The 56,388-nt window shown below is 59.7% G+C and carries 53 protein-coding genes, 2 tRNA genes and 3 rRNA genes (1 of these 58 only partly in view); 32 read left to right on the forward strand and 26 right to left on the reverse strand.

Annotated features, from left to right (window positions below; all coding sequences use genetic code 11):
* The 14 genes from CLU92_RS00005 to CLU92_RS00060 form a co-directional block, all read left to right on the forward strand.
* Nucleotides 1–1,538 (forward strand): DUF4214 domain-containing protein (locus tag CLU92_RS00005; protein ID WP_143452493.1); only part of this gene is annotated, 1,538 nt, incomplete at its 5' end.
* A 25-nt stretch (nucleotides 1,539–1,563) separates the two neighbouring features.
* Entirely contained in the window at nucleotides 1,564–1,731 is a 168-nt protein-coding gene (locus CLU92_RS27635; RefSeq protein ID WP_180338395.1) for a hypothetical protein, read from the forward strand.
* On the forward strand, nucleotides 1,728–1,943 hold the full coding sequence (locus CLU92_RS00010) for a hypothetical protein (protein ID WP_101480203.1): 216 nt from the start codon (nucleotides 1,728–1,730) through the stop codon (nucleotides 1,941–1,943). Before CLU92_RS27635 ends, CLU92_RS00010 begins: the two co-directional genes overlap by 4 nt.
* Before the next feature lie 101 nt (nucleotides 1,944–2,044).
* Nucleotides 2,045–2,263: a hypothetical protein gene (locus CLU92_RS00015; RefSeq protein ID WP_101480204.1), complete on the forward strand. Its 219-nt coding sequence runs from the start codon at nucleotides 2,045–2,047 to the stop codon at nucleotides 2,261–2,263.
* On the forward strand, nucleotides 2,244–2,531 hold the full coding sequence (locus tag CLU92_RS27290) for a hypothetical protein (protein WP_143452494.1): 288 nt from the start codon (nucleotides 2,244–2,246) through the stop codon (nucleotides 2,529–2,531). Before CLU92_RS00015 ends, CLU92_RS27290 begins: the two co-directional genes overlap by 20 nt.
* 180 nt (nucleotides 2,532–2,711) lie before the next feature.
* Nucleotides 2,712–2,843, forward strand: a complete 132-nt coding sequence (locus tag CLU92_RS28045) for a hypothetical protein (RefSeq protein ID WP_257560698.1) — start codon at nucleotides 2,712–2,714, stop codon at nucleotides 2,841–2,843.
* The gene (locus CLU92_RS00025) at nucleotides 2,840–4,798 is read left to right on the forward strand and encodes a WD40 repeat domain-containing protein (RefSeq protein ID WP_143452495.1); all 1,959 of its coding nucleotides are present in this window, start codon (nucleotides 2,840–2,842) and stop codon (nucleotides 4,796–4,798) included. Before CLU92_RS28045 ends, CLU92_RS00025 begins: the two co-directional genes overlap by 4 nt.
* An 8-nt stretch (nucleotides 4,799–4,806) precedes the next feature.
* Nucleotides 4,807–5,235 (forward strand): hypothetical protein, encoded by a 429-nt coding sequence (locus tag CLU92_RS00030; RefSeq protein ID WP_101480207.1) that lies wholly within the window; start codon nucleotides 4,807–4,809, stop codon nucleotides 5,233–5,235.
* Nucleotides 5,232–5,516, forward strand: coding sequence for a hypothetical protein (locus CLU92_RS00035; RefSeq protein WP_257560701.1), 285 nt, complete (start codon nucleotides 5,232–5,234; stop codon nucleotides 5,514–5,516). Before CLU92_RS00030 ends, CLU92_RS00035 begins: the two co-directional genes overlap by 4 nt.
* Nucleotides 5,517–5,588: 72 nt before the next feature.
* Nucleotides 5,589–5,954 (forward strand): putative holin, encoded by a 366-nt coding sequence (locus CLU92_RS00040; RefSeq protein ID WP_101480208.1) that lies wholly within the window; start codon nucleotides 5,589–5,591, stop codon nucleotides 5,952–5,954.
* Nucleotides 5,951–6,211, forward strand: coding sequence for a hypothetical protein (locus CLU92_RS00045; protein ID WP_101480209.1), 261 nt, complete (start codon nucleotides 5,951–5,953; stop codon nucleotides 6,209–6,211). The genes CLU92_RS00040 and CLU92_RS00045 overlap by 4 nt, the downstream gene beginning before the upstream one ends.
* Nucleotides 6,208–6,732 (forward strand): glycoside hydrolase family 19 protein, encoded by a 525-nt coding sequence (locus CLU92_RS00050; protein WP_101480210.1) that lies wholly within the window; start codon nucleotides 6,208–6,210, stop codon nucleotides 6,730–6,732. The genes CLU92_RS00045 and CLU92_RS00050 overlap by 4 nt, the downstream gene beginning before the upstream one ends.
* The gene (locus CLU92_RS00055) at nucleotides 6,729–7,238 is read left to right on the forward strand and encodes a hypothetical protein (protein ID WP_101480211.1); all 510 of its coding nucleotides are present in this window, start codon (nucleotides 6,729–6,731) and stop codon (nucleotides 7,236–7,238) included. The genes CLU92_RS00050 and CLU92_RS00055 overlap by 4 nt, the downstream gene beginning before the upstream one ends.
* A gap of 242 nt (nucleotides 7,239–7,480) precedes the next feature.
* Nucleotides 7,481–7,993, forward strand: coding sequence for a DUF4760 domain-containing protein (locus tag CLU92_RS00060; RefSeq protein WP_101480212.1), 513 nt, complete (start codon nucleotides 7,481–7,483; stop codon nucleotides 7,991–7,993).
* An 82-nt stretch (nucleotides 7,994–8,075) separates the two neighbouring features.
* On the opposite strand, the gene CLU92_RS00065 is transcribed toward CLU92_RS00060, so the two are convergent.
* Entirely contained in the window at nucleotides 8,076–9,329 is a 1,254-nt protein-coding gene (locus CLU92_RS00065; RefSeq protein ID WP_101480213.1) for a site-specific integrase, read from the reverse strand.
* A 772-nt stretch (nucleotides 9,330–10,101) separates the two neighbouring features.
* Between CLU92_RS00065 and CLU92_RS00070 the strand changes: the two genes are divergently transcribed.
* The 4 genes from CLU92_RS00070 to CLU92_RS00085 are packed head-to-tail and all read left to right on the forward strand — an operon-like array spanning nucleotide 10,102 to nucleotide 11,727.
* Nucleotides 10,102–10,473: a hypothetical protein gene (locus CLU92_RS00070; RefSeq protein ID WP_096234395.1), complete on the forward strand. Its 372-nt coding sequence runs from the start codon at nucleotides 10,102–10,104 to the stop codon at nucleotides 10,471–10,473.
* Between the two features lie 10 nt (nucleotides 10,474–10,483).
* Entirely contained in the window at nucleotides 10,484–10,672 is a 189-nt protein-coding gene (locus CLU92_RS00075; protein ID WP_071078859.1) for a DUF1653 domain-containing protein, read from the forward strand.
* Nucleotides 10,673–10,705: 33 nt separating this feature from the next.
* Nucleotides 10,706–11,176 (forward strand): CreA family protein, encoded by a 471-nt coding sequence (locus CLU92_RS00080; protein ID WP_101480214.1) that lies wholly within the window; start codon nucleotides 10,706–10,708, stop codon nucleotides 11,174–11,176.
* A gap of 11 nt (nucleotides 11,177–11,187) precedes the next feature.
* Entirely contained in the window at nucleotides 11,188–11,727 is a 540-nt protein-coding gene (locus tag CLU92_RS00085; protein WP_257560706.1) for a hypothetical protein, read from the forward strand.
* Nucleotides 11,728–11,916: 189 nt separating this feature from the next.
* Here CLU92_RS00085 and CLU92_RS00090 read toward each other — a convergent pair whose 3' ends face one another.
* Entirely contained in the window at nucleotides 11,917–13,410 is a 1,494-nt protein-coding gene (locus CLU92_RS00090; RefSeq protein WP_101480215.1) for a leucyl aminopeptidase, read from the reverse strand.
* A 67-nt stretch (nucleotides 13,411–13,477) separates the two neighbouring features.
* Here CLU92_RS00090 and lptF point away from each other — a divergent pair, with 67 nt between their 5' ends.
* From lptF to CLU92_RS00110, 4 genes are read left to right on the forward strand one after another with little or no spacing between them, the layout of a single operon-like run.
* Nucleotides 13,478–14,623: an LPS export ABC transporter permease LptF gene (gene lptF, locus CLU92_RS00095; protein WP_101480216.1), complete on the forward strand. Its 1,146-nt coding sequence runs from the start codon at nucleotides 13,478–13,480 to the stop codon at nucleotides 14,621–14,623.
* Nucleotides 14,620–15,789 carry an LPS export ABC transporter permease LptG gene (gene lptG, locus CLU92_RS00100; protein WP_101480217.1) on the forward strand — a complete coding sequence of 390 codons (1,170 nt, stop codon included), beginning with the start codon at nucleotides 14,620–14,622 and terminating at the stop codon, nucleotides 15,787–15,789. Before lptF ends, lptG begins: the two co-directional genes overlap by 4 nt.
* Nucleotides 15,789–16,196 (forward strand): sirohydrochlorin chelatase, encoded by a 408-nt coding sequence (locus CLU92_RS00105; protein ID WP_101480218.1) that lies wholly within the window; start codon nucleotides 15,789–15,791, stop codon nucleotides 16,194–16,196. Before lptG ends, CLU92_RS00105 begins: the two co-directional genes overlap by 1 nt.
* A complete protein-coding gene (locus CLU92_RS00110) occupies nucleotides 16,193–17,185 on the forward strand; it encodes a Stealth CR1 domain-containing protein (protein ID WP_243858389.1) in 993 nt (330 codons plus the stop codon). Before CLU92_RS00105 ends, CLU92_RS00110 begins: the two co-directional genes overlap by 4 nt.
* Here the strand turns inward: CLU92_RS00110 and CLU92_RS00115 are convergent.
* The 8 genes from CLU92_RS00115 to CLU92_RS00150 all read right to left on the reverse strand — a co-directional run bounded on the left by CLU92_RS00115 (nucleotide 17,182) and on the right by CLU92_RS00150 (nucleotide 24,948).
* Nucleotides 17,182–17,829, reverse strand: coding sequence for a hypothetical protein (locus CLU92_RS00115; protein WP_101480219.1), 648 nt, complete (start codon nucleotides 17,827–17,829; stop codon nucleotides 17,182–17,184). The two genes, CLU92_RS00110 and CLU92_RS00115, sit on opposite strands and share 4 nt — an antisense overlap.
* Before the next feature lie 246 nt (nucleotides 17,830–18,075).
* On the reverse strand, nucleotides 18,076–18,840 hold the full coding sequence (gene cobA / locus CLU92_RS00120; RefSeq protein ID WP_101480220.1) for a uroporphyrinogen-III C-methyltransferase: 765 nt from the start codon (nucleotides 18,838–18,840) through the stop codon (nucleotides 18,076–18,078).
* A gap of 14 nt (nucleotides 18,841–18,854) precedes the next feature.
* Nucleotides 18,855–20,174 carry a sulfate adenylyltransferase subunit 1 gene (locus tag CLU92_RS00125; protein ID WP_101480221.1) on the reverse strand — a complete coding sequence of 440 codons (1,320 nt, stop codon included), beginning with the start codon at nucleotides 20,172–20,174 and terminating at the stop codon, nucleotides 18,855–18,857.
* Nucleotides 20,174–21,085: a sulfate adenylyltransferase subunit CysD gene (gene cysD, locus CLU92_RS00130; protein WP_101480222.1), complete on the reverse strand. Its 912-nt coding sequence runs from the start codon at nucleotides 21,083–21,085 to the stop codon at nucleotides 20,174–20,176. The genes CLU92_RS00125 and cysD overlap by 1 nt, the downstream gene beginning before the upstream one ends.
* A 40-nt stretch (nucleotides 21,086–21,125) precedes the next feature.
* Complete coding sequence (locus CLU92_RS00135) at nucleotides 21,126–21,842, reverse strand: phosphoadenylyl-sulfate reductase (RefSeq protein ID WP_101480223.1); 717 nt, start codon at nucleotides 21,840–21,842, stop codon at nucleotides 21,126–21,128.
* A gap of 9 nt (nucleotides 21,843–21,851) precedes the next feature.
* Nucleotides 21,852–22,412, reverse strand: coding sequence for a DUF934 domain-containing protein (locus CLU92_RS00140; protein ID WP_101480224.1), 561 nt, complete (start codon nucleotides 22,410–22,412; stop codon nucleotides 21,852–21,854).
* A complete protein-coding gene (locus CLU92_RS00145; protein ID WP_101480225.1) occupies nucleotides 22,405–24,093 on the reverse strand; it encodes a nitrite/sulfite reductase in 1,689 nt (562 codons plus the stop codon). Before CLU92_RS00145 ends, CLU92_RS00140 begins: the two co-directional genes overlap by 8 nt.
* Before the next feature lie 81 nt (nucleotides 24,094–24,174).
* Nucleotides 24,175–24,948, reverse strand: a complete 774-nt coding sequence (locus CLU92_RS00150) for a sulfite exporter TauE/SafE family protein (protein WP_101480226.1) — start codon at nucleotides 24,946–24,948, stop codon at nucleotides 24,175–24,177.
* Between the two features lie 161 nt (nucleotides 24,949–25,109).
* Between CLU92_RS00150 and CLU92_RS00155 the strand changes: the two genes are divergently transcribed.
* The 3 genes from CLU92_RS00155 to CLU92_RS00165 all read left to right on the forward strand — a co-directional run bounded on the left by CLU92_RS00155 (nucleotide 25,110) and on the right by CLU92_RS00165 (nucleotide 27,956).
* Entirely contained in the window at nucleotides 25,110–26,051 is a 942-nt protein-coding gene (locus tag CLU92_RS00155; protein WP_034751505.1) for a CysB family HTH-type transcriptional regulator, read from the forward strand.
* A gap of 61 nt (nucleotides 26,052–26,112) precedes the next feature.
* Nucleotides 26,113–26,763 carry a class I SAM-dependent methyltransferase gene (locus CLU92_RS00160; RefSeq protein WP_101480227.1) on the forward strand — a complete coding sequence of 217 codons (651 nt, stop codon included), beginning with the start codon at nucleotides 26,113–26,115 and terminating at the stop codon, nucleotides 26,761–26,763.
* A gap of 194 nt (nucleotides 26,764–26,957) precedes the next feature.
* Nucleotides 26,958–27,956 carry a porin gene (locus CLU92_RS00165; RefSeq protein ID WP_101480228.1) on the forward strand — a complete coding sequence of 333 codons (999 nt, stop codon included), beginning with the start codon at nucleotides 26,958–26,960 and terminating at the stop codon, nucleotides 27,954–27,956.
* Between the two features lie 49 nt (nucleotides 27,957–28,005).
* On the opposite strand, the gene CLU92_RS00170 is transcribed toward CLU92_RS00165, so the two are convergent.
* The 3 genes from CLU92_RS00170 to CLU92_RS00180 form a co-directional block, all read right to left on the reverse strand.
* Entirely contained in the window at nucleotides 28,006–29,187 is a 1,182-nt protein-coding gene (locus tag CLU92_RS00170; RefSeq protein WP_101480229.1) for a PAS domain-containing sensor histidine kinase, read from the reverse strand.
* A gap of 158 nt (nucleotides 29,188–29,345) precedes the next feature.
* Nucleotides 29,346–30,104 (reverse strand): LytTR family DNA-binding domain-containing protein, encoded by a 759-nt coding sequence (locus tag CLU92_RS00175; protein WP_101480230.1) that lies wholly within the window; start codon nucleotides 30,102–30,104, stop codon nucleotides 29,346–29,348.
* A 63-nt stretch (nucleotides 30,105–30,167) separates the two neighbouring features.
* On the reverse strand, nucleotides 30,168–31,460 hold the full coding sequence (locus CLU92_RS00180) for a sensor histidine kinase (RefSeq protein ID WP_101480231.1): 1,293 nt from the start codon (nucleotides 31,458–31,460) through the stop codon (nucleotides 30,168–30,170).
* A 575-nt stretch (nucleotides 31,461–32,035) separates the two neighbouring features.
* Between CLU92_RS00180 and CLU92_RS00185 the strand changes: the two genes are divergently transcribed.
* The 6 genes from CLU92_RS00185 (at nucleotide 32,036) to CLU92_RS00210 (ending at nucleotide 38,620) form a co-directional block, all read left to right on the forward strand.
* Nucleotides 32,036–33,566 (forward strand): 16S ribosomal RNA (locus CLU92_RS00185).
* A gap of 98 nt (nucleotides 33,567–33,664) precedes the next feature.
* Nucleotides 33,665–33,741: transfer RNA gene (locus CLU92_RS00190), tRNA-Ile, on the forward strand.
* Nucleotides 33,742–33,760: 19 nt separating this feature from the next.
* Nucleotides 33,761–33,836: transfer RNA gene (locus tag CLU92_RS00195), tRNA-Ala, on the forward strand.
* A 249-nt stretch (nucleotides 33,837–34,085) separates the two neighbouring features.
* A 23S ribosomal RNA gene (locus CLU92_RS00200) occupies nucleotides 34,086–36,961 on the forward strand.
* Between the two features lie 138 nt (nucleotides 36,962–37,099).
* Nucleotides 37,100–37,212, forward strand: a 5S ribosomal RNA gene (gene rrf, locus CLU92_RS00205).
* The 16S, 23S and 5S rRNA genes sit together here with 2 tRNA genes alongside, the layout of an rRNA operon.
* 109 nt (nucleotides 37,213–37,321) lie before the next feature.
* Nucleotides 37,322–38,620 carry a leucine-rich repeat-containing protein kinase family protein gene (locus CLU92_RS00210; protein ID WP_101480232.1) on the forward strand — a complete coding sequence of 433 codons (1,299 nt, stop codon included), beginning with the start codon at nucleotides 37,322–37,324 and terminating at the stop codon, nucleotides 38,618–38,620.
* A 53-nt stretch (nucleotides 38,621–38,673) separates the two neighbouring features.
* Here the strand turns inward: CLU92_RS00210 and CLU92_RS00215 are convergent, their stop codons facing one another.
* Both CLU92_RS00215 and CLU92_RS00220 read right to left on the reverse strand, forming a co-directional pair.
* Nucleotides 38,674–39,933: a nitronate monooxygenase gene (locus CLU92_RS00215; RefSeq protein ID WP_101480233.1), complete on the reverse strand. Its 1,260-nt coding sequence runs from the start codon at nucleotides 39,931–39,933 to the stop codon at nucleotides 38,674–38,676.
* 183 nt (nucleotides 39,934–40,116) lie between these two features.
* Nucleotides 40,117–40,602 carry a YajQ family cyclic di-GMP-binding protein gene (locus CLU92_RS00220; protein ID WP_034759416.1) on the reverse strand — a complete coding sequence of 162 codons (486 nt, stop codon included), beginning with the start codon at nucleotides 40,600–40,602 and terminating at the stop codon, nucleotides 40,117–40,119.
* A 186-nt stretch (nucleotides 40,603–40,788) separates the two neighbouring features.
* Here CLU92_RS00220 and murB point away from each other — a divergent pair, with 186 nt between their 5' ends.
* Nucleotides 40,789–41,817 carry a UDP-N-acetylmuramate dehydrogenase gene (gene murB, locus CLU92_RS00225; RefSeq protein WP_101480234.1) on the forward strand — a complete coding sequence of 343 codons (1,029 nt, stop codon included), beginning with the start codon at nucleotides 40,789–40,791 and terminating at the stop codon, nucleotides 41,815–41,817.
* 111 nt (nucleotides 41,818–41,928) lie between these two features.
* Here murB and CLU92_RS00230 read toward each other — a convergent pair whose 3' ends face one another.
* From CLU92_RS00230 to CLU92_RS00280, 11 genes are all read right to left on the reverse strand, one after another.
* Nucleotides 41,929–42,243, reverse strand: a complete 315-nt coding sequence (locus tag CLU92_RS00230; protein WP_101480235.1) for a pyrimidine/purine nucleoside phosphorylase — start codon at nucleotides 42,241–42,243, stop codon at nucleotides 41,929–41,931.
* Between the two features lie 24 nt (nucleotides 42,244–42,267).
* Nucleotides 42,268–43,293 carry a diguanylate cyclase gene (locus CLU92_RS00235; RefSeq protein ID WP_101480236.1) on the reverse strand — a complete coding sequence of 342 codons (1,026 nt, stop codon included), beginning with the start codon at nucleotides 43,291–43,293 and terminating at the stop codon, nucleotides 42,268–42,270.
* A 10-nt stretch (nucleotides 43,294–43,303) separates the two neighbouring features.
* Complete coding sequence (gene cheB, locus CLU92_RS00240; RefSeq protein ID WP_101484423.1) at nucleotides 43,304–44,353, reverse strand: chemotaxis-specific protein-glutamate methyltransferase CheB; 1,050 nt, start codon at nucleotides 44,351–44,353, stop codon at nucleotides 43,304–43,306.
* 10 nt (nucleotides 44,354–44,363) lie between these two features.
* Entirely contained in the window at nucleotides 44,364–46,676 is a 2,313-nt protein-coding gene (locus CLU92_RS00245) for a hybrid sensor histidine kinase/response regulator (protein WP_101480237.1), read from the reverse strand.
* Nucleotides 46,673–47,359, reverse strand: coding sequence for a chemotaxis protein CheW (locus CLU92_RS00250; protein WP_101480238.1), 687 nt, complete (start codon nucleotides 47,357–47,359; stop codon nucleotides 46,673–46,675). Before CLU92_RS00250 ends, CLU92_RS00245 begins: the two co-directional genes overlap by 4 nt.
* A gap of 9 nt (nucleotides 47,360–47,368) precedes the next feature.
* Nucleotides 47,369–48,619, reverse strand: a complete 1,251-nt coding sequence (locus CLU92_RS00255) for a protein-glutamate O-methyltransferase CheR (protein WP_101480239.1) — start codon at nucleotides 48,617–48,619, stop codon at nucleotides 47,369–47,371.
* Complete coding sequence (locus CLU92_RS00260; protein ID WP_101480240.1) at nucleotides 48,616–49,071, reverse strand: chemotaxis protein CheW; 456 nt, start codon at nucleotides 49,069–49,071, stop codon at nucleotides 48,616–48,618. The genes CLU92_RS00255 and CLU92_RS00260 overlap by 4 nt, the downstream gene beginning before the upstream one ends.
* Nucleotides 49,072–49,075: 4 nt before the next feature.
* Nucleotides 49,076–50,887 carry a methyl-accepting chemotaxis protein gene (locus CLU92_RS00265; protein WP_101480241.1) on the reverse strand — a complete coding sequence of 604 codons (1,812 nt, stop codon included), beginning with the start codon at nucleotides 50,885–50,887 and terminating at the stop codon, nucleotides 49,076–49,078.
* Nucleotides 50,888–51,074: 187 nt separating this feature from the next.
* Nucleotides 51,075–52,310, reverse strand: a complete 1,236-nt coding sequence (locus CLU92_RS00270) for an argininosuccinate synthase (protein ID WP_035825961.1) — start codon at nucleotides 52,308–52,310, stop codon at nucleotides 51,075–51,077.
* A 66-nt stretch (nucleotides 52,311–52,376) separates the two neighbouring features.
* Nucleotides 52,377–53,297 (reverse strand): ornithine carbamoyltransferase, encoded by a 921-nt coding sequence (argF, locus tag CLU92_RS00275; protein WP_101480242.1) that lies wholly within the window; start codon nucleotides 53,295–53,297, stop codon nucleotides 52,377–52,379.
* A 286-nt stretch (nucleotides 53,298–53,583) separates the two neighbouring features.
* Nucleotides 53,584–56,388, reverse strand: the 3' portion of a protein-coding gene (locus CLU92_RS00280) for an ATP-binding protein (RefSeq protein ID WP_101480243.1). 51 nt of this gene lie beyond the right edge of the window; 2,805 of the gene's 2,856 nt are visible here — the last part of the coding sequence; its start codon lies off the right edge, out of view; the stop codon is at nucleotides 53,584–53,586.

Here is a 56,388-nt window from a genome sequence, read left to right on the forward strand (position 1 = left end):
AGCAGATGGCGCCCGTCATCGAGAGCGTCAACAAATCTTTGACCGCGCTCGGAATGACCAACGTCAGCACGACGAAGCAGTACGCCGACGCGGTGCTGAAACTTACGCAGTCCGGCGCCCTGGCCACTGAGTCCGGGCAGCAACTGTATCTGCAATTGCTGGCCTTGGCGCCCGCTTTCAAATCCGTCACCGATTACAACGAAAAGCTCAATAAGTCCCTGGAGGAAGTGGCGGCGGCATCAGCAGCAGCGGCGAAGGCGGCGGCGGACGGGGCTATCGCGGCGGCGAAGGCGGCCGAGGAAGCTGCTTCTGCTATCGCCTCCGGCTTGTTGTCGGCGGTCGATGCGGCATTTGCCACACTGCAAACCGTGGTGAACCGGGAGAAGACGGCGCTGGCTAAGGCGAATGAAATCGCGGCAAAGGCGATGCAGGTTCGCATCGATGCCGAAACGGCGGCGATGGCGAAGCACAAGTCGCTGGCCGATGCGCTCAAGTCGAGCCTCGACCAAATGAACGTGTCGGGCACGATGGAGGATGTGGGCCGTGCCAGCGCGCAGGCGCAGATCGCAGCGGCGCTGGCCATTGCCAAGGCGGGCGGTCCGCTGCCGGCGGCTGACTCGCTGAAAGATGCGCTGTCGAGCGTGACGAAAGACGCCAGCGACAAGTTCGCCACCTACGACGACTACCTGGTCGATTTCTACAGGACGCAGAACGACATCGCGGCATTGGGTAAATTGACTGATTCCTCGCTGTCGATCGAGCAGCGAACGCTTGACCTGCTGCAGCAGCAGAAAGATGCCAGCCAAGTGGCCTACGAGGCGGAAGTGGCGCGCCTGGACGGCATCCTCGAAACGGCGCGCTCGCAGATCGATGTGCTTAAAGGCATCGATACCACCTCGCTGTCGATCCTTCAGGCGATAACAGGCCTGGCCAGTGCGATGGCGGCAGCGCAGGCCAATTCCAGCGTAGGAGCGCTGTCGGGCATCAACAATGCCTACCAGGCTGCGCTGGGCCGTGCGCCCGAGAAGGCCGGCATGGACTACTGGGGTGGCCTGGCCAACAGCGGCGTGTCGATAGGCGATATCGTTTCCGGGATCAAGAACTCGCCCGAGGCGCAGGCGCAGGCACTCTACAAATCGGTGATGGGGCGCGCGGGCGACGCGGCCGGCATCGATTACTGGACCAATGTACTTGCCGGTGGCTCGTCCATCGACCAGGTGCGCGCGGCGATGATGGGCAGCGCCGAGTACCAGAAATTGCACTCGTTCGACGTTGGCACGAACCGTCTCCCATTCGACACGCTGGCCCTGGTACACGAGGGCGAGCGCATCATTCCTGCGGCTGACAACCGCGAGTTGATGGCGCGCCTCAGCAGCCCGACGTCGAACAATGACGCGCTGGCCGCCGAGCTGCGCGAACAGCGCATTGAGAACGAGAAACTGCGCGTGATGCTGGAACTCACCTGTACGCCATCGCCAAAAACACGCTCAACACCGCTGACTCGCTCGAAGGCGCCGCGAATGGCGACATGCCGCTGACCACCAAGAAAGTTGAGGAGACTGCATGATTATTCTGGACCCGATTGCCGTGTCCGACCTGGTGTATTCGTCAGCTCGAAACGTGCCGGAGAACGACTATCCAGAACGAAGCCTCACGAAAGTGTATGCGGCTGGCGAGCGTGTGATTGATCCTGCCACGCACAAACGGTTTCCGAATCGAAGGTTGGCGTGAGCAGCGCCGTCACCCTGTCCATCGCGTCGCCCGGCATCGTCACATGGGTGGCGCATGGGCAGGCAGCCGGCACGCCGGTGTCGTTTGCTACGACCGGCGCGTTGCCGACGGGCCTGGTGGCTGGCGCCACCTATTACGTGCTGAGTCCGGCCGCCAACACCTTCAGCCTCAGCGCGACGGGTGGGCGGCGCTGCCATCGCCACGACCGGTAGCCAGTCCGGCGTGCACACCGCCCAGCGCGGGCCTGAACGTCAACAAACCACTGAGCGACACGACGTACTGGCTGCCGAAAGGTGCGACGAATCGCTGGAAAATGGTCGACGCCTACAACAACACGCAGACCGAAAACCCCGAGTCCATCGTGCAGACGTTCAAGCCGCAGGCCATCGCGCAGGGCATCTACCTGGGCAATCTGGACGCGGCAGAGGTGGTCATCACGTCCACCGATCCGGGCGCCGGCGTGGTCTACCAGCAGGCATTCAGCTTGATCGTGTCGAGTTCCCGGCAGCAGCATGTATCGCTGGCTGTTTAACCGGCGGCGCCGCAGGACGAGTTTTCTGGCGCTCGATCTGCCCCTGTATTACAACGCGGCAGTAACGATTGCCATCAACAACCCCGGCGGCATTGCCAAATGCGGCATGTGCTGCATTGGGCCTATCGAAGAAATCGGCGGCACGGAGTATGGCCTGGGCCGGGATTTCAAGGATTGGTCGACGACGAAATTCAATTTCGACGGGTACCAGCGAGACCACGGAGCGGGGCTTTTCCAAGCGCATGTCGCTCGATCTGATCATCGATAACGACCAGATCGAGTATGCGCATGAGCGCATGGAGGGGCTGCGGCAGAAAACCATTGTCTACATCGGCGCCACTGTATATGGCGGATTTACGGTCGTTTGCGGCAAGTTTTCGTCGCTCAAGAGCGTTATCGCGGGTTTCATACATTCAAAATGGCGATGCAAATTGAAGGAACAGTGTAAATGATCACAAAACTGATGGATGGCCTGCCGAATCAGTCGATGGCGCAGGGGCCATTTGACGCGGCGGTAGCCAAATACATGACCGAGCTGCCTGCATGGGGGGGGAGGCGAATGCGCTGGCGGCGGACGTGAATGCAAAACAGGTGCAGGCGAATACGTCAGCTGCAAGCGCTGCAGCATCGGTCGACGCAGCCACGGCGCAGGTCGCGGCTGCGCAGGCGGCACGCGATGCTGCTGTTGTGGCGCGTATCGCCGCCCAGGCCGCCGCCTCCGACGCCCAGCAGGCCGCAACCGGGACAGTGCTGATCGGCACAAGTACGACGTCCTTGGTCATTGGCACGGGCAACAAAACGCTGACCACCCAGTCCGGCAAGCAGTACGCCGCCAACATTTTCATCACCGCGGTCAGTGCTTCCGACCCCACTCGCTTTATGTCCGGCACGGTGGTTTCTTACTCGGGCACGACGCTGGTCATCGCGGTGACTGCGGTTGGCGGGAGTGGCGCTACAGTAGCGAACTGGAACATTTCGGTTACTGGCGCCCCGGGCGCTGCGGCCATCGCAACACTTGCCGGAAATGCCACCGGTGCCATTAACCTTCTCAACGGCACCGCGCCAGCAGCCAGCGCCACACCGGATATCTGGGCGGCCGGCGGAAACCGGGTGCCTATCAGCTCCGGCACCCCGATTACGGGTTTCCCTACTGCACCCCAAGCCGGTGCCCAGCGGACGTTGGTGGCCGCAGTGGCGTTTTCGATGACGAGCGGTGCGAACCTGGTCATCGCAGGCGGCAGTACGGCCGTAGCCATAGGCGACGAGGTCGATGTCACAGCCGAGACTCCCACGCTGTTCAAGGTGTGGGTGCGGCGGGTGACCAGTGCGTCCGGAGCCTCCACGGGCGACACGCTTACTACAGCGCGCGTTCTGCCTACCCCCGACTGGCTGAAATGTGACGGGGCCGATTACCTGGCAAGCAGCTACCCTGAGCTTGCCGGACTTCTCGGCCCCGCGCGGTCTTTCGCTAAGTTGGCCGATCCGGCTACGCTCCCAGCGGGAGCAGGCGGAGGTGTCGCATATTCCGCTGATGGCGTGTATCTCGCCATCGCGCATAACGTAACTCCCTTCATCTCTGTGTACAAGCTGACTGCTGGGGTCTATGTCAAACTAGCGGCCCTGCCGGCGGCCCCTGGCTTGCCGAGGGGGCTGGCGATCAGCCCCGACGGCGTTTACCTTGCCGCATGCACTGTGCAGTCTCCTTATCTGACCCTGTGGAAGCGTACGGGAGACACCTTTGCCTCATACGCCTTTACAGGAAATCTGTCCTCTGCGGTCGTTGCTACCACTACGTCCGTAGCATTTTCACCCAATGGGCAGTTTTTCGCCGTGGGGAATACCCCCGTAGGTGTAAACACAAATCTATATATTCATACGTACTCGGGAGGGGTGTTTAGCCAGGTGGCATCGATGGGCTCAGCATCGCTTCTTTTCAATGGTTGTCAGGCGATGGCGTTTAGCCCCGATGGCACACATTTGGTAGCGTCGGGAGTCTCGGCGCCCTTCATGGCAGCCTGGAGCATCTCTGGGAACACTTTCACCAATACCCCTACATTCAGCGCTCAAACCACTTATTCTGGACTTAACGCTACCTACAGCAGCGACAGCAAATACCTGGCTGTCGGGCTTTTCTCCATCAATGGGCCGGGGCTTGCAGTTTACAAGCGGTCAGGTAATGCCTACACAAAGTTACCTAATCCAGCCGGAGCCCCTGAAGGTTACGGCAGTGGGACATCGTTTAGCCCCGACACGGGGCAACTAGCCGTGGCTACGTCGGCGGCGCCCTATCTGCTTGTATTCCGCCGCAGCGGTGACCAGTTCATTCTCCGCTCCGATATGCCGAGCACTACCGTGGTGCAGACACTTTCTCAGGCGTCAGCAGCCGCATTTAGCCCGGTGGGTAGTGATCTCGCGTGTTCGTCGACTAACACGCCCTTTTTACAGGTGTTTCGAGAAACCGTCGATGCTACGCGAGTTCGGGTGCCAAACCTACCGGCAGCCGACACGCTGGTCGCCAGTTACATTAAGACCTAAAGGAAAACATGCTTACTTTATATCTTTTTGATGCTACTGGCATCTCCATCGGTAGTGCCGATGTTGACCCAATGGGGCCGGTGCCGCGCAACTCAACCCTGGCCGCACCGCCCGCGATCATCGGCACCCAGGTGGCTCGCTGGACTGGTGCCAACTGGGAGGTGCTGGCCGAGCCTCCACCTGCTCCGATAGCGCCGGTTATTGTGCCGCATAAGGTCACGCGTCGGCAGGGTCGCCTGGCGCTGCTGCTGGCCGGCAAACTCGACCAGGTGCCGGTGGTAATCGCGGCCATCAAGGACGAGACAGAGCGGCGCCTGGCGCAGATCGAATGGGATGATGCCCAGGACTACGAGCGATGGCACCCGCTGGTGGTGCTAATAGGACCCGCCCTGAACCTGGACCTCGACGCGCTGTTCATTCACGCGGACACACTGTGAAACGCCTCAGCCTACTGGCTGTCTGGCTGGCCTGCATTGGCGCGGCCGCGATCACGCTGCTGCGCATGCTCTGGTCGATTCTGTCGAATCCGGCCAAAGCGCTGCGCATCGCCGTCGCGCTGGACCGGGCGGGCAATGCCGCCGCCAATGGTGTCGAAACCGAAACGCTCAGCAGCCGTGCCAACCGGGCGCGCAGCGAGGGCCGCCGCTGGGGCTGTGTCCTGTGCCGCTGGCTCGATTGGCTGGACCCGCATCACTGCCGCGATTCGGCTGGCACTTAGCTGTTGTCGACAGTCCTCCCCATACAACCCGCTTCGGCGGGTTTTTGCATTTCCACCGCCTGAAAGGCATCCATGACTGAACCCGCAACAATTACCGCCGCCGGCGGCGCGCTCGCCCTTGGCACCGTGACCTTGACCGGCTCGATTCTTGGGCTGGAATACGACGTGCTGCTTGTCGGCCTGGCTGGCGGCCTGGTCGCGCTGTCGATGGTCGACCAGACCAGCCGCCTGAAAATGGTCATTTCCGTCATGACCAGCGCCCTGGTGGCCGGCTATGTCGGTCCCATCGCGCATGCTGGCGCGCTAGAGTATTTCCCCTGGACGGCGAAGTCGGCCGACGCCGTGCGCTGGTTCTGCGCCTTCTCTGCTGGAGTCTCGGCGCAAACCATAGTGCCGCTGGCCTTGGGCTGGCTCAAGAAACGTGGAGGCGCACAATGAGCATGCTCACCCTGAACTGGCTGGCCGGCATCGTCCTGCTGGCCCACTCCCTGTGCGTGCTCAATCGCATGCACCGCCGCAGCAACCATCTGTACCGTTTGTTCTACGTGCTGTTGGGCGTGGGCGCCGTTGCCGTGCTGACCGGCCCGCTGTACGGCTACACGCAGCCGCCAACTGGCGAGGTGCTACTGAATGCAGGTATGGCGGGCGTGGTCATGATCGGTTGGTTTGCTAAAAATCGGAGGGCTGTGCCATGAGCGCCCTGACGCTGGCCCAGCTGGTGGCCATCATGCCGTATGCGCGCCCACGCGCGGCAACATTCCTTGCTCCCCTAAATGCCGCCATGCTGGAGTTCGGCATCACTACGCCGGCGCGCCAGGCATCGTTCCTGTCGCAGGTTGGCCACGAATCGGGAAGTCTGGCTTACGTGCGCGAACTGGCCAGCGGCGCGGCGTACGAGGGGCGGCGTGATCTGGGCAATACCTTGCCCGGCGACGGCGTGCGCTATAAGGGGCGCGGCCTGATCCAGATCACAGGCCGCGCCAACTATGCAGCCTGCGGTAAGGCGTTGGGCCTGGACCTGCTGGCCAAGCCCGATCTGCTCGAGCAGATCGTCAATGCCTGCCGCAGCGCGGGCTGGTTCTGGCAGTCGAACGGCTTGAACGCACTGGCAGATGCTGGTGACCAGGTACGCGTTACGCGACGCGTGAATGGCGGAACGAATGGTCTGGCCGAGCGCTTGGCGCTATTTGCCGCAGCCCAGCGGGTGCTGGCGTGAGCGCGCTGGTCAAGGTGCCCGGCTGGGCATATCTGGTCTTGGTGCTGGTAGTGGTCGGCGCCATCGGCGGGGCGTACCTGCACTCGCAAGGCGTCACGCAGGGCAGGGCGGCCGTACAGGCGCTGTGGAATGCCGACAAGAAGACCCGTGCCGCTGCAGAAACGAAAGCGGTGGCGCAGCGCGTCGCCGAGAACCTGGTACAAGCCCGACAACAGGCAGCCACCGCGCTGGCCATCACGAAAGCCTACAATGAAGAAATCAACGATGTGCGCGCTCGCCTTGCTGCTGAGCGCATGCGCAAGCCAGCCTTCTGTGCAAGTACAGGACCTGCCGCCCCGGCCGGTAGCGATGGCGCCGAAGGAGGCGCTGCAGCCGATCCCTCCGGCGGGCTACTTCCTGACGCGGTGGCGCGAGATATTCAAGCCTTGATCCTGCAGACGGAGGAGGTGGCTGCGACAGGGCGGGCATGCCAGGCGTTCATACGGTCTAATGGCATGGGCCTATAGTGCTGGTGCGTGGTAGAGCTGGTGCTTGACTGGTGCAAGTAGGTTGCATTATTGTTGATGTTACTCATACTTCCTTGCACTGATGCCCGCTTTGTAGATATGCATGTTGCATAAATTTGATGTATACTCCTTCACGCAACCGTATGGGATCCATCATGATCATGATGCACAGCGGTTCGAAATTTCAACTTCTATTTGAGGAGGTTTTTATGCATACAATTCGCGAAGGTTGGGATGGCTAAGTGAGCGATCCCGTTCAGTCTGCCAAGGTAACACTATGGCTAGGCGAGAGTTTAGGCTTCTGGATACAAACAGGAGCCTTTCTTTTATCTGCCCTCGCTGCAGCTTTTATTATTTATCATAATGGAAAGCTTTCAAGATTACGTGCAACTATCGATCTTATCATGCACCAGAAGAGCGATCAGGAGCTTCTGAAATGTGTTTCGGAGGTCTATCGGCTTACTGATTCGAATCAAAGTTTCAGCGCGCTCAAAGCGGGATCTGAGGACTTAAAATGTGTATTGCGTGTCTTGAACAACCATGAGTTCATTGCTTGTGGTATTCGTTCAGAGGCATTCTCTGAGTCTGTTTACAAGCAAATGCAGTGTTCTAATTTGCTCAAGGTTTACCGATCATCTAAGCCGATGATAGATGACCTGAGAAGAAAGCATAGCATTCCAACATTATTCCAAGATTTTGAGTGGCTGGCAGAGCGCTGGAAAGCCTCGCCCGTCAAAAAAATCGGGAAAAAATGAACGAGCCGCATGGAGCGTAAATCTGGCGATATGTGGCCGTAGTGGTAGATAAGGGCACGCGCGCGATCGGGGCGCGGGAATTTTATGCTTCGGCCTGGCTGGGCATCGCCACGACGTTATTTGGTCGGCCATGCTCGCAGGCCACTAAGAATAGCGCCCATTGTTCCAGGGCGCGGCGGCGTTCCGGGATTTCTTCCCGCACATCATAGATGCCTTCCATTCCCTTGAGTGCGTGGTTAAGTGCGATTTCCGAAATCTCTCTTGAGATACCCATGTTCCGCATATGCCCCTTGGCGGTGCTACGCGTGTCATGAGGGGTAAAGCGTTGAATTTCTATATCCCCGCGTTCAAACGCTCGTGTGATCGCCGCCCAAAGGGTGGTCCGGCCGACGTGCTGCCCAGCGCGGCTAGGGCGCCTCGATGGCAGCACCCATTCCGAGTCATCAGATAGGTCACGCAGGTTGCTGAACCAGTTTAATACCGTTGGCGTGAGAGGAACAAGGAAGCCAGTACGCGTCTTGACAGACTCGTCAGGCACAAACCAGGTTGCACGGTCGAAATCGATATCCGTCCATTTTGCCTTTACGAGCTCGACAGATCGAACACAAGTTGCCAACATGATGCGGAATGCCAAGGCGTTTTCTGTTCCGATGTCCGCGATTGTGGATAATAGTTTTCGCAAATCTTGCTCGGATAGCATCACTCGTTTCCTTGGTGCTGGCCGCTTGCCCATCAGCGCGGCCAGTTTGATCGCGGCACATGGATTGCTATGTATTAACTGTTTGCCAATGGCATGATCAAATATTTGTGTTGTCGAGGTTAAGATCCTCTTCTGTACTTCCCACGTTTTCCCGGATTTTTCCAGCATGTGCACTACATGAGCAGGCGTAACGTCGATGACGTTTAGGGTCCCGAGTTTCGGCCCTATATCGTTGGTAAAGTCACTTTTTCGGTAATATATAGTACCTTTAGCAAATTCAGACGGCACAAGGCGCTTGATCGTGTAATCCTTGATCAGGGCGTTAACAGTCCAGGACATCTTGGAAGTCATGCGCGCCGCCTTCTTTTGCGCGGCCGGGTCTTGGCCTCCATCAATAGCGCCACGCTTCTCGCGAGCGATCTTCCTGGCAGCGGCCAGCGAGATGTCGGGGTAGTTTCCGATAGTCAGCTCCCGAGCCTTAGCGTCGCGCATGTACCGCAAAACCCAGCTCGCGGTGCCGGCGCGCGATAGAGTAAAAGTGAGCCCGCCACCGTCAGATTTTGCTATAGGCTCGCCCTTTGCAATCCATCGCTTGATCTGCAAGTCTTCCAGCTGGTTGGTCCCGCGCTTCGCCATTTCTCTTCCGCCTATTGTGTGCTGTCCATATCGGGTTTGTAGCTAGCTACAAATCTAGCTACAAATTTCACAGGCGCCATTGTGCGTTAACCTGAGACACAAAGAAACAGTTTTTTCGGCCGCAAAGGGCTAAAATAGCCAAGATTGGCATGCAAGGATACAACTTGATACCCGAATGAAACTGGCAGGTGGCGAGTTTCATGGGAAAAATCCTTGCTTGAATAGGTATCGATAAGCGCGAATCTTACCGCATGCGTGTCGACGGTGTGCTGCTCCCCGCTTGTCGCACAAGCACTTTGTTTTCCCATAGGGAAAAGGAGTGTTAATAAAGTATTTACATTTAGTCAATCGTGACGCATGAATATTATGTTTATGTGTATGATTCATCAACCATCAGGTTTGATTTGGCATAAGTGGCTGGCGTGGCAGGCTACGTCTCGCCGTGTAACGCGATAAAGGTGTAAAGTTTCTCGCTAAAACGCGATAAAAACTACTAAAATGGCACAATGTAACAGCTGTGTCACACGGCTTAGTTACAGCCAAGTTGAGAACCGAACAGGAAGCAGTTGTAATTAGTTGTAATTGCTATTCCGATTACATGACCACTATGCCGGGGCGGAGCCTAGCTTCCGTTTCTGGCGCCGCCAGACTTGTTATATAAATTGCAGTACTATATCTATGAGACTGTTTTGCGACATCAATAGATGGTACTATTTTGAAATGTTGCAGTTTTAATAGTGAGACTTGCGCGTAGCATTTGCAAAGGAAGAAAATGCGAACTGCATTTGAAGCGTGGGCGCAGCGTGACGGCCACATTGTGCGGCGAAGAGAAGACAAACCGGATGAGTACCTGATTTTCGAGACCCAGCGCCGCTGGGTTATCTGGCAGGCAGCTCTGACGCATGGCAAGACGGCGGCCAAGCCGCGCGTGAGCGCGGCCGAAAAGGCGGCGAAAGCCCAGCGCGCGCTGGAAATGTCGTCCGATGAAGCGACCGTGCGCAACAAGGTGCTCAATGAAGTGCTCGACGCCTTCAGCGGCGCCGATGGCGCTGCCGGCATGGAAGGCATACTGAAAGTGATCCAGGGCCTGAAGATGAAGCAGAAGGCACTGGCCGACGACAAGAGCGAAGATTCAACGGCTTGAGGGGACGGCGATGCGTTATCGGCACTACAAGGGCGGCATTTATGAACTGGTGTGCGAAGCCACGCTGGAAGCGGATCTGACGCCGATGATCGTGTATCGCGCTGCGGACGGTTCCATCTGGACCCGGCCGAAGGACGTGTTCTTTCAGCTGATTGAAGTCGACGGCGTCATGGTCCAGCGTTTCGCTCCCATCAACTGATGGCCGCCTGCGTGCGTGCTCGGGATTATCTACATGTATAAATTGCTGTCAGCCGCTTTGGTGCTGGGTGTTGCCTGCACCGCGGCGCAGGCCGAAACCATCGGTTCGGTCGACACGGTGTTCAAACTGATCGGTCCTGACCACAAGATTGTCGTCGAAGCGTATGACGATCCGCGCGTCGCTGGGGTCAGCTGCTATCTGTCGCGCGCCAAGACGGGCGGCATCAAGGGCGCCGTCGGCCTGGCCGAAGACAAGGCCGATGCGGCCGTGGCTTGCCGCCAGGTGGGGCCGCTGCAATTCAAGGGCAAGCTGCCGCGCCAGGAAGAAGTGTTTACCGAGCGTGCCTCGATCTTCTTCAAGCATGTGCGCGTGGTGCGCATGGTCGACAGCAAGCGCAATGCGCTGGTCTATCTCGTGTATTCCGACCGCCTGATCGAGGGCAGTCCGAAAAATAGCGTCACCGCCGTCGCCGTGCCCGGCGACCAGCCGATTCCCGTCCGTTAAGCGAGCCAGCCATGCGTGTCCCATCGTCTGCCGTCCTTGCCGCCGGGACGCTGCTGCTGTTTGGCCTGGGCGGCTGCGCCACGTTGACCGGCAACACCGAGCAGATGGTGCTGGTGCAAACCATCCAGGACAACCGTGAGCTGAATGGTGCCGGTTGCATCCTCAGCAACGACGTGGGCAAGTGGTTCGTCACCACGCCCGGGCGCATTACCATTCGCAAGAGCCAGGAGCCTTTGAAAGTCGACTGTCGCAAGCACGGCTCGCCCGCCATCGCCACGGACGACCATATCGATCCCAAGCTCAATGGCAGCGTATGGGGCAATGTCATCCTGACCCTGGGCGTCGGCTATTTCGTCGACCGCAACACGGGTGCGGGCTTTGACTACCCATCCATTTTGACTATTGTCATGCAGGACCCCGCGCGCCTGGCGCCGCCACCCGCGCCCCTTGGCGTGAACCCGTCCGCTCCTTCGCCAGCGGCCGCCGTGCCGGAAGCCGTGGTGCAGCCGAAGGTGGCGCCATCACCTTTGCCCAATTCCGTCGTCTACTAACTAATACGCCAAGCATGAAAAAAGCCGCCAGGTCAGTGACCGTGGCGGCTATCTTTTTACGTAACGACGCCTGACAAAACCTTAGCGAGCGGGAGTTGGTGGTGGCCGAGAAGCGCAGCTGTACTTTATGTACAGCGAGCGTCGCCGGCCGCCAATAGCCCTGCGCAGCAGGTTTGGTCTGGCGTTCTCTTATACGCGGTTGATCAGGAACGTCGTCAATAATGGCACTGGGCGACCGGTCGCGCCCTTCGAGCCGCCCGATTTCCATGCCGTGCCGGCGATGTCCAGATGCGCCCAGGTGTACTTCTTGGTGAAGTTTTCCAGGAACGCCGCTGCCGTCACCGAACCGCCGCCTGGCGTGCCGATGTTGGCCAGGTCGGCGAAGTTCGATTTCAGCTGCTCGTTGTACGCCTCTTCGATCGGCATGCGCCATGCCGTATCGCTGGACTGTTTGCCCGCTGCCAGCAGTTCATTGGCCAGCTGGTCATGCGCCGCATCGCTGCGCGTAAACAGGCCGCTGTTATGGTGGCCCAGGGCGACGACGCAAGCGCCCGTCAGGGTGGCGATATCGACCACGGCTGCCGGCTTGAAGCGTTCGGCGTAGGTCAGCGCGTCGCACAGCACCAGACGGCCTTCGGCGTCGGTGTTCAGTACTTCGATGGTCAGACCGTTCATCGAGGTGACGATGTCGCCCGGCTTGGTGGCGCGGCCCGACGGCATGTTTTCGCACGCGGCGATGACGCCGATGACGTTCAGCTTCAGATTCATTTCGCCGATGGCGCGGAAGGTGCCCAGTACCGAGGCTGCACCGCACATGTCGTACTTCATTTCATCCATGCCAGGACCAGCCTTGATCGAAATGCCGCCCGTGTCGAAGGTGATGCCTTTGCCGACCAGGACCACTGGCGCATCCTTGGCCTTGCCGCCCATGTGCTTCAGGACGATGAATTTCGGCGGCTGTTCGCTGCCGTTGGTGACGGACAGGAAGCTGCCCATTTTCAGCGCTTCGAGCTGTTTGCGGTCCAGGACTTCGACTTCGAACTTGTATTCCTTGGCCAGCTGTTTGGCCGTGTTGGCCAGGTAGGTCGGATTGGCGATGTTCGCCGGCAGGTCGCCCAGCTTGCGCGTCAGGTCGGAGCCGTTGGCGATGGCGATGGCTTGCGCCAGTGCGCCGCGGGTGGCCGCCGTTGCGGGTGCCGCCAGGACGATCTTGCGCACGCCTGCTGGCGCCGGATCTTTTTTACTTTTTTGCGAGTCGCAACGGTATTCGCTGTCGTGGGCGGCTTGCACCACGCAACGGATTGCCCAATTTACGTCGCGCTCTTTCACTTCCGTCAGCGGTAATGCGATAATGGCGTCCGCAGCGCCCAGCGAGCCGAAAGCCTTGAGGGCCGCTTGTACACCGGTAGCGAAGCTTTTTTCGCTGACAGTGTCATCGCTGCCCATGCCTACCAGCAGAACACGTTCGGCGGCGACGCCATCGACTGCGCGCAGCAGCAAGGTGCTGCCTGGCTTGCCGCTGATGTCGCCGGACTTCAGCGCAGCCGAAATCGCACCCTTGCTGTCCAGCGATTTTGCCGCTGGCGACAGTTTTTTGTTTTCGAATACCGCAACCGCGATGCATCCGCTTTTGGCCGTGCCGAGGGTGCTCTTGGTATCGAATGCTTTTATGCTAAAGTCCATTTGGTTCTCCGTTTTCATTTACTAGTAACGTGTTACTCAACTAACTGACCCGAATTATAAACTCCGAATGATCTTTCAACGCGCCCTTCGACGTGAATTGGCTAGTGCCGCCGGGGCCACCTTCACTGTTTTGTTCAGCATCCTGCTCACCTGGATGCTGATCGGTATTCTCGGCAAGGCGGCGGGCGGCAAGATCGCGTCGGCCGACGTCATGTCGCTGATGGTCTTTTCCGCCCTGATGCAGCTGCCCACCATCATTATCCTTACCGGTTTCATTTCGGTGCTGATGGTCGTCACGCGCAGCTACAAAGAGTCGGAGATGGTGGTGTGGTTCGCTTCCGGCATGAGCCTGTCGCGCTGGATCTGGCCGGTCCTGAGCTTCGGCCTGCCGCTGGTGCTGGCCACCGGCATCCTGAGCCTGTACGCCACGCCGTGGGCGCAAAAGAAAAGCGATGAATACGTGGCGCGCTTTGAAAAGCGCGAAGACCTGCAGAAAGTCACGCCGGGCCAGTTCCGCGAATCGGCCGGTAGCAACCGCATCTTCTTCGTCGAGGGTGTCAGCGGTGAGAAGAACGTGGTGCAGAACGTCTTCGTCAATACCGTCGATGAGAAGGGAAGTGCCGTCGTTGTCGTCGCCAGGGAAGGCGTGATCAATACCGACGCCAAGGGCGAACGCTTCCTGGTGCTCAAGAGCGGCCGGCGCTATCAGGGCGTGCCGACGCAGGCGGACTTCCAGACCATGGAATTCGAGCAGTACATCATGCGCATCGAGAGCAAGCAGCAGGAACTGGGCGCGGAACTGGGCGTGCGCGCCATGAGCACCATGGCGCTCATCGCCGATCCGAATCCCTACACCATGGCCGAATTGCTGTGGCGCGTCAGTGCGCCCCTGATCGGGCTGATGCTGATCCTGCTGGCCATTCCGCTGGGCTTCGTTAATCCGCGTGCCGGCAGTTCGGCCAACCTGATCGTGGCCCTGCTGATTTTCTTTACGTACAGCAACCTTATCAAGGTCGCCGAAGCGAGCGTGAAGCAGGGCCGCCTGACATTCGGCCTGGCCTGGTGGCCGCTGCATCTGCTGGCGGCACTGGCAGTCGTGGCGCTGTTTGCGTGGCGCCTGAATGTGAATCACCGCTACCATCCGCTGGTCCTGCTGGCGTCCTTCAAGCGCGGGCGCCGCGCCGGCAATATAAGTAAAGCGGCATCGAAATGAAGATTTTACAGCGCTATTTTGCAGTCTCGATATTCCAGGCGGTGCTGTTCGTGCTGCTGGCCTTCCTGGCACTGCAGGCTTTCATCGACCTGACGGGCGAGCTGCCCAAGGTAGGCCGCAACGGCTACACCATCCAGTATGCCTTCCTGTATGTGCTGGTGCTGGTGCCGGGGCACGTGTACGAGGTGATGCCGATTGCGGCACTGATCGGCACGATCTACACGATGGCGCAGTTTGCGGCCAGTTCCGAATTTACCATCATGCGCGCCTCGAGCATGTCGACGGCGATGGCGGCCGGTTTCCTGTTCCGCATCGGTATCGTCTTCGTGGTCATTACTTTCATCTTCGGTGAGGTGATCACGCCGCGCACCGAGCCGCTGGCCGAACGCCTCAAGCTGACTTCGCGCGGCGCGGCCGTGTCGAGCGAATTTCGCTCCGGCCTGTGGACCAAGGACATGGTCAAGAGCGACGGCCTGACCGGCACCGTCACAGGTTCGCGCTTTTTCAATGTGGGCGAAGCGCGTCCGGACGGCCAGCTGAAAAACGTCAAGCTGTATGAATTTGACACCGATATGCGTTTGCGCACCCTGACCGTGGCCAAGGGCGCGACGTATCAGGGTAATAACACTTGGCGCCTGACCGAAGTGACGGAAACGTCGTTCTCGAACAGCGCGGCAACTTCGCCCGGCTTCGAGCCGAAGCTGGCGAACTACTTTGGGCAGGAAACGAGCCTGGTGCGCACGGTGCAAAGCGCCAGAAAGGACATGGTGTCGGAAGTGACGCCGAAGATATTGACGGTATCGGCTTCCGATCCCGAACGCATGTCGGCCAGCGAACTGGCCGTGTACACGCGCCACCTGGCCGAGAACAAGCAGGAAACCGAGCGTTTCCGCATCGCCTTCTGGAAAAAGCTGATCGATCCGCTGGCCATCTTCGTGCTGATGGCGCTGGCGCTGCCGTTCGCCTACATGCACACCCGCAGCGGCGGCATCAGCCTGAAGATATTCATCGGCATCATGATCGGCGTGAGCTTCATGCTGGTTAATACGCTCTTTTCGCATCTTGGGCTGCTCAGCACCTGGCCAGCCTTCCTGACGGCGGTGGCGCCGAGCACCCTGTATCTGCTGCTGGCGCTGGGCGCCCTGTGGTGGGTGGAACGGCACTGATGGAGACGAACGTGCAACAGACACTAATCTTGTTTGCCCATGGCGCGCGCGCCGCATCGTGGGCCGCGCCCTTCGAGCGCCTGCGTGATCTTACCCAGGCGCGCATGCCCGGCACCAGCGTGCACCTGGCCTTCCTGGAGCTGATGACACCGCGCCTGCCCGAGCTGGTAGCGACCCTGCTGGCCGAGCTGCCCGCCGGCGCCATCCTGGACGTCACGGTGGTGCCGGTGTTCCTGGGGCAGGGCGGGCATGTCCTGCGCGACTTGCCGCTCTTGCTGGAAGAGCTGCGCCAGCAGCATCCGCAATTGCGCCTGAAGGTAGTCGAGGCGGTTGGCGAGAACGCCAGCGTGCTCGCTGCCATCGCCGATTACTGCGTGGCGGCGCCAGGTTCCAGCCCGCTTCCTTGAGCGCGGCCAGCGCGATGCCAGCGGCGCCCATAGACATCGTCTACCTGTGGGTCGACGGTGCCGATCCCGCCTGGCGCACGCGCCGGCAGCAGGCGTACGCCGCTTGGGCGCAGGCGCATCCAGGGCAGCTGGCCCTGCACGGCAACGTGGCGGGGCGTTACCGTGACAACGGCGAACTGCGCTACAACCTGCGCGCGCTCGAGCGTTTCTTCCCCGGCCACGGCCATGTCTATCTGCTGACGGACCGCCAGGTGCCCGCCTGGCTGCGCGCCTCACCGCGCCTGACGGTGATAGATCATGCCAGCCTGATGCCCGGGGCATCGCTGCCCGTGTTCGATTCCGGCCATATCGAATCGTATCTGCACCATATTCCTGGCCTGTCCGAGCGTTTCCTGTATTTGAATGACGACGTATTTTTTGGTGCGCCGTTCGAGCCCGCATTCTGGTTTGGCGGGGAAGGCGACCGGCGTTTGAGCGTGTTTACGGAGAGCGCGCTACACGATGAGGTGCAGGGCTTGCGCGCCGACGTGGCGGCGCCCGTCAATTGCGCCGCCTTGTCGCGGCAATGGCTGTCGGCGCAGTATGCCGATTACTTGCATGAACCACGTCTGTATGCGCACGCGCCGCGCCCCATGCTGAAAAGTGCGCTGCATGCCTTGGAAGGGCTGGCGCCGGCCATGTTTGCCGGCGTGCGCGCGACAGTGTTTCGCTCCTGGCAGGTGCCGGCATTGCTGCCCGACCTGGTGCCGCGCTGGATGGTGCATCAGGGACTGGCGCGGTCGCACATGCTCGACCCGCTGCATATCGCCAGCGGCGATGTGGAAGCGCCGCAGCAGCTGGCGCAGCTGCTGGCACAGTTCGGCAGCTTGCCGTTTTTCTGTATCAACGATACCTGCGACGAGGCCGAGGATGACGACCCGCGCCTGCTGCGCGTGGCCGCTACCTTGCAGCGGCTGCTGCCGCTGCCATCTTCATTTGAATCGGGTTAGCGTTTGCCCTTCGGCGCCAGGCTGATGCGGGCGGCGGCCATGCTGTCGGACAGCGACGCGAGGAACAGCAGCAAATAAGCGCCCAGTTCCAGCACTTCTTCTCCCAGCAGCGCGTAAGCGTCCGGCATGCCGTGAAATACTTTCTTGTCGAAAGGCCAGCCAGCGATCATCAGCAAGCCGCCGATGGCCGTCAGGATGGTGATGCGCATGCTGAAAATCTGTGGCGCAAGGGCGAAGACCTTGCGCGCACGCGGCGCGAAAAAGATCAGCAGGCGTATCAGGATCAGCAACTCCACCACGCGCAGGGCTTTTTCAGCCTGGGCCCAGGCGGGCGCCGTGCCGAACTGGTCGATATCGAGTTCGCGCAGCAGGAAGCCGAACAGCAGAGCCGACAAGCCGGCGTGCATGAGGAAACGCAGGGACTGGCGGTCGGTTTCCTGCCACGCGCGCACGCCGTGCACGGTGCAAGCCAGGGCCAGGAACAGCGCCTGCAGCCATTCCAGCAAATGGTTTTCGTCGTCGATATTCGGAAACACCGTCCACAGGGCGATGGAGGCGAGCATGCTTGACAGCACAGCGCTGGCGACGCCGACATTGCTGCGGCTGAACGAAGTCAGGGCTTCGCGCATGGAATTGAAATTCATGTGTGATCGTAAGGCTAAAGTTGCGCGGCGCGATATTGCAGCCTGCGGGCGCAGCTTTTTTCGGGGAGATTGCCAGTGCTTCCCGTCAGCCGGGAGACCGCATGGCAAGCGCTATGGTGGGGCGAAGCGTGAGTTTATTGCTATCACGCAACAACTTCTCGAGAAAAGATGCGTGAGCATCGTATCATGTTTCCTCTGAAGACGTCGGTTACTGACTTTAAAGTCGGTAAAATACGGTGTGTTTATTCAAGCATGACGCGCCAGAATGGCAGCCGTCGCTTCGATCGCCTGGTGTGCGCGGGCGGCCATGGCGTCGCCCAGCATCACCAGCACGGGGCCGTGGGTGTCGCCCAGGCCATGCGCCAGCGCGCCCAGCGGCATGCGTACGATGCGCTGGTCCGGACGGCTGCAGTTTTCAATCACTACCACCGGCGTGTCGGCACGGCGGCCCTGGGCCATCAGGCGCTGCGCCGTGGCGATGGCTTCGCGGCCACCCATGTATTGCACCAGGGTATCGCAGTCTGGGATGCGCGTCTGGTCCGGTTCGCCCGGCGCCGTACTGGACGTGAAAAAGGCCACGCTGCGCGAGACGCCGCGCTTGGTCAGCGGTTGCTGGGTGGCAGCCGCTGCCGCCAGTGCCGTGGTAATGCCGGGTACTACTTCGACGGCGATGCCCGCTTCTTCCAGTGCGCGCAATTCCTCGTCGGCACGGCCGAACAGCATGGGGTCGCCCCCTTTCAGTCGCACCACGATGGCGTGCTTGCGCGCATTGTCGACCAATTGCTTGTTGATGAAAGCTTGCGCCGTCGACAACTGGCCGCAGCGCTTGCCGACAAGAATCTTTTGCGCCTGGGGACACAGCTCCAGCATCTCTGCGGTGACCAGCGCGTCGTGCAGCACGACGTCCGCCTGCGCCAGCAGGCGCGCACCGCGCAAGGTCATCAGGTCTTGCGCGCCGGGGCCGGCGCCGATCAGGTAGACCTTGCCAGGGAGAGATGTGGAGTTGTTCATGGTGTTTGCCTTCCTCAGCCGAGACGGATCATGCCCGCCGCGACGGTCTGGTGGGTCACTTCATCGATCAGGATAAACGCCCCGGTGGCGCGGATATCGGCATACGCGTCGGCTGCCAGCGCCTGCTGCACGTTCAGGCTGATGCGCGCAATATCGTTCAGCTTCAAGCCTTCGGCTGGATGGCGCTGCTGCGTATTGATATCGAGAATCGATTCAATCGCCGTCACTTTCGCCGCCGTCTGCTTGGTGCCGTGCTTGATCCAGTACTTGCGGCGCAGATCCAGCGCGTCCTCCGACAGCCAGCACACGTCGGCCACTACCTGTTTGAGCAGGGTGGCGGGGCGCTCGCTGCTGGCCAGCAAGTCGCCGCGCGAGATATCCAGGTATTCATTGAGCAGCAAGGTCACGGACTGACCCACCACGGCCGTTTGCAGCGAACCGTCCAGGGTGACGATATCTTTTACTGTTGCCGTCTGGCCTGACGGCTGTACCACCAGGGTGTCGCCGATGCTGACCTTGCCCGCTTCGATGCGGCCCATGTAGCCGCGGAAGTCGTTCGCTTCGTGGCCGTTGTGGCGGGCCACCAGCTGCACCGGAAAGCGGAATGGCGTGTCGTGCGATTCGTCGTAGACGGACAAGGACTCAAGCAGTTCGATCAGGGTCGGGCCCGTGTACCAGCCCAGCTTGTCGCCGCGCTCGACCACATTGTCGCCGGTCAAGGCCGACAGGGGAATCGGCGTGATGTCCTTCAAGCCCAGCGACTGGGCGAATTCGCGGTAGGCGGCGACGATGCGGTTATATACCGTCTCATCGTAGTCGACCAGGTCCATTTTGTTGACGGCGACGACCACGTGCTCGATCTGCAGCAAGTGGGCAATCGTCGAATGGCGCTTGGTCTGGATCAACAATTCCACGCTGCCATCGTCACCGAGTTTGACTTTCGACACGTCGATCAAAATGATGACGGCGTCGGCCGTCGAGGCGCCCGTGACCATGTTGCGCGTGTATTGCTCGTGGCCAGGCGTGTCGGCGATGATGAATTTGCGTTTCGGTGTGGCAAAGTAACGGTAGGCCACGTCGATGGTGATGCCTTGTTCGCGTTCCGCTTCCAGGCCGTCCGTCAGCAGCGACAGGTCGACCGCGTCGCCCACCGTACGCTTGTGCTTGGAGCGCGACATGGCGTCGAGCTGGTCGGCGAAGATGCCCTTGCTGTCGAACAGCAAACGGCCAATCAAGGTACTCTTGCCGTCATCGACGGAACCGGCCGTGATAAAACGCAACATACCGCGCTCCAGGCTGTCGGTTGGAATGGTGTTCTGGATTGCTGCGTTCATTAGAAATACCCTGCTTTCTTGCGTTTTTCCATCGAGGCTTCGGAAGTCTGGTCATCCATGCGGGTGGCGCCACGTTCCGTGATTTGCGTGATTGCCGTCTCGGCGATGATGGCGTCGACCGTCGCCGCATCGGACGACACGGCGCAGGTGCACGAGATATCACCTACCGTGCGGAAGCGCACGACTTGCGTTTCCACCGTTTCGCCCTCGCGCGGCGGCGTCAAATCCGTCAGCGGCACCAGCAAGCCGTTGCGCGGGATCACCTGGCGCTCGTGCGCGAAGTAGATCGGCGGCAATTCCAATTTTTCACGGGCGATGTATTGCCACACGTCCAGTTCGGTCCAGTTCGAGATGGGGAAGACGCGCATGTTCTCGCCTGGATGTACCCGGGTGTTATACAGGTCCCACAGTTCGGGACGCTGGGCTTTCGGGTCCCAGGCGCCGAATTCGTCGCGGAAGGAAAAGATGCGCTCCTTGGCGCGGGCCTTTTCTTCATCGCGGCGGGCGCCGCCGATGCAGGCGTCAAATTTATGTTCGGCGATGGTTTCCAGCAAGGTCACGGCTTGCGCCGCATTGCGCGAGTCCGTGGCCGGGTTGCGCAGGCGCACGGTGCCGCGCTGGATAGAGTCTTCCACGGAGCCGACGATCAGGCGCTCGCCCAGCTCGGCCACTTTCTTGTCACGGAAGGTGATGACTTCCGGGAAGTTGTGGCCCGTGTCGATATGCACGAGGGGAAAGGGGAACTTGCCTGGGCGGAAGGCTTTTTCGGCCAAACGCAGCAGGACGACGGAATCCTTGCCGCCGGAAAACAGCAGCGCGGGATTGGCCGATTCGGCCGCCACTTCGCGCATGATGTGGATGGCTTCCGATTCAAGGCTGTCGAGGTGACGCTGGTTCAAAATATTGCTCATATGGGGTGCTTTCTTGTTCTGCTGAGTCTATTGTGTCTGGTCAGGCTGCCACGGATTTGATGCGTATCAATTTGCCGTCCACCATGTGCAGGCCGCATTCCTTGGAATCGGGGTTTTCCCACCACCAGCGTCCGGCGCGCACATCTTCGCCTGGCTGGACTGCCCGCGTGCACGGTTCGCAGCCGATGGACGGGTAGCCCTGGTCGTGCAAAGCGTTGTAGGGCACGTCGTTGGCGCGGATATAGTCCCATACATCCTGCTCGGACCAGTCGGCCAGTGGATTGAATTTCGTCATCGCGTGTGCCGCGTCGTCTTCCTGCACGTGCAGTTCGGCGCGCGTGGTGGACTGGGCGCGGCGCTGGCCAGTGATCCAGGCCTTGTTGCCGGCCAGGGCGCGCCCCAATGGCTCGACCTTGCGGATGCGGCAACACTCGCGGCGCATCTCGACGCTGTTGTAAAACGCGTTCAGGCCATTCTGTTCCACGTAGGCAGCCACCGCTTCCGGCTGCGGGCGGTACAAGGTGATGTCGTGGTCGTAGCGGGCCTTGACCTTGTCGAGCACGGCCAGGGTTTCCTGGTGCAGCCGGCCTGTTTCCAGAGAAAAGATGCCGATGGGCAGCTTCGCCTTGAGAATCATGTCGGTCAGCACCATGTCTTCGGCTGCCAGGCTGGACGCGAACACGGCCGGCGAAAAGTCCGCGGCGATGCGTGTCAGCGTTTGCTCGGTGGCGTCAATTAAAGTAGTCAAATTGCTCATGACGATTCCTCAGATGCCGGCCGCGTTGTCGAGGTCAGGATTCTGGCCTTCGCGCTGGTGACGGCGGAACAGCGGCGATTTTTGATCCCATGAGGCCTGGTAGGTTTCCGAAAAGACAGATAAACCTTTCAGAGCGTCATGGATGCTGCGGTCCGGGCGCGTCGCATAGGCGTCAAAGCCGACACGGTGCATGGAAAACAGCTGGTCGCGCAGTACGTCGCCGATGGCGCGCAATTCACCCTGGAAACCCAGGCGGGCGCGCAGATTGAAGGCGATGGAATAGCCGCGGCCATCCGTGAATTTCGGGAAGTCCACACCGATGACAGGCAGTTGCGCCACGTCGGCGGCCAGTTCTTCCGGGCGCTCGTCGCTGGCCAGCCAGACGCCGATGTCGGGCAGGCGCGCCAGCAGGGTCTCGCGCTGGGCTTGCCACACGGGCAGGGGTACGATGACCTTGCCGGCAGGCACGACGACCGTTTCCGGCGTGTCGCCCTCATCGAGGCGCAGCAAGCCCCAGGAATTCGGCACTACGGCGGCGTTCTTGATGATTTCTTCGCGCACTTCAAACATATTCGTCTTCTCCCACCAGGTTGCCGACCGTGATCGGCGTTGCATAGACATGTTCCTTGAACGGCGCCAGGCCCAGGCGCTGGGCCGTATCGACAAAGCGCTCGCCTTCATGGCGGTCGCGCACGTAGACGTGCAGCAGGCGGCCAATGACTTCAGGCATCTGCAGGGAAGAGAACGATGGTCCGATGATCTTGCCGATGGCGGCGTTGTTGCCCTGCGCGCCGCCGATCGACACTTGATACCATTCGCTGCCATCCTTGTCGACGCCAAGGATGCCGATGCTGCCTACGTGATGGTGGCCGCAGGCATTGATGCAGCCGGAAATATTCAGTTCGATCTCGCCGATGTCATGCTGGAAGTCGATGCTATCGAAGCGTTCCGCGATGGCGGCCGCGATCGGCAGTGACTTGGCGTTCGCCAGCGAGCAGAAGTCGCCGCCCGGGCAGCAGATCATGTCGGTCAGCAAGCCGATGTTCGGTGTGGCCAGGCCGTGTGCCTTGGCTTCCTGCCACAGTTTGAACAGTTTCGACTGCTCCACGTCGGCCAGCACCAGGTTTTGCTCATGCGTCACACGCAGTTCGCCAAAGCTGTAGCGGTCGGCCAGGTCGGCCACGAAGTCGATCTGCTCGGCCGTTGCGTCGCCAGGCGGCACGCCCGTCTTCTTCAGCGACAGCACCACGGCCACGTAGCCGGGGCGCTGGTGTGGCTTGACGTTGCGCGCCAGCCAGTTCACATACGCTTTGTTGTCCGCGTGTTCCGCTTTGTAGTCGAGTTCCGGCAGGGCGAGGTAGGCGGGCGGATTGAAAAAGTCCGCCACGCGCTGCATTTCCTCCGCGCTCAATGTTTCCGGACCGTCTTTCAGGTCGACCCACTCGGCTTCCACCTGGCGCGTGAATTCTTCCACGCCGATGGCTTTCAATAAAATCTTGATGCGCGCCTTGTATTTGTTGTCGCGGCGGCCGTGCAGGTTATACACGCGCATGATGGCCTGGATATACGTCAGCAAATGCTGCCACGGTAAAAATTCGCGCACGACGCTGCCCAAAATCGGCGTGCGGCCCATGCCGCCGCCGGCCATCACCTTGAAGCCCACTTCGCCAGCCTCGTTGCGCACGGCCGTCAAGCCGATATCGTGCACGGCGATGGCAGCGCGGTCCTCTTCGGCGCCATTGATGGCGACCTTGAATTTACGCGGCAGGGCGATGAACTCGGGGTGGAAAGTGCTCCACTGGCGCAATACTTCCGCGTACGGTCGCGGATCGATGATTTCATCGGCGGCAACGCCGGCGTACGGGTCTGATGTTGTATTACGGATACAGTTGCCGGAAGTCTGGATCGCGTGCATTTCCACGGAAGCGAGGTCCGTCAGGATATCGGGAGTCTGTTCCAGCTCAATCCAGTTGAACTGGATATTCTGGCGCGTGGTGAAGTGGCCATAGCCGCGGTCGTACTTGCGCGCGATGTGCGCGAACATGCGCATCTGCTTGGCCGACAGCAAGCCGTACGGCACGGCGATGCGCAGCATGTAGGCGTGGCGTTGCATGTACAGGCCGTTTTGCAGGCGCAGCGGAATGAATTCCTCTTCCGTCAGTTCATTGGCGATACGGCGCGCAACCTGGTCTCGGTACTGGGCGATGCGCTCTTTGATGATGAGGTGGTCGTACTGATCGTAATGGTACATATCAATTCCTAAAAAAACCGGGGTACTGGAAGACTGCCTGGGATGATGTTCTTGATACTGCTCGCGTCACATGGTCGGTCATTAATAGATTAGCTTTACTGCCACGCCGGTCAAGGTCATCGCCAGCAGTACTCTTAAAAACTTTTCCGGCACGGAGCGGGCGACCCAGGAGCCGAGCGTGATGCCGGGCAGGGAGCCGACCAGCAAGGAGGCCAGCAATTCCCAGTGGATGGAACCAAGCCACCAGTGGCCCAGGGCGGCGATGGCCGTCAGGGGCACGGCGTAGGCGATATCGGTGCCCGCCACTTCGGCCGAGCTCATGCGTGGATACAGCATCACCAGCAGGGTAGCGCCAATGGCGCCGGCGCCGATCGACGACACCGTCACCAGCACGCCCAGCACGGCGCCGGCGATGATGGTCGCGGCGGCAAGCTTGTTGCCTTGTAATTGTTTCTCGGGGTGTGCATTAATCCAAGCCAACATGCGGCCCTTGAAGATCAGCGCCACGACGGTCAGCAGCACGGAGGCGGCGATCGAGTAACGGATGATCTGGCCGATTTCCGGCGACAGGGTGCCGAATGATTTGAGCGCCAGGGTCGACACGACGGCGGCAGGCAGGGCGCCGATGCACAGGCGCTTGACGATATCCCAGCGGATGGTGCCACGCAGGCGGTGCGTCAGGGTGCCGGCGCTCTTGGTGATCGAGGCGAACGCCAGGTCGGTGCCCACCGCCACGGAAGGCGGTACGCCAAACAGCAGGGTCAACAGCGGCGTCATCAGCGATCCGCCGCCCACGCCGGTCATTCCTACGAGTAATCCTACGGCAAATCCTGAGACTATATAAGACAAAGTCATGCTTGCACCCCCAAAGTACCCGCAATAGTAATAAACTTAGTGTTTATTCCAAACTACTTAGTACGCATTTGCTTATATGCGATATGCGTATATGCATGAACGCTAAAATCATGGGTGGGGCGGAAACTCGGCAAATCACGGCAATCTAGGGCAAACCAGCAATGAATCTCCATCAACTGCGCTTCGTGCGCGAAGCGGTCCGGCAGAACTATAACCTGACGGACGCCGCCAAGGCCTTGTTTACGTCGCAACCGGGCGTATCGAAAGCCATCATCGAGCTGGAGGAAGAGCTGGGCGTGGATATTTTTACACGCCACGGCAAGCGCATCCGCGGCTTGACGGAGCCGGGCCGCCTGGTGCTGGAATCGGTCGAGCTGATCATGCAGGAAATCGACAGCATGAAGCGCATCGGCAAGGAATTCGCGGCGCAGGACAGTGGCAGCTTTACCATTGCCACCACGCATACACAGGCGCGCTACACCTTGCCCAAGGTCGTGCAAGCGTTCATGCTGAAGTTCCCGAAGGTGAGATTGTCATTGCTACAGGGCAATCCGCGCCAGATCGCCGAGATGGTACAGCGCGACCAGGCCGATCTCGCCATTGCCACGGAATCGATCGCCGCCATCGATGGCCTGATTACCTTGCCCTGCTATCAATGGGAGCACGTGGTGGTGGTGCCGGTCGACCATCCGCTGCTCAAATCGAAGTCCGTGACCCTGGAAGAGATCGCCGCTTTCCCCCTGATTACCTATGACAGCGCGTTCGCCGGACGCAACAAGATCGACCACGCTTTCGTGCTGCGCGGCCTGAAGCCCGACATCTTGCTGGAAGCCATCGATGCCGACGTGATCAAGACTTATGTCGAGTTGGGCATGGGGATTGGTATCATAGCGGGTATGGCCTTCGATGCCGAACGCGACAAAGGCTTGCGCGCCATTCCTGTCGGCCACCTGTTCGGCATGAATGTGTCGCGCGTGGCCGTCAAGCAAGGCGCGTATTTGCGCAGCTATATCTATACCTTTATTGAGTTGCTGACGCCGACCTTGAACCGCAAACTCATCGAGCAGGCGATGAGTGGTGATAAAGAGCACTACGAACTATAACAATGCATGAAGTCGGCCGGGCGATGTGCCTGGCCAAGATTATTTAAGAAGAGAAGAAACAATGATTACCGATCAGCTTGCCAAATATTACGCCACCATCGCGCAGCAGTACGAGCGCGTCTATGACAAGCCCGAACGCCAGGAAGACCTGGAAGTGTTGCGCGACAAGGTTGCCGACGTACTGGAAGGCCACACCGTGCTGGAACTGGCCTGCGGTACCGGCTACTGGACGGAAGTGGTTGCCGGGTCGGCCGAGTCCGTGCTGGCGACCGATATCAACGATGAAATGCTGGCGCTGGCCCAGGCACGCGGCTTGTCCGACAACGTCACCTTCGCCAAGCTCGATGCGTTCAATTTGCCCGATGACTTGCTGGGCAAGTTCACGGCCGTGTTCGCCGGCTTCTGGTGGTCGCACGTCAAGCGCGAAGACCAGGACAAATACCTGAAGCAGTTGCGCAGCAAGCTCGGCAAGGACATCCTGCTGGTGCTGATCGACAATTCCTATGTCGATGGCAGTAGCACTGTCATCGCGCGCACCGATCTGGAAGGCAATACCCACCAGTTCCGCACGACGGATGGGGGCGAACGCTATGAAGTACTGAAGAATTTCCCGTCGGATAGTCATCTGCGCAAGAAGTTTGCCCACTCGGCCCGTGAAATCCGCATGAAGCGCCTGGAATACTATTGGCTGTTGAGCTGCCGCCTGAAGTAAGGCAGGAACGACAACATCCACCGCCCTCGGGCGGTTTTTTTTCGCCTGTTGTTTTTATGTGACACAGTATTGTGCCAAAAAGCAACATCTTGTCGATGTCATATTGTTGAAGTATTTCGTGGGCATGATTCGGTTCAGCAGCTAAGCAGCTCAGCAGCAGCTCAACTTGTCCAACCTAATGTAGAGAATCTCAAGTGAAAAAAATTACTCTGGCAGCATTGATCATCGGCACCTTTGCAGCAGCTACGGCGCAAGCACAATCGAACGTTACCGTATACGGCGTGGTCGATCTGGGCATTGCCAAGACCACGGGCGGTGCGTTGCTGGAACGTGAAAATCAGGCGTCGCGTATTGGTTTCAAGGGCACGGAAGATCTGGGTAACGGCTTGAAAGCCATTTTCAACCTGGAAAGCGAATTCAAGGCTGACACCGGTGCACAAGCAACCGCCAACACCCTGTTCGATCGCCAGGCATGGGTAGGCCTGACCGGTGACTTCGGTACCGTCTACCTGGGCCGTACCAAGGACCTGATCGACGGCACCCTGGCACGCGTCGATCCATTCAACACCTACGGCGTCATCGGCAAGATCAATGAGCCAGTCATGCGCGGCGGCCAGTCGCCAAACGGCGCGCAAGCCATTCCAAGCGCATCGGTCGTGGGCGCGTCGCGCGTCAGCAATGCCGTGACCTACAACAGCCCATCGTTCAGCGGCTTCGTCGTCAGCGGCCAATACGTCGCCAGCGAAATCAAGGATGCCGATTCGGGCTTCAGCGTGGTTGCCACGTATGACCAAGGTCCAGCCAGTGCACATGCCGGTTACCAAAAGAAAGTCCAGTCCGTTGCCAACGCAGCGGCTGAACCGAAGCTGTGGATTATTGGCGGCGGTTACAAATTTGGCCCTGCCAAAGTCACTTTTGATTACTCGAAAGCAGATACCGATGCCGCCGTTACCGGCGAATTCAAGAGCTACCTGCTGGGTCTGGCCTATGACATCGGCGGCGGCGCCATAAAGGTCAGCTACGTGAAACAGAAGCAAGACAGCAACACTGTCAGCGGCAAGGAAACGGCCAAGGCCTATGGCTTGGGCTACGACTACCCGCTGTCGAAGCGTACCGCCGTGTACGTGTACGGTGGCCGCGACCAGTTCAGCGAAAAATCGATGTATCAGCTGGGCATGACCCACAAGTTCTAAGCAAACATTTTTTGCCACGACAAAGGCGCCCGCGGGCGCCTTTTTTTTCTTATGACGTGGCTGTTTCCATCACTTCCGTCTGCATGGGCAGGGAGATGTCGATGCGTGTTCCGCCCAGTTTGTTATCGGCGCCGATATGGATGCTGCCGTTCAAGCCCCACACACGCTCGCGCATGCCCAGCAGTCCCAGGGCCGTGGCTTTTCCCAGCTCGTGTTCGGCAATGCCGCGGCCGTCATCCTGGATGGTAATCGCCAGCGAGGAATCGATGCGGTGCAGGGCGATGGTGATGTGGCTTGCCTCGGCATGGCGCACGATATTCGTCAGCGCTTCTTGCACGATGCGGTAGATGCTTGTGCTGCGCGCATCGTCGAGCACCAGGTCGGCCTCGTCGGCCAGCAAGTCAAAATGGATGGCGCGGCGCAACAGAAAGTCGTGGCGCAGTTTTTGTAGTGCAAAATACAATCCTCCTTCATCGAGCGCGCGCGGCCGCAGGTTGCTGGCGATACGCCGCAGTGAGGTGATGGCCGTCACCAGCAAGCCGTCCATGCTGCGCAGCAACGTTTGCAAGGACAAAGTCGTGTCCGTGTGCTGGCGCACCAGAGTCAGGTCGCCCCGCAAGGTGGCCAGCAATTGCCCCAGGTCATCATGCAGTTCGCGTGCGATATGCTTGCGCTCTTCTTCTCGGATCGATTGCAGTGCGCTCGACAATTCACGCAGTTGCGAAAAGGAGCGGGCCAGCTGTTCATGCATTTGCTGGCGCGCACTGATGTCGCGCACGATGATGGTAAACACGCTGCGACCATCTTCCTGCATGGCAGAGAGCGAACCTTCGAGCGGAAACATGGCGCCATCGCTGCGCCGCCCCGTCAAAGTGTAGTCGGTGGCGCGCCGGCCAGTCAGGCGCAGCCCTTGATTGATGTCGCTAAACGGCGGATCGCCATCGTGCTTGCTCAGGCTGCACAGGGTACGCAGGTCGCGCAGGATGTAGTGCCCCAGGCGCTTGCCCCGCATGCTGAGCGGCGTATCGTCGAACAATCTGGCTGCCGCCGCGTTCGCATGCAGGATGATTTGTCCGCTGTCGATGCTGATGATGGCGTCGCTGGCGCTGTCGATGATGGCCTGGCCACGCGCCTGCCGTTGCCGCCTGGCTTTTAGTGGAGGAAACAAGCACAGCAAAAGCACCGCCGCCATGCCCAGCGGCAGGATGCGCCGCAGGATTGGACTGGGCATGGGCTTCTCCTTGCGAACGTGAGCGAAGGCAGGCAAGACAGAGATGGGCAGGACTTCATATAGCCTATGCTTGTTGGGATGGCATGGCTTGATGTGGCGCAGTAAGGGGATAGAAGAGAACCATGCGCCGCGCCGGCCTGGGCCGGGCGGCGGGAAACTTACATTTGCTTGAACAGGTGCAAGAAGCTGCGGCTCACTTCGAGCTTGTCGGATTTGCCTTTGATGAGTACCAGGTGGCGGCCGCGGATGTCGCGTGTCACGCCTTCGATGGCATTCACGTTGACCAGAGTGGCGCGATGGATTTGCCAGAACAGCGAAGGATCGAGCTCTTCGGCCAGATCGCGCACGGGCTTGCGGATCAGTGCCTCATACTTGGCGGTTTGCACGCAGGTGTATTTCTCGTCAGAACGGAAAAATAAAATCTCTTCCACGGGTATCATGCGCAAGTCCTGGCCGATGCTGGCCTGTATCCATTGCAGGTAGGTGGGCTTGGCCGTGATTTTTTCCGCCAGCTGCGACAGCATCGCCGTGACGCTGCTGTTGACGTCCAGGGCCGGCTTGTTCAAGTGCGTTTTCAGACGTTCCACCGTTACCAGCAAGCGCTCATGCTCGGGCGGCTTGAGCACGTAATCGACGGCGCCCCGTTCGAACGCTTCGACGGCGTGGGTGTCGTAGGCCGTCACGAAGACGATATGCGTCTTGCTGCCAATAACTTGCGCCGCTTCCATGCCCGTCTTGCCCGGCATGCGGATATCGAGGAAGGCAAAGTCGGGTTTGAGTTGTTCCACCAGTTCAATCGCTTCGTCGCCATTCTTGGCTTCGCCGATGATTTCCAGTTCAGGCCAGGCTTGGCCCAGGCGCAGGCGCAGCTGGTCACGCATCAGTCTTTCGTCGTCGGCAATAATAGCGGTAGGCATAGGTCTCAAGTGTGAACAGGCGAAGATTGATTATTCAATGATTTAGCGTTTTTATCAACTGTCTTATTTAGACAGCAGATACGGTACTTCGATCACGGCGCATACACCGCTGGGCTGGTTGGGCGTGATGGTCAGGCTGCCCTGGTCGCCATGCAGCAGTTTCAGGCGTTCGCGGATGGTGGGCAAGCCCAGTCCCGTGCCATCGCTGGGTACCACGCCAAAGCCCAGACCGTCATCGGTGACGATAACGCGCAGCTTGCTGTGCGCCACTTCCGCCACGATGCGCAGGGTGCCGCCTTCCGGTTTGACTTCTAGGCCATGCTTGATGGCATTTTCCACCATTGATTGCAGCATCATGGGCGGGAAGGCGGCACTGCGCAGGCCGTCGGGAATCTGGAAATCGACGGTCAGGCGTTCTTCCATGCGCATTTTCAGCAGGTTCAGATAGGCTTGCACCATGTCCGCTTCACGGCCGAGGTTAGTAATCAGGGCATTGTCGCGCATTTGCGGCAGCACGGCGCGCAGATACTGGATCAGGCTGCGCTGCATCTTGGCCGCGCGCGGCGGGTCGGTCTGGATCAGGTGCTCGACGGAGGCGAGGGTATTGAACAGGAAGTGCGGCTCGACTTGCGCCTGCATCATCTGCATCTTCGCTTCGCTGAGCTGGCGCTGCATGGATGCGCGTTCGGCCGCCTCATTGGCCGTGACAGTTTCCGCTTCGGCGCGTTTCTTGCCGCCAACCAGTGCCTTCATGGCGAACAGGGCCAACACCAGCAAGGACACAAAACTCTTGAACCAGGTGGAAGCTTGCTGGTGGTAGCGCGACACTTTTTGCTCCGCCGCATCATCGACCGCTTCTTCGATGGCATTCGACAGTTCTTCGCCGATCTGTGGTGGCAATTCAATATGGACTTCTTCCCCTGAAGCGTTGGTCGTCACGGGGTAGCTGGGTTTGGCGGGGGCGGCCGGCGGTTCGGGCGGTGTCGGCGGCACCGCTTTTGCCTGCTCGTCCGCCTCGCTGGCATCGACCGGGTCGCTGGCGGCGTCGGTGGTGCTGCTGCGCCGGTTCTTGCTGTTACGGGGATTGAAATGGATGCCCGTATCGTCGATCAGGATATTGGTGTCCCCCGAGCCCTTGCTGCTGCGTTTGTGCGACTTGATGACAACTTCTTCGTCCGGGCTGGACGAGAACAGCTCATCTTGCAAAATGGAGCCGGCGATCAGGGCCAGCGCCGCAAACAGGAAAAATTTCCACCAAGACAGTTGGGTAACCCAGGTTGTCGTTGCGTCGAATGCCCGTTGCAACCAAGCGAGGATGGTTTTCAACAATTGGGGCAGGCTGGAAATCGGAAGCATGGGAGCACTTTCAAGTACAAGAGTTAATCGACGCAACGGGCAAGTTTAACCCCTTGTTGAGTAGCGTCAGAGTCTGATGTTGCCACTGTGCCTAAAGACCACGAACTACGCCAGTCGATTGCGACAGGCTGCACAAAAGGGCACTTGAAGTGAAGACCGGGCTTGCTGGGCGGCGAGGGCGGGAAAATAGCACTTGCGAGGAGTGCGGGGCGGGGCTATAATTCGCCCCCTCGCTGAACGACGCATGCAAATGCCGAGTAAGGTGAGAAAAAAGAAGGAGTTGACGGACGTAGCAAAATGCTTCATACTCTTCCTTCTTCGCAGCTGACAAACACAACGCTTTGTCGATAGCGCGAAAGCAGTGCCGAATACCGTTCTTTAACAATTAACAGTCGATAAGTGTGGGCATTTGATGTAAGTGCAGCAGTGATCTTCGGATCGCTGTAAAACTTAAAATATCAAATGTTCACAAGAAATAATGAAATAGGATACTTCTTCGGAAGTAGCCTGTCAGTTTTTTGAGTGAGCGACCCGTCGCAAGACGGTGCCAATAAAATGGCAAAGTAACAGAGATTAAACTGAAGAGTTTGATCCTGGCTCAGATTGAACGCTGGCGGCATGCCTTACACATGCAAGTCGAACGGCAGCACGGAGCTTGCTCTGGTGGCGAGTGGCGAACGGGTGAGTAATATATCGGAACGTACCCTAGAGTGGGGGATAACGTAGCGAAAGTTACGCTAATACCGCATACGATCTAAGGATGAAAGTGGGGGATCGCAAGACCTCATGCTCGTGGAGCGGCCGATATCTGATTAGCTAGTTGGTAGGGTAAAAGCCTACCAAGGCATCGATCAGTAGCTGGTCTGAGAGGACGACCAGCCACACTGGAACTGAGACACGGTCCAGACTCCTACGGGAGGCAGCAGTGGGGAATTTTGGACAATGGGCGAAAGCCTGATCCAGCAATGCCGCGTGAGTGAAGAAGGCCTTCGGGTTGTAAAGCTCTTTTGTCAGGGAAGAAACGGTGAGAGCTAATATCTCTTGCTAATGACGGTACCTGAAGAATAAGCACCGGCTAACTACGTGCCAGCAGCCGCGGTAATACGTAGGGTGCAAGCGTTAATCGGAATTACTGGGCGTAAAGCGTGCGCAGGCGGTTTTGTAAGTCTGATGTGAAATCCCCGGGCTCAACCTGGGAATTGCATTGGAGACTGCAAGGCTAGAATCTGGCAGAGGGGGGTAGAATTCCACGTGTAGCAGTGAAATGCGTAGATATGTGGAGGAACACCGATGGCGAAGGCAGCCCCCTGGGTCAAGATTGACGCTCATGCACGAAAGCGTGGGGAGCAAACAGGATTAGATACCCTGGTAGTCCACGCCCTAAACGATGTCTACTAGTTGTCGGGTCTTAATTGACTTGGTAACGCAGCTAACGCGTGAAGTAGACCGCCTGGGGAGTACGGTCGCAAGATTAAAACTCAAAGGAATTGACGGGGACCCGCACAAGCGGTGGATGATGTGGATTAATTCGATGCAACGCGAAAAACCTTACCTACCCTTGACATGGCTGGAATCCCGGAGAGATTTGGGAGTGCTCGAAAGAGAACCAGTACACAGGTGCTGCATGGCTGTCGTCAGCTCGTGTCGTGAGATGTTGGGTTAAGTCCCGCAACGAGCGCAACCCTTGTCATTAGTTGCTACGAAAGGGCACTCTAATGAGACTGCCGGTGACAAACCGGAGGAAGGTGGGGATGACGTCAAGTCCTCATGGCCCTTATGGGTAGGGCTTCACACGTCATACAATGGTACATACAGAGCGCCGCCAACCCGCGAGGGGGAGCTAATCGCAGAAAGTGTATCGTAGTCCGGATTGTAGTCTGCAACTCGACTGCATGAAGTTGGAATCGCTAGTAATCGCGGATCAGCATGTCGCGGTGAATACGTTCCCGGGTCTTGTACACACCGCCCGTCACACCATGGGAGCGGGTTTTACCAGAAGTAGGTAGCTTAACCGCAAGGAGGGCGCTTACCACGGTAGGATTCGTGACTGGGGTGAAGTCGTAACAAGGTAGCCGTATCGGAAGGTGCGGCTGGATCACCTCCTTTCTAGAGTTTGCACGAATCAGTAATGATTCACGCATCAAATGTTCACACTTATCGGCTGTTTAATTAAGAAGAAACAGTAGTCGTAGTAGTTCCGCGTTGGGGCTGTAGCTCAGCTGGTTAGAGCACCGTGTTGATAACGCGGGGGTCGTTGGTTCGAGTCCAACCAGCCCTACCAGCTAATTAGTAAAATCTCAGGGGGATTAGCTCAGCTGGGAGAGCACCTGCTTTGCAAGCAGGGGGTCGTCGGTTCGATCCCGTCATCCTCCACCAAGTTTTACTCGAAAGTGCAAACGTAAGCCGGTCAACAAGACTGTGGTTTAGGTTTGATCTTTTAGCGATCAAAGCTGTTTCGTTCTTTAACAATCTGGAAGAAGTAAAGATTATTTATTGATTGGTTTGCCGTAAAAAGCAAATCGATGGGTAATGATTGTATGTATCAACAAACAAGCAACAACGTTGTACTTTCTTATCCCTGTAGCGCTCTTTCATTATGCAAATAATGAGAGGCTAACGTTATAGGGACAAGCGAATAAGTGCACATGGTGGATGCCTTGGCGATTACAGGCGATGAAGGACGTAGTAGCTTGCGATAAGCTGCGGGGAGTGAGCAAACACACTTTGATCCGCAGATTTCCGAATGGGGCAACCCACCCTTTTAGGGTATTGCATACTGAATACATAGGTATGCAAGGCGAACGCGGCGAACTGAAACATCTAAGTAGCTGCAGGAAAAGAAATCAACCGAGATTCCCAAAGTAGCGGCGAGCGAAATGGGAAGAGCCTGTACGTGATAGTCGGACCGATAACAGAATCCTCTGGAAATAGGAGCCATAGCGGGTGATAGCCCCGTATGTGAAATTGGACCGGTGATACTAAGCGTACGACAAGTAGGGCGGGACACGTGACATCCTGTCTGAATATGGGGGGACCATCCTCCAAGGCTAAATACTCGTAATCGACCGATAGTGAACCAGTACCGTGAGGGAAAGGCGAAAAGAACCCCGGAAGGGGAGTGAAATAGATCCTGAAACCGTGTGCATACAAACAGTAGGAGCGGACTTGTTCCGTGACTGCGTACCTTTTGTATAATGGGTCAGCGACTTACATTCAGTGGCAAGGTTAACCGCATAGGGAAGCCGTAGAGAAATCGAGTCCGAATAGGGCGATCAGTCGCTGGGTGTAGACCCGAAACCAAGTGATCTACTCATGGCCAGGATGAAGGTGCGGTAACACGCCCTGGAGGTCCGAACCCACTAATGTTGAAAAATTAGGGGATGAGCTGTGGGTAGGGGTGAAAGGCTAAACAAACTTGGAAATAGCTGGTTCTCTCCGAAAACTATTTAGGTAGTGCCTCAAGTATCACCATCGGGGGTAGAGCACTGTTATGGCTAGGGGGTCATTGCGACTTACCAAACCATTGCAAACTCCGAATACCGATGAGTGCGAGCTTGGGAGACAGACGTCGGGTGCTAACGTCCGGCGTCAAGAGGGAAACAACCCAGACCGCCAGCTAAGGTCCCAAAGATTGGCTAAGTGGAAAACGAAGTGGGAAGGCTAAAACAGTCAGGATGTTGGCTTAGAAGCAGCCATCATTTAAAGAAAGCGTAATAGCTCACTGATCGAGTCGTCCTGCGCGGAAGATGTAACGGGGCTAAGCCAGTCACCGAAGCTGCGGATATATAGCAATATATATGGTAGGAGAGCGTTCTGTAAGCCTGCGAAGGTGTCTTGTAAAGGATGCTGGAGGTATCAGAAGTGCGAATGCTGACATGAGTAGCGATAATGGGGGTGAAAAGCCTCCACGCCGTAAGCCCAAGGTTTCCTGTTCAACGTTCATCGGAGCAGGGTGAGTCGGCCCCTAAGGCGAGGCAGAGATGCGTAGCTGATGGGAAGCAGGTTAATATTCCTGCACCGTCGTATGATGCGATGGGGGGACGGATCGCGGAAGGTTGTCTGACTGTTGGAATAGTCAGTTTCTGTCTCATAGAAGGCGCTTAGGCAAATCCGGGCGCGGAATTCAAGGGGATGGGACGAGTGAACTTGTTCACGAAGCAATCGGAAGTGGTTCCAAGAAAAGCCTCTAAGCTTCAGTCATACGAGACCGTACCGCAAACCGACACAGGTGGGCGAGATGAGTATTCTAAGGCGCTTGAGAGAACTCGGGAGAAGGAACTCGGCAAATTGGTACCGTAACTTCGGGAAAAGGTACGCCCCGGTAGCTTGATTGGTTTACTCCATGAGGGTGAAAGGGTTGCAATAAACTGGTGGCTGCGACTGTTTAATAAAAACACAGCACTCTGCAAACACGAAAGTGGACGTATAGGGTGTGACGCCTGCCCGGTGCTGGAAGATTAAATGATGGGGTGCAAGCTCTTGATTGAAGTCCCAGTAAACGGCGGCCGTAACTATAACGGTCCTAAGGTAGCGAAATTCCTTGTCGGGTAAGTTCCGACCTGCACGAATGGCGTAACGATGGCCACACTGTCTCCTCCCGAGACTCAGCGAAGTTGAAATGTTTGTGATGATGCAATCTACCCGCGGCTAGACGGAAAGACCCCATGAACCTTTACTGTAGCTTTGCATTGGACTTTGAACCAATCTGTGTAGGATAGGTGGGAGGCTTTGAAGCGGGGACGCTAGTTCTCGTGGAGCCAACCTTGAAATACCACCCTGGTTTGTTTGAGGTTCTAACCTTGGTCCGTTATCCGGATCGGGGACAGTGCATGGTAGGCAGTTTGACTGGGGCGGTCTCCTCCTAAAGTGTAACGGAGGAGTTCGAAGGTACGCTAGATACGGTCGGACATCGTGTTGATAGTGCAATGGCATAAGCGTGCTTAACTGCGAGACTGACAAGTCGAGCAGGTACGAAAGTAGGACATAGTGATCCGGTGGTTCTGTATGGAAGGGCCATCGCTCAACGGATAAAAGGTACTCTGGGGATAACAGGCTGATTCCTCCCAAGAGTTCATATCGACGGGGGAGTTTGGCACCTCGATGTCGGCTCATCACATCCTGGGGCTGTAGCCGGTCCCAAGGGTATGGCTGTTCGCCATTTAAAGTGGTACGTGAGCTGGGTTTAAAACGTCGTGAGACAGTTTGGTCCCTATCTGCCGTGGGCGTTGGAAATTTGAAGGGGGCTGCTCCTAGTACGAGAGGACCGGAGTGGACGAACCTCTGGTGTACCGGTTGTCACGCCAGTGGCATTGCCGGGTAGCTAAGTTCGGAAGAGATAACCGCTGAAAGCATCTAAGCGGGAAACTTGCCTTGAGATGAGATTTCCCAGAGCCTTGAGCTCTTTGAAGGGTCGTTCGAGACCAGGACGTTGATAGGCTGGGTGTGGAAGTGCAGTAATGCATTAAGCTAACCAGTACTAATTGCCCGTACGGCTTGTCCCTATAACCTTAGCAGGTACAGAGGATAAGACGGTACAACGTTGTGAGTTTGTTGATACTACTATTCATTACCCCAATCTTTGCTTCTTCCAGATTCAGGCTTTGTCGCTCAATTGAGGACAAATGCCAGTACAAGTTATGCCTGATGACCATAGCAAGTTGGTCCCACCCCTTCCCATCCCGAACAGGACCGTGAAACAACTTTGCGCCGATGATAGTGCTGCAACCAGTGTGAAAGTAGGTTATCGTCAGGCTTGTTATTCGAAAAACCCCCATCGGTGATCCGGTGGGGGTTTTTTTACGTCCGCGGGTTTTAGCCATGCCAGCGATTGCCGGTTTTTTGAAAGGGATATCTTGTCTGCTTTGCATACACTGGAACAATTACGCGCTGGCCAACTGGCCGGTGTACGCCGTCTGAAGCTGTCCTGCGGCTTGACTGAATTCCCCTGTGAGATCTTCGATCTGGCTGACAGCCTGGAAATTCTTGATTTGTCCGGCAATGCGCTATCCTCCCTGCCCGACGATTTGCCGCGCCTGCACAAGTTACGCATCATTTTTTGTTCGGATAACTTGTTCGCCACCTTGCCTGCCGTGCTCGGTTCCTGTCTGGAACTGAGCATGATTGGTTTCAAGGCGAACCGGATACGCCACGTGCCGGCCGCAGCTTTGCCGCCCAGCCTGCGTTGGCTGACCCTCACCGACAATGCCATCGAAGTCTTGCCGGATGAGCTCGGCAAGTGCCGTGAATTGCAGAAGCTTATGCTGGCAGGCAATTGCCTGAGCCATTTGCCCGCGTCCCTGGCAGATTGCCGCCAACTGGAGCTGGTGCGCATTGCCGCTAACCGTTTTACGGCGCTGCCTGACTGCCTGCTGTCTTTACCGCGCCTGAGCTGGCTTGCGTACGCGGGCAACCCGTTCACGGAAGTGCGCGAACTGGCAGCCTTGACCGATGCCGGCGCGGCGACTGTGGCATGGCAGCGCCTGGCATTGGCGCAGCAGCTGGGCGAGGGCGCATCGGGCGTGATACACCGTGCCCGTCTGGATGGGCGCGATGATGTCGCTGTCAAAGTGTTCAAGGGGGCGATGACCAGCGATGGCTTGCCGCGCAGTGAAATGGCCGCCTGCGTCGGCGCGGGTGCGCACGCGGGCCTGATTCCCATCCTGGGCACCCTGGACGGGCATCCGCAAGGGGCGCCTGGACTCGTCATGCCGCTCATCGATGCAACTTTCGGTAATCTGGCCGGGCCACCGAGTCTGGCCTCATGCACGCGTGATGTGTATGCCGATGGCGTGGGCTTTGACGTGCCGCAAGTGCTGGCGATTGCCCATGGCATCGCCTCCGCCGTGTGCCAGCTGCATGCGCGCGGCATTGTGCATGGCGATTTGTATGGCCACAATATCCTGCATGCGGATGGTGGCGCCTGCTTGCTGGGCGACTTCGGCGCGGCATCCATGTTTGTACCCGGCTCGCCGCAAGCAGATTTGCTGCAGGGTATAGAGGCGCGCGCCTTTGGCGTGCTGCTGGGCGAGCTGATCGCGCACTGTGCGACCCCCTTGCCTGTCATGCAGGCCTTGCAGGAGGCTTGCTTGCAGGAAGAAGTGCTGCAGCGGCCCAAGTTCGAGGTGATTGAACGGGCATTGCTGGAAATGCTTCAGGCATAAAAAATGGCGCAGCCTTCACAGGCTGCGCCATTTTCAGTTCAGGCTGAGAAAATTCAGCCCTGAACTTCTTTTTCTGGCAGGGCGATCTGGTTGTCGACGCTGAACTGGTAGTCCTTGAAGACGTGTTCGGCCGTCAGGATCTGGTATTCGCCGTTGTCGAGCTTGTGCGTGGTGTCCTTCAGGCGATACGTGTAATGGCCGCAGGTCCAGCAGTTGAAGTTGCGCATGTGCGTGCACAGGCAGGTCTTGTCCATCACGACGACGGTTTTTTGCTCGGGATGGGCCGCCACTTCGCGGTTGTACGAGTTGATATAGGCACAGTTGCCCGTCGCGTCGAGCAGATAGCCATACGATTCGCAGCCAGGACGGATGCCTGCGCCGATAGCGGGCGTGTTTTTCAGCATGCGCATCGGGTAGCCCGTCGGCGAGACGCCATTGACGATGATGTCTTCTTCCGAAGCCTTGTAGTATTCCTGCTTGACCTTGTTTGGCAAGCCGCATTCCTCGGTGACGGTGAAGCGCGTCGCCACTTGCACGCCAGCTGCGCCCGCTTCCAGGAAGGAAACGGCATCGCTGCCCGTGAAGATGCCGCCAGCGGCGATCAGCGGGATATCCAGCTGTTCCGTTTTCAGATAGGCCAGCAGTTCCGCAGTGATCGTGTGCAGGTCGTAATTGGCCCAGTCCATGCCGAAACCCAGGTGGCCGCCGGCCAATGGGCCCTCGACGATGATGAAGTCGGGCAGGCGATCCAGCTTGGCGTTCTTGCGCAGGAAAATCTGCAGGGCGCGCACGGACGAGACGATGATGCCCAGTTTGGCATCACGGAAACGTGGATGGTCGGCCATCAAGGCAAACGAGCCGAAGTGCAAACCAGCGGACAGGGTGATGCCATCGATGCCCGCGTCCAGCGCCGCATTCAGGCGCACGCGCAAGGTTTCGCGGGGGCCGTTCATGGTCAGCTTTTCCATGCAATTGACGAAGATCAATCCATCGCCTTTTTTCGCTTCCATGGTGCGACCGATATGCAGACGTTGCGCTTCCGCCAGGCGGCCCAGGTCGAATTGCACCACGGCCTTGTCGCTATTATTGATGTTGAACTTGTACAGTTTCGTCTTGTCTTTGACGAAGGTGGTGTCGAAACGACGATCCGACACATCTTCCACCATGGCATCGGAAATATGGCCGATACCGTTCAGCCGGGCCGCTTCCAGGGCCAGCTCCGACGTGGAAATATCCACACCCATTCCGCCTATCATGATGGGCACATATTCTTTTTTGCCAAATCGCAGGCGGAAATCATCAACACGTTTCATTGCTATCCTTAGACTACCGTGGTTATCACTGAGCCAGATGTACGGTCAAGCCCGCTGCCGGTCGGGCGCGCGGGCGCATGTAGCTGTGCGCAGCTTCAATTCTACCCCAAGCGGGCAGGCTCTCCGGGGCAGCTTGCCACCATGCCGGTGCAAGCGCGTGCCGGATCGCGCGCCTCATCGAAATTAATCGCGGAAATTGTTAAATTCCAGCGGCATGTCCGGCACGTCCTTGCGCAGCATGGCCATGGCCGCCTGCAGGTCGTCGCGCTTGGCGCCCGTGACGCGCACGGCTTCACCCTGGATGCTCGCTTGAACTTTCATCTTGCTATCCTTGATGACGCGCACGATTTTCTTGGCATCATCCGATTCGATGCCATTCTTGATCTTGATGATCTGCTTGACCTTGTCGCCGCCGATCTTCTTGATGTCGCCTTCGTCGAGGAAGCGCACATCGACCTTGCGTTTGGTCAATTTGTTCGTCAGTACATCGCGCACCTGGCTGAGCTGAAATTCCGAATCCGCAAACGCAGTCAATTCGTTTTCCTTGTGTTCGACGCGGGCGTCGCTGCCCTTGAAGTCGAAGCGGGTGGTGATTTCCTTGTTGGATTGCTCGACGGCATTCTTGACTTCGATCATATCGGCTTCGGAGACTACATCAAATGATGGCATGGTCTGTTCCTTTTCTTGTTAAAGCGAGCGCGCGCTCGGCGCACTGGGCCTTGGCGGCTGATTCTACGCCATGGGACGGCCCTGTTAAAGATGCGACATTTTAACGGACAACGGACGGCCTGCCCTTGTCTTGCGCTGGTTTTTTGTCGGTTTCACTCTATAATCGAGCAAAATAATCGCTATCCCTTGTCTGCAGAGCTCACCATCGAACACAATTACTCCCTCCAGCGCCTGAATACCTTCGGCATCACGGCCAATGCGGCCGCCTACGTACGCATCACTTCGCAAGCCGAATTGCAGGCCGCGTTGCAAGATCCTGCCTTGTCCGCCATGCCGCGCCTGATATTGGGTGGCGGCAGCAATATCGTCCTGACGGGCGACTTTCCCGGCGCCGTGCTGCACATGGCCACGCGCGGCATGCGCCTGGCGCAGGCGGACTTCGAGACCATCCTCGTCACGGCCGCAGCCGGTGAAAACTGGCACGACTTCGTGCAGTGGACCCTGGCGCAAGGCGTGGGCGGGCTGGAAAACCTGTCCTTGATCCCCGGTACGGTGGGTGCGGCCCCTATCCAGAATATTGGCGCGTATGGCGTTGAAATCAAGGATTATCTGCATAGCGTGAGCGTCATGCACAGCGCCAGCGGCATTGTCTTCGACATGGACCGTGACGCTTGCCGTTTCGCTTACCGCGACAGCATCTTCAAGCAGGCAGACGGGCGGGAGCTGATCGTGCTGGAAGTAACGTTTGCCTTGCCTGCCGAGTGGCAGCCGAACTTGCGCTACGCGGAGCTGGCACAGGCCGTGGCCGAGCGCAATCTTGCCGAGCCGACGCCGCAACAAGTGGCCGAAACCGTGATGGCGATACGTCGGCGCAAATTGCCCGACCCGGCCGTGATCGGCAATGCGGGCAGCTTCTTCAAGAATCCCGTGGTATCACGAGAGCAATGTCTTGCCTTGTTGGAGCGCTTTCCCACGCTGGTACACCATGCACAAGCCGATGGCACGGAAAAGCTGGCGGCCGGCTGGCTGATCGATCAGTGTGGCTGGAAGGGAAAAAACCTGGGGCCCGCGGGAGTGTATCCCAAGCAGGCGCTGGTTCTGGTGAATAATGGCGGCGCTCGTGGCGCGGACATTACCCGGCTGGCGGCAGCGATACAGGATGATGTAGAGGCGAAATATGGCGTGCGCCTGTCGCCCGAGCCTGTGTTTATCTAAATAATAAATCCGCGCTTGAAAAAATGTTCAGGGCAAGGCGCATTGCCGAAGACAGTACGCATAGTACGGCGAGGCAGTGCAACGCAGCCATGGACGTTTTTTCTGCGCGAATCAGGCAAAATGGCAGACGTAGTCCACTGTTTCAGTCGTTTCGATATCAAAATAGCTGTTGCCCGGCACCTTGAATTCCGTGCCCGCGCCATAGCTGTTCCACTCTGTCGCATCGGCCAGGCGTACCTTGCACAAGCCGCCGACGATTTCCATCGTTTCCGGTGCGCCCGTGTTGAAGCGCAGCGATGACGGGAAAATTACGCCCACGCTTTTCTTCGTGCCATCGGCCAGGATGACGTTGTGCGAGACGCACTTGCCGTCAAAATAGATATTCGATTTTTTGACGACGCTGACATTGTCCAGTTGTATGCTCATGCTTCACTTTCCTTCAGTTAAAAATCAGTTTTCGATGTCATCGGCGCACAACACGCTGTTGCGTCCGCCGCGCTTGGCCGCGTACAGGGCCTGGTCGGCGCGGTTGATCAGTTGCTCGACCGTCGAGTCCGGCGAAGGCACGATGGTGGCCACGCCGATCGAGATGGTGACGATGCCCGTGCTGGTCGCCGGATTCTCGATCTGCAAGCCCTCCAGGTGGCGTCGGCATGCTTCGGCGATCAGCAAGGCCCCTGCAGCCTCCGTTTCGGGCAGGATCAGCGCGAATTCCTCACCCCCATAGCGGGCGGCCAGGTCGGCCGGGCGCTTCAAATGTTCCGTCAGTACGGCGGCCACTTTTTTCAGGCACAGGTCGCCCGCCAGGTGGCCAAAGTGATCGTTATAGCTCTTGAAATGGTCGATGTCGCAGAATAGCAGGCTCAGCGGCGTCTTGTCGCGCTGGCCCCGCTGCCATTCGAATTGCAGGGTTTCATCGAAGCGGCGGCGGTTGGCGATGCCCGTCAAGCCATCGAGGGCGGCTAGTTTCTGCAATTCAATATTTGTATCGGCCAGGTTTTTTTGGCTTTCGCGCAGGAAACGAAATGCCTGGTCGCGCTGCAATCGGCTGATGTGCGCGTTGGAATGGTAGCGTATGCGCGCCAGCAACTCCAGGCGGTCCGGCAGTTTCACCACGTAATCATTGGCGCCGACGGCAAAGCTGTGAGCCTTCAGTTTCGGGTCATCCTTGGCCGACAGCACGATCACCGGCACATGCGCCAGCGCCGCGTTTTCGCGGTACAGTTGGATCAGCGCGAAGCCGTCGATGCCCGGCAGCACCAAGTCTTGCAGGATGACGGTCGGTTGCAAGCGCAGCGCCGTGTCCAGCGCCTGCGTGGCGTCGGTCACGTAATGAAACTCGATATCGTGCTGGTCGCTCAGCATGCGCCGTATTGCCTCAGCAATGATCAACTGGTCGTCCACCAGCAGCACGCTGACTTTGAATTCGGTCAATGCGGGCTCATGCATGGTGAAACTGGAGGAAAATTCTGGCATTGCATTCTTTTCAGATGTTAGGGGAGGACTCCCACCCACTGTTGAGTTTGGCGCCCAGGCGGCTGCGCAGGCTGACGCCTATTCTATCCAATGGCAGGATTTGTTGCGCTGCATCGAGTTCGGCCGCAGCGCGCGGCATGCCATACACGGCACTGCTGGCCTGGTCTTGCGCTATCGTCGTCTTGCCCGCGCGGCGCATGGCCAGCAATCCCTCGCCGCCGTCGCGGCCCATGCCTGTGAGCAACACGCCGATGGCATCGCCGCGCCAGTGCTGTGCCACGCAATGAAAGAAGACATCGACGGAAGGACGGTAAACATACTCGCGTGGTGCCGCATCGTAACCCAAACGATAATTTTGATCCAGCAACAGGTGATCATTGGTCTTGGCGACCAGTACGCTGCCGGCCACCAGTTCGTCGCCCTCGGCGATCACGCGCACGGGCATCTCCAATTGATCGTCCAGCCATTTGGCGAAATGCGAGGCGAAGGTTTCATCGATATGTTGCACCACCACGATGGCGCAGCCGGGCGGCGCCGTCCAGCCGGACAGCACTTTGGCTACCGCTGACGGCCCTCCCGTCGAAGCGCCGATGGCCACCAGAGTGGTGACCTGGCCGTCGCCGCGTTCACCGTTGGCTTGCACCTGGCGCGGCGGCGGCGCTTCGGCGCTGTGGCGTATCAGCTTGCCGATGGTCTTGATCTTGGCCAGCAGTTCGCTGTCTCCTCCCACTTGTCCCTGCAGCACCGGGGTGGCCGTGACGTCGAGTGCGCCGGCGCCCAGCGCGCGGAAAACCTGGTTGACATTGTCTTGCGGGCGTCCCGTGACAACCAGGATGGCGCACGGGCTTTGTTCCATGATCAGGCGCGTCGCCTCGACGCCATCCATCTCCGGCATGTTCAGGTCCATCAGGATCAGGTCGGGGCGGTTGCCCTCGCACATGCGCACCGCTTCGAGTCCCGTGCGGGCGATCCACAGCACCTGGTGTTCCTGCGTGCTGGCCACCACCCGGCGCAGGGCTTCGGCGGCCATGGCGACATCGTTAACAATGGCAATTTTCATGAAGTACAGTTCATAAGCGGGCATCTCCTATCAGGTCTGCCACCGCGTCGAGCAAGGTCTCGTCGTGGAAGCTGCCTTTGGTCAGATAATAGTCGGCGCCGGCGGACAGGCCGCGCGCGCGGTCTTCCGGGCGGTCCTTGTACGAAACGATCATCACCGGCAGCTTGTGCAGGTGCAAGTCCTTCTTGATCAACGAGACCAGTTCGATGCCATCCATGCGCGGCATGTCCACGTCGGTGATGACCAGATCGTACTCGCCGCTGCGCACCACGTTCCAGCCGTCGATGCCATCGATGGCCACGTCGACATCGAAGCCGCGCGCCAGCAGCAGCTTGCGCTCCATCTCGCGTACCGTCAGCGAATCGTCGACCACCAGGATGCGCTTGGCGCGGCGCTGCTGCGCGTGGCCAGCCTGCGCCAGCTGGTGCAGGCCGCCCTCGTGCAGCAGCTTGTCAATCGACAGCAGCAGGTCGGGCACGTCGAGGATCAGCACCGGCTCGCCATCATCGAGCAGGGCGGCGGCGGAAATGTCGCGCATCTTGCCGAAGATCGGATCGATCGCCTGCACCGCCAGGCTTTGCTCGCCGCGGATGGCGTCGACCACCAGCGCATAGCTTTGTTTGCCGCGCCCGATCACCACCACCGGCAAATCGTCGGCGCTACTGGGCGCTTCGCCCAGTTCCAGCACCTGCGCCGCCGACACCAGGCCCAGATGCTCGCCCTTGAGTTCAAAGAACTGCTTGTTTTCCAGCGTATGGATGGCCGCTTGCGGCACGCGCACCACGCTTTCCACCTTGACGATGGGGATGGCGTAGGCTTCGCCCTGTACGTCGATCACCAGCGCGCGCACGATCGACTGCGTCAGCGGCAGGGTAATCAGGGCGCGGAAACCCCGTCCCGGCTCGGACTCCAGGCGCACCGTGCCGTTTTGCTGGCGTATCGTCTCGTGCACGATATCGAGCCCGACGCCACGGCCGGACAGCTGGTTGGCCGTCGCTTTCAGGCTGAATGCGGGCAGGAACAGGAATTCCAGCAGCTCGCCGGGCGACAGTGCGGCGGCCATGGCGGGGCTGGCCATCTTGCGCTCGATCACGGACTGGCGGATTTTTTCCAAGTCGACGCCGCGTCCGTCATCGCTGATCTCGATGCTCAGCATGCCGGCGCGGTGGCGCGCCTCCATGCGTATCGTGCCCATTGCTTCCTTGCCCACCTCGATGCGCTCGTACGGGCCTTCCATGCCATGGTCGATGGCATTCCTGAGCATGTGGTTCAGCGGGCTTTCGATCTTCGCCAGGATGTCGCGGTCGACCAGGGTCTCTTCGCCGTCGATTTTCAGCTGCACTTCCTTGCCCAGGCTACGCGCCAGGTCGCGCACCATGCGGGGAAATGCGTGGATGCCGTCGCGGAAAGGGCGCATGCGCAGGGCCAGCACTTCGTCGACCATACCCTGCGAGACGGCCAGCAGGCGCCGTTCATAGGTTTCGATGTCGGCGATGTGCTCCAGCATGAACTGCTTCAGGGGTTGCGTCTTTTGCAGTGCCAGCAGGGATTTTTCCATCAGGCCCGCGTCGCCCGAGCGGGCAATGGCCTCATGCAGGTGTTCGATGGCGGAAAACAGGCTGCTTTGGTTGCGCTTGAAGCGTTGCAGGGCGCCGATGAAGGGGTGCATCTGGTGCGCATTGATGCGCGATTCGCTGGCCAGCGACAGCAGTTTGTCGAAATTCTGTGCCTGGGCCTTGGCGGGCGCACCGGCTCGCGGCGCGGGCGCGGCCGCAGACGATTCCACTTCCTCGCCCGCCAGGCCGCTGGCCACGAGGGCATGCGGCTCGGCGGCTTCCGGCGCCAAGGGGGCCGGCGTTGGCGCCGGCACAGACAAAGGCAGCGAGGGCAGGGCAGGCAGTTCGGGCAGCTCGGCGATGCCGGCGATGGCGTTCAGGGTCTGGTCGATCTGCGCCGCGTTGGCTGCCAGCCACGCTTCGGCACCCGCATCGTCCAGGCGCGACAGCTGCACGATCAGGTCGACGCCCGACAGCAGTACGTCGACCCGTTCGGGCGTGAGTTTCAAGCGGCCGTGCTGGGCGGCGACAAAGCTGTCTTCCATGCCGTGCGCCAGCTGCACCACCACTTGCAGGCCGACGATGGCGGCGGCGCCCTTGATCGAGTGCGCCGCGCGCATCATCGCTTCGACGGCGGCCGCGTCGCCCGCATGGCGCTCCATGGCCAGCAAGCCATCGGTGAGAATCTGGGTCTGGCTGTCCGCCTCCATGCGGAACAGGTCCAGCATGGAAAAGGCACTCAGGTCGCCGTGCTGGTCCTGGCTCATCGTAATAGTCTCGCAAGTTGAAAGCCGATCAGCGCCGTGTCCAGGCAGCCGATGCGCATGTCGCCCTCGGTGATCACGCCCGATAGAAAGCGCGACAGGCCCTTGTTGATGGTGGCCGCAGGCGTTTGCACGCTGCCCGACGCATAGCGCACGATGCCGTGCAGGTCGGCCACAGGCAGGGCGTAGGCTTGCTCTTCCCAGCGCATCAGCAGCAGGCGCGGAAAGGTGTGACGGCCCTTGACTGGCGGTGCGCCCTGTTCGTCGATGCCCAGCAAACTGGCCAGCGACATGCACGGATACAGCTTGCCGCCGATGTTGACGATGCCAGACAGGCCGCGCCCACTGCGGTGCGGCAGCACGTGCGGCCTGGCTTGCGGCGCCACGGAGTCGAACACGCGCGTGGGCAGCGCCAGCCATTCACGGCCGATGCGAAACACCAGCGCCGAGCTGTCGCGCACTTCCCCGCCCGTATCGATCTGGCGGAAGTGGCTGGCCCAGTCGCGCTGGTAGTGTTCGTCCACGGGCCGCTGCAGGTTGCGCTGGGCCGCGCCCGCATACACGTCGCAGTTGCGGCAATGGACATTGGCTGGCAGCTTTGGGCAGCTCTGGTCGCCGACCACGCCGATATGGTTCCAGCAGTCGTCAATGCTTTCCAGGGTCTCGGTGCCGATGATGTTTGTCATGCTTGCCCCTTAGTTGGACGCCTGGCGGCGCTGGTAGATGCGCGCCGCGCGCGCCTTCAGGGTGGTGGCAGCCGTGTGGTTACCGTTGCGCTCGGCCAGCAGGGCCAGATGGCACAGCGCCTCGTAATGATCCGGCTGCAAATAGATGCAGCGGCGCCAGTAGTCGTCGGCCAGGTCCGTCTTGCCCGCCAGTTCATTGATCATGCCCAGCATGAAATACGCTTCCGCCGCTTCTGGTACGCGGGCCAGGTGGGCGTGGCATTTTTCACCGGCTTCGCGCAACTGGCCACGGTCGGCCAGCAGGCGTGCCTCGGCCAGCAAGTCGGCGTGGGCGGCCTGCGCCGGCTGGTGCGATGGTGCGGACACGGGGCGCGTGCGCGGCGCCTCCTGTGTGATGGGAGGGGCGGGAGCGGCTGCGCGCCTCGGTGCGGGCGGCACGCTGCGCAGGGTACGCGCGGCCGGCAGCGGCGCCGCCTGGAAGGGGGCCGCCGGCACCGCCGTTTCCTTCTTCAGGGCGAAGGCCTGGCGGAACTGCAGCGTCGCAAAGCCGTTCTGGCAGAACGAGGGCACTTCCGCGTAGCCGGCCAGCAGCATGCCGTCGTCGGCCAGCAGGGCCGACAGCTTATGGATGGCCGCGCGCGTGGTAGGCTTGTCAAAATAGATCAGCAGATTGCGGCAGAAGATGACGTCGTAATGGCGGCTGTAGGTGGCGGTATCGAACTGCAGCAGGTTGCCCTGCCTGAAGATTACCTGTTCGCGCAAGGCGTCAATGATGCGGTAGGCATCGTCGGCCACGTGCGTGAAATAGCGTTCGCGGAAGGCCACGTCCTGCGCGCGGAAGGCGTTGCGGCCATACACGCCCGCCTGCGCCCGCTCGATGCAGCCGGGGCTCAGGTCATAGGCGTCGATGCTGAACGCCTGTTTCGGCACGCCGCCGTCGCGCAATGCCATGGCCATCGAATAGGGTTCCTCTCCACCCGCGCAGGGAATCGACAGGATGCGCGTGGCGCGCCCCCGTGCCCAGCGTTCCTGCACCAGTTCGACGGTAGCGTAAAACGCCTGCGGGTCGCGGAACAGCCACGATTCGGGCACCACCACCAGTTCGATCAGCTGCGTCATTTCGGCCGGCGTGAGCGCCTGCAGATAGGCTACGCTATCGCTGAAGCCCGTCTGCTCCATGCGCTGGCCCACGGCCCGTTCGGCCACGGCTTTGGAGACGGACAGGCCGGTCGCGCGGCGCAGCAGGGCTTGTGCCGTCATGCCGTGCTCGCATCTTGAAACAGCAGCGCACGCACGTCGGGCGGCAGCAGTTGTGCCAACTCGACCAGCTGCACGATACCGTCGGCGTCGCTGGCCACCTGGCCCAGGAAGGGCACCGTCGCCACGCCGCTGTCTTCAAGCTGTTGTGTGTCGATGTCGGCGATCCCGCGCACCTGCGAAGCCAGCAGGCCCAGCGCATGCGTGGCGCCGCCAGGTGCGCGGTAGTCGACGATGATGATGCGCGTGTCAAACTGCGCGGCAGCAGCTGGCAGCCCGGCCAGGCGCGACAGATCGATCACGGGCACGGGCGCGCCGTGCAAGTCCATCAGGCCGGCCACATAGTCTGGCGTGAGCGGCAGCTGCTTCAGCTCCAGCAGCGGCAGCACGCGCACGATGCCTGCCAGGGGCAGGCCGTAGCGGTCGCGTCCGATGTGAAAGAGCAGCACTTTCATGGGATCAAATGTTCACGGCGAAGGTCGAGACGCTCGACTGCAGGTCGCCCGCCGCATATTGCAGCTGGTGCACCGCCTCGCTGGTGGCTTTTAAGGACTCCACCGTCTGCTGGGTGGCATCGTTGAGCTGCATCATGGTGTCGGAAATCTGCGACGCGCCTATCGCTTGCGACTGCATGCCTTGCAGCACGGCATCAAATTGAGGTGTGAGCTTTTGCACCTGGTCCATCACGGACGACAGCTGCTCGGCCACTTGCCGTACTTCGCCTACGCTGCGGCGAATTTCCTCCGAGAATTTATCCATGCCCATCACGCTGGCCGACACGGCCGACTGCATTTCCTTGAGCATTTGCTCGATATCCCAGGTGGAAACGGAGGTCTGGTCGGCCAGGCGGCGGATTTCGGTCGCCACCACGGAGAAGCCGCGGCCCGCCTCGCCCGCTTTTTCCGCCTCGATGGCGGCGTTCAGCGACAGGATATTGGTCTGGTCGGCCACCTTGGTGATGGTGATCAGTACGCTATTGATATTGCTGGCCTTTTCCGACAGGGCGGCCAGCTTGGCGTTGATGGAATCGGTGGCCGATACCATATGCTGCATGGTCGAATCCATGCGCTTGAGGTTATTCTGTGCCTCGGCCGTGGCATTCGTCGTGTAGTCGGCCACGGCGGTCGCGTCTTCCATGGTTTTCAGCAACTGACTCGTATTGGCCGAGATTTCCTTGGTGGTGCTGAGAATTTCCACGCTGGTTTGCGCTTGCTCAATGCCCGTGGCTTCCTGCTGGCGCGCCGAGGCGGCGATTTCAGTGGCGGACGTCGTGACCTGGATGCCGGCCTTTTGCACATTGTTGAGCAGGCTGCGCAGGTTCTCGAACATCTTCGCCAGGCCGTTGCCCAGCTGGCCGATGGCGTCGCTGCCCGTGATGCTGACCTTGCCCGTCAGGTCGCCCGAGGCCGCCTTCGACACCACTTCCAGCAGCGAATCGACCTTGGCGCGCAAGGTATTCGTGGCGGCCAGTTCATTGGACTGGTTGTCCTGGATGGTTTGCGCCATGCGGTTGAATTCTTCCGTCACCTTGCCCAGCTCGTCGCGCGAGAGGATGGCGGCGCGCGCGTTTTGCTCGCCGCCGGCGATGCGCCCGACGGCATCCGTCAGGTTGTTCAGCGGACCGAGGATGGAACGGCCCAGCAGGTAGGAAATGCCCAGCGCCAGCACGACGCACAGCAAGCCGCCCAGCGCCAGGGTCAGCAGCATGGTTTCCTGCAATTTCGCCGTGGTGGCCGTGCGTTCGGCCAGCAAGCGGCTTTCCTCGGCAGCGACTTCGTCGAGCAGCTTGTTGGCCTGTGCGACGGCCGGGTAGCCGGTAGGCGGCATGGTGCGCGCCACCGCTTCCGTGGCGCCCGGGCCATTGCCCAGCGCGCGGCGCTTTTCGATCAGGGGATTGATCCACTCCTTGACCCAGGTGCTGGTCAGCGCGTCGATCTTGCGGAAGCGTTCAGACTGCACCTTGTTGTCGACCGTCATGCTGATGGCTTTTTGCGTGTGCTGCGACAGCACCGCCATCTCGTCCGTTTCCGGGTTCAGCGAGGCTTCGTTGCCGGTGAGAATGAAACCGCGCACTTCCACCTGGATTTGCAGGATGGAATTGTGAATCTTGTCGATTTCGACCAGCACGTCCATCGTGTGGCGGTCCCATGCATTGGCTTCCGAGAGGCGCGAAAAACTGTTGTAGGCCACGCCCAGCAGGATCAGGATGATGGCCACGATCGAGCCGAAGCCCAGGTACAGTTTATTCTTGATACGCAGGTCTTTGAACATGGCAGGGCTCCGGAAGCGGGACGGTCGGCATAATTGCAATGTAGCATTTTGCCATGAGGACAGCAAAATGGGGGGGATGGCGGGGCGTGCAAGTCCGTAAATCGTGGCCGGGAGTGCTCCAGACGAAAAAAAGCCGCCCGTAGGCGGCTTTCGGCGGGCGCGGGAGGGGTTGTCTCCCGGCCGGGGATTACTTCTGGCCGCGCTTTTCGCGGGCGATGGCGGCGATGCGCATGCGCAAGGCGTTCAGCTTGATGAAGCCGCCGGCGTCGGCCTGGTTGTAGGCGCCGCCGTCTTCGTCGAAGGTGGCGATGTTCATGTCGAACAGCGAGTCCGTCTTCGAATCGCGCGAGACGACGATGACATTGCCCTTGTACAGCTTGATGCGTACCCAGCCGTTCACGGTTTCCTGCGTGTGGTCGATCAGGGTTTGCAGGGCAACGCGCTCGGGAGCCCACCAGTAGCCGTTGTAGATCATCGACGCGTAGCGCGGCATCAAATCATCTTTCAGATGGGCCACTTCGCGGTCCAGGGTGATCGATTCGATGGCGCGGTGGGCTTTCAGCATGATGGTGCCGCCCGGGGTTTCATAGCAGCCGCGCGATTTCATGCCGACGTAGCGGTTTTCCACCAGGTCCAGGCGTCCCACGCCATGCTTGCCGCCAACTTTGTTCAGTTCGGCCAGCACGGTGGCGGGCGACATGCGCACGCCGTTGATCGCGACGATATCGCCTTTTTCATATTCGATGTCCAGGTATTCCGCTTCGTCCGGCGCGTTTTCAGGGCTGACGGTCCAGCGCCACATGGTTTCTTCCGCTTCGGCGCTGGGGTTTTCCAGGTGGCGGCCTTCAAAGCTGATGTGCAGCAAGTTGGCGTCCATCGAGTACGGCGCGCCGCCGTTCTTGTGCTTCATGTCGATTTCGATGCCGGCGTCTTCCGCGTACTTCAGCAGTTTTTCACGCGACAGCAAATCCCACTCGCGCCATGGGGCGATGATTTTCACGCCTGGCTTCAGGGCGTAGGCGCCCAGTTCGAAACGCACCTGGTCATTGCCCTTGCCGGTGGCGCCGTGCGAGATGGCGTCGGCGCCGGTGGCGTTGGCGATTTCGATCAGGCGCTTGGCGATCAGCGGACGGGCGATCGAGGTGCCCAGCAGGTATTCGCCTTCATACACGGTGTTGGCGCGGAACATCGGGAAGACGAAATCGCGCACGAATTCTTCGCGTACGTCTTCGATATGGATGTTTTCCGGCTTGATGCCGAATTTGATGGCCTTGGCGCGCGCCGGTTCCAGTTCTTCGCCCTGGCCCAGGTCGGCCGTGAAGGTGACGATTTCGCACTGGTAGTTATCTTGCAGCCATTTCAGGATGACGGAGGTGTCGAGTCCGCCGGAATAGGCCAGGACTACTTTTTTAATGTCGCTCATATTGCTTCCAGTTGTCGTTGTCGATGTATGTATTGCGATGCTGCCAGAATATATGCACCTGGCGAATTAGTTGATTTTACCCAGTAACAGGTACTCGATCAGCGCTTTTTGCACGTGCAGACGGTTTTCCGCCTCGTCCCACACCACCGATTGCGGGCCGTCGATCACTTCGGCGGCCACTTCCTCGCCGCGGTGGGCGGGCAGGCAGTGCATGAACAGGGCGTCGGGCGCGGCGCGGGCCATCTTCGCGCCATCGACGATCCAGCCGTCGAAGGCGGCAATACGGGCCGCGTTTTCCGCTTCGTAGCCCATGCTGGTCCACACGTCCGTGTTGACCAGGTGCGCGCCCTCGCAGGCGTCGGAAGGGTTGGCGAAGAACGTGTAGCGCTCGGTTTTGACTTGCGACAGGTCGATGTCGTAGCCTTTTGGCGTCGACACATTGACGTGGAAGCCGAACACTTCGGCCGCCTGCAGCCATGAGTACAGCATGTTGTTGGCGTCGCCGATCCAGGCAACGACCTTGCCAGCGATTGAGCCGCGGTGTTCGATGTAGGTGAAGATGTCGGCAAACACCTGGCACGGGTGGTGTTCATTGGTCAGGCCATTGATCACCGGTACGCGCGAGTTGGCGGCGAAACGCTCGATGATTTCCTGGCCGAAGGTGCGCACCATGATGATGTCGCACATGCGCGACATGACCTGGCCCGCATCTTCCACTGGCTCGCCGCGGCCCAGCTGGGAGTCGCGCGTGTTCAGGTAGATGGCGGCACCGCCCAGCTGGTGCATGCCGGCTTCGAACGACAGTCGCGTGCGGGTGGAGTTCTTTTCAAAGACCATCACCAGGGTGCGGTCGATCAGTGGATGGTAGATTTCGTAATTCTTGAACTTGCGCTTGATCAGATGGGCGCGTTCGATCACATATTCGTACTCTTCCAACGTGAAATCGGAGAACTGGAGGTAGTGCTTGATCGGTTTTTTTATCGACATAATGACCACTTGAAGATGCGCAGGCCGCCGGCGGCGTGCCTTTCCCGCCGGGTTGCATCAGCGTATAACATCTCGTCTGATGACTGCCTCGCCCGGCGCGCTGCTGTGTTGATCGGTGCCCGTGTCTGTTTGTCGCGCGGGTCGATGCGGTTTGCCAAGTTGTAAATCATGCAATGGCAGGGACTCCAGCTATTCAATTATAAGGGTTTTGCTTTTAGATTGGAAAGACTGGTCGGACGGGGACTTGTGTAGACAAGTGGCCGCGTCCAGCCTGGATCTTGCCGGCTCAATATATGTTGGCCGGGGTGGCCGCATCGATCTGCGGCGCCACCAGGGGCAGCTCGAGCGTGAAGCGCGTGCCGGTGCGGCTGCTGGCCACCTGAATGGTGCCGCCCAGCAGGGCCGTGACGATGTTGTAGCTGATCGACAAACCCAGGCCGCTGCCGCCCTGGCCCAGCTTGGTCGTAAAGAAGGGGTCGAAGATGCGCGACAGATGCTGTTCTGCGATGCCGCCGCCATTGTCGGCAAAGACGATCTGCACGCGCGCCCCATCGAGCGTGGCGGACAGGCGCATGCAGCCCGTGCCGGCGGCACCATCGTTGGGCGCGGGGGCGAAGGCGTGCAGCAGGGCGTTGTTGATCAGATTGGTGATCACCTGGCCTAACGGACCCGGATAGCTATCCATGGCGATGCCGAAATCGATGTCCGTCTCGATGCGGTGGCCCGAGCTGCGGATGCGGTTCATGACGGTGGCGATGATTTCATTGCTCACCTGTTGCAGGTCAAACTGGCGCCGCTGTTCGGTGGTGCGGTCGACGGCCACCTGCTTGAAGCTGTTGACCAGGTCGGCCGCGCTGTGCAGGCCGCGCATCACCAGCGCCGATGCCTTGGCCGCATCCTCGATGTAGGCGGACAGGTCGGAGCGGCGCAGGCCCGGACCGTTCATCAGGCGTTCCATGTCTTCCGTCTTTTGCTGCATGGTGCTGGCGATCAACAGACTGTTGCCGATGGGCGTGTTGAGTTCATGCGCCACGCCCGCCATCAGGGAACCCAGGGCGGCGAGTTTTTCCTGCGACACCAGTTGCGCCTGGGCATCTTGCAGCTGCCGGTAGGCGCTGGCATTGTCGAGCGCGATGGCGCCATACGCGCACAGGGTGCGGAAGATCAGCCGCTCGCGTTCGCCGTAGGCATGGGCATGGCAAGCCTGCACCGTCATCACGCCCAGCACGCGCTCGCCCACCGTCAAGGGCACATACAGCACGCTCTGGTTATGCAGGGTGCCCGGCACGGTGTAGGCGTGGCGCTTGGTCGGCACCTGGTCGATATACACTTCGCGCCGCTCCAGCAGGCAGCGCACGGAGTAGGCGCGCGGATTGCTCAGGGGAATGGCGTTGTCGGACAGGGGCCGGCCCGCTTCCATGCCGTGCGCGCGGCGCAGCGCCGTGCCCGACGCATCGAGCATGTAAACGGCGAAGGTGTTGACTGGCAGCAAGGCATGCACGTGGCGATCGAGCACCTGGAATACGGCGCTGGCGTCGAGGTGGGTGGTGATTTCCTGGCCGATGGCCGACAGCCGTTCCAGGGTGTCGCTGGTCTGTTGCAATACTTCGGCGCGGCGTGCTTCGGAGGCGGCCAGTTCGCGGTGATGATAGCCTTCCGAGCGCGCATGTTCGGTCTGGTGGTAGACCTGCATGGCGGTGGCGCGGTTGGCGGCTTGCTGGGTGTGGCTTTTTTCGCGCGCCACGCCCGCATCGAGGGCGATATCGTAGGCGCGCGCATAGTCGCCTGCATGCGCGTATTCGCGCGCCAGCGCATCGAGCAGTTCGCCGGGCGGCGAATAGCCTTCAATGGAAGAGGCTACCTGCAGCGCCTGGTGCAGGAAATGCAGGGCCGGATTGCGTTCTTGCATGTCTGCCGGCGGCGGCAGCTCATGGCGCGCATGCAGCATGGACAAGACGCGCAGCGCCGCCACCTGGTGCATCGCGTCGCCCTGCGCCGTGGCCAGCTGCCGCGCCCGCTCGGCCGCCTGCAGCGCTTCGTCCGGGCGGTCCAGATAGGACAGTGCGTGGGCGCTACCGCGCTGGGCCATGCTGCGGAAATCGGCCTGGCCCAGCGCTTCGGCGCGTTGCGCCAGCCGGCTGAAGGCGTCGAGCGCCGTGTCGTAGTCGCCCTTGTCCAGGCTCAGTTCGCCCAGGTGGAACAGCGCGTTGGCATACGTGCGTGCGCCCGACACGGGGGCCAGGATGTGCAGCGCTTCGCGCAGCAAGCCTTCGGCGGTGGCCAGGCGTCCCAGCTTGCGCATGGTTTCGGCCGTATGCGTCTGGCAGGCGCCGATGCTGCGCGGCCAGCCGGTGGGGCGCGCCAGGTCCAGCGCGCACTGCATCCATTCGAGGGCCGATTCGTTGTCGTTGAGGCTGGAGAAACAGTCGCCGATATTGATGGCGGCCGTGATCGCGCCGCGCAGTTGCCCGCTTTCCAGCGCCGCCTCATAGCTTTGCATGTAGTGGCCGGCGGCCGCGCCCAGGTCGCGCGATTTGTGCGCCAGCAAGCCGCGGAAGTCATGCACCCAGGCTGCCAGCGGCGCTGGCAGCTTGCCGCTGGCGCTGTCAGCCTGGAAGTGCCTGCCCCAGCGTGCCTGGGCGGCTGGCGCATCGCGCAAGACGGCCCAGCGCGCCATGGCCGCATCGGCCAGGCTGGCACGCATCGCATCGCCGGCGCTGCGCGCCTGCTCCGCCGCCGCCAGCAATTCGGCGTCGCAGCGGGCATGGTCGCCCCGGTCAACCGCGATCGACGAGAGCAGCCAGTGGGCGTCGGCGCAGCCAGCACCGTTGCCGTGCGCACACAGGATGGCGTGCGCCGCCCAGGCGTGTTTCTCGGCAACATCCAGTTCGCCATGTAGCCACTCGAGTTCCGCCTGCACCAGTTGCAAGCGCGCCTGCGCCTGTTCCAGCGTGGCGGAGTCCAGGCCGGCCAGCGGCAGCAGCACGCGGGCTTCCTCGCCGAGCTGGCTGGCGCGCAGGCAGTCGCGTTGCCGCAGATGCCAGGACAGCAACAGCAAGTGCGGTACGCGCCCGGCGTCGCGCAGCGACGG

The sequence above is a fragment of the Janthinobacterium sp. 61 genome (assembly GCF_002846335.1).
Taxonomy (GTDB): Bacteria; Pseudomonadota; Gammaproteobacteria; order Burkholderiales; family Burkholderiaceae_D; genus Janthinobacterium.

Coding starts and splice junctions, on each gene's coding strand:
- CLU92_RS27635 (WP_180338395.1), top strand. CDS start 1,564: ATGATTATTCTGGACCCGATTGCCGTGTCCGACCTGGTGTATTCGTCA.
- CLU92_RS00015 (WP_101480204.1), top strand. CDS start 2,045: ATGGTCGACGCCTACAACAACACGCAGACCGAAAACCCCGAGTCCATC.
- CLU92_RS27290 (WP_143452494.1), top strand. CDS start 2,244: ATGTATCGCTGGCTGTTTAACCGGCGGCGCCGCAGGACGAGTTTTCTG.
- CLU92_RS28045 (WP_257560698.1), top strand. CDS start 2,712: ATGATCACAAAACTGATGGATGGCCTGCCGAATCAGTCGATGGCGCAG.
- CLU92_RS00030 (WP_101480207.1), top strand. CDS start 4,807: ATGCTTACTTTATATCTTTTTGATGCTACTGGCATCTCCATCGGTAGT.
- CLU92_RS00040 (WP_101480208.1), top strand. CDS start 5,589: ATGACTGAACCCGCAACAATTACCGCCGCCGGCGGCGCGCTCGCCCTT.
- CLU92_RS00045 (WP_101480209.1), top strand. CDS start 5,951: ATGAGCATGCTCACCCTGAACTGGCTGGCCGGCATCGTCCTGCTGGCC.
- CLU92_RS00050 (WP_101480210.1), top strand. CDS start 6,208: ATGAGCGCCCTGACGCTGGCCCAGCTGGTGGCCATCATGCCGTATGCG.
- CLU92_RS00065 (WP_101480213.1), bottom strand. CDS start 9,329: ATGGCGAAGCGCGGGACCAACCAGCTGGAAGACTTGCAGATCAAGCGA.
- CLU92_RS00070 (WP_096234395.1), top strand. CDS start 10,102: ATGCGAACTGCATTTGAAGCGTGGGCGCAGCGTGACGGCCACATTGTG.
- CLU92_RS00075 (WP_071078859.1), top strand. CDS start 10,484: ATGCGTTATCGGCACTACAAGGGCGGCATTTATGAACTGGTGTGCGAA.
- CLU92_RS00080 (WP_101480214.1), top strand. CDS start 10,706: ATGTATAAATTGCTGTCAGCCGCTTTGGTGCTGGGTGTTGCCTGCACC.
- CLU92_RS00085 (WP_257560706.1), top strand. CDS start 11,188: ATGCGTGTCCCATCGTCTGCCGTCCTTGCCGCCGGGACGCTGCTGCTG.
- CLU92_RS00090 (WP_101480215.1), bottom strand. CDS start 13,410: ATGGACTTTAGCATAAAAGCATTCGATACCAAGAGCACCCTCGGCACG.
- lptF (WP_101480216.1), top strand. CDS start 13,478: ATGATCTTTCAACGCGCCCTTCGACGTGAATTGGCTAGTGCCGCCGGG.
- lptG (WP_101480217.1), top strand. CDS start 14,620: ATGAAGATTTTACAGCGCTATTTTGCAGTCTCGATATTCCAGGCGGTG.
- CLU92_RS00105 (WP_101480218.1), top strand. CDS start 15,789: ATGGAGACGAACGTGCAACAGACACTAATCTTGTTTGCCCATGGCGCG.
- CLU92_RS00115 (WP_101480219.1), bottom strand. CDS start 17,829: ATGAATTTCAATTCCATGCGCGAAGCCCTGACTTCGTTCAGCCGCAGC.
- cobA (WP_101480220.1), bottom strand. CDS start 18,840: ATGAACAACTCCACATCTCTCCCTGGCAAGGTCTACCTGATCGGCGCC.
- CLU92_RS00125 (WP_101480221.1), bottom strand. CDS start 20,174: ATGAACGCAGCAATCCAGAACACCATTCCAACCGACAGCCTGGAGCGC.
- cysD (WP_101480222.1), bottom strand. CDS start 21,085: ATGAGCAATATTTTGAACCAGCGTCACCTCGACAGCCTTGAATCGGAA.
- CLU92_RS00135 (WP_101480223.1), bottom strand. CDS start 21,842: ATGAGCAATTTGACTACTTTAATTGACGCCACCGAGCAAACGCTGACA.
- CLU92_RS00140 (WP_101480224.1), bottom strand. CDS start 22,412: ATGTTTGAAGTGCGCGAAGAAATCATCAAGAACGCCGCCGTAGTGCCG.
- CLU92_RS00145 (WP_101480225.1), bottom strand. CDS start 24,093: ATGTACCATTACGATCAGTACGACCACCTCATCATCAAAGAGCGCATC.
- CLU92_RS00150 (WP_101480226.1), bottom strand. CDS start 24,948: ATGACTTTGTCTTATATAGTCTCAGGATTTGCCGTAGGATTACTCGTA.
- CLU92_RS00155 (WP_034751505.1), top strand. CDS start 25,110: ATGAATCTCCATCAACTGCGCTTCGTGCGCGAAGCGGTCCGGCAGAAC.
- CLU92_RS00160 (WP_101480227.1), top strand. CDS start 26,113: ATGATTACCGATCAGCTTGCCAAATATTACGCCACCATCGCGCAGCAG.
- CLU92_RS00170 (WP_101480229.1), bottom strand. CDS start 29,187: ATGCCCAGTCCAATCCTGCGGCGCATCCTGCCGCTGGGCATGGCGGCG.
- CLU92_RS00175 (WP_101480230.1), bottom strand. CDS start 30,104: ATGCCTACCGCTATTATTGCCGACGACGAAAGACTGATGCGTGACCAG.
- CLU92_RS00180 (WP_101480231.1), bottom strand. CDS start 31,460: ATGCTTCCGATTTCCAGCCTGCCCCAATTGTTGAAAACCATCCTCGCT.
- CLU92_RS00215 (WP_101480233.1), bottom strand. CDS start 39,933: ATGAAACGTGTTGATGATTTCCGCCTGCGATTTGGCAAAAAAGAATAT.
- CLU92_RS00220 (WP_034759416.1), bottom strand. CDS start 40,602: ATGCCATCATTTGATGTAGTCTCCGAAGCCGATATGATCGAAGTCAAG.
- CLU92_RS00230 (WP_101480235.1), bottom strand. CDS start 42,243: ATGAGCATACAACTGGACAATGTCAGCGTCGTCAAAAAATCGAATATC.
- CLU92_RS00235 (WP_101480236.1), bottom strand. CDS start 43,293: ATGCCAGAATTTTCCTCCAGTTTCACCATGCATGAGCCCGCATTGACC.
- cheB (WP_101484423.1), bottom strand. CDS start 44,353: ATGAAAATTGCCATTGTTAACGATGTCGCCATGGCCGCCGAAGCCCTG.
- CLU92_RS00245 (WP_101480237.1), bottom strand. CDS start 46,676: ATGAGCCAGGACCAGCACGGCGACCTGAGTGCCTTTTCCATGCTGGAC.
- CLU92_RS00250 (WP_101480238.1), bottom strand. CDS start 47,359: ATGACAAACATCATCGGCACCGAGACCCTGGAAAGCATTGACGACTGC.
- CLU92_RS00255 (WP_101480239.1), bottom strand. CDS start 48,619: ATGACGGCACAAGCCCTGCTGCGCCGCGCGACCGGCCTGTCCGTCTCC.
- CLU92_RS00260 (WP_101480240.1), bottom strand. CDS start 49,071: ATGAAAGTGCTGCTCTTTCACATCGGACGCGACCGCTACGGCCTGCCC.
- CLU92_RS00265 (WP_101480241.1), bottom strand. CDS start 50,887: ATGTTCAAAGACCTGCGTATCAAGAATAAACTGTACCTGGGCTTCGGC.
- CLU92_RS00270 (WP_035825961.1), bottom strand. CDS start 52,310: ATGAGCGACATTAAAAAAGTAGTCCTGGCCTATTCCGGCGGACTCGAC.
- argF (WP_101480242.1), bottom strand. CDS start 53,297: ATGTCGATAAAAAAACCGATCAAGCACTACCTCCAGTTCTCCGATTTC.